This is a genomic window from Amycolatopsis sp. NPDC050768 (assembly GCF_040654155.1).
Taxonomy (GTDB): domain Bacteria; phylum Actinomycetota; class Actinomycetes; order Mycobacteriales; family Pseudonocardiaceae; genus Amycolatopsis.
Map to the genome: position 1 here is coordinate 1 of NZ_JBFAHL010000004.1, position 56,924 is coordinate 56,924.

At 71.1% G+C, this 56,924-nt stretch carries 53 protein-coding genes and 1 pseudogene (1 of these 54 running past the window's edge); 16 read left to right on the forward strand and 38 right to left on the reverse strand.

From position 1 onward, the window contains the following. Window positions 1-326 precede the first annotated feature (326 nt). From tyrS to AB0H62_RS13095, 12 genes are all read right to left on the reverse strand, one after another. The gene (gene tyrS / locus AB0H62_RS13040) at window positions 327-1,595 is read right to left on the reverse strand and encodes a tyrosine--tRNA ligase (protein ID WP_360586030.1); all 1,269 of its coding nucleotides are present in this window, start codon (window positions 1,593-1,595) and stop codon (window positions 327-329) included. A 32-nt stretch (window positions 1,596-1,627) separates the two neighbouring features. Then, entirely contained in the window at window positions 1,628-2,257 is a 630-nt protein-coding gene (locus AB0H62_RS13045) for a DNA-3-methyladenine glycosylase (RefSeq protein ID WP_220241944.1), read from the reverse strand. Window positions 2,258-2,349: 92 nt separating this feature from the next. Further along, window positions 2,350-3,765: an argininosuccinate lyase gene (gene argH / locus AB0H62_RS13050; RefSeq protein WP_360586033.1), complete on the reverse strand. Its 1,416-nt coding sequence runs from the start codon at window positions 3,763-3,765 to the stop codon at window positions 2,350-2,352. 25 nt (window positions 3,766-3,790) lie between these two features. Beyond that, window positions 3,791-4,783 (reverse strand): argininosuccinate synthase domain-containing protein, encoded by a 993-nt coding sequence (locus AB0H62_RS13055; RefSeq protein ID WP_220241946.1) that lies wholly within the window; start codon window positions 4,781-4,783, stop codon window positions 3,791-3,793. Continuing rightward, complete coding sequence (locus AB0H62_RS13060; protein ID WP_220241947.1) at window positions 4,780-5,280, reverse strand: arginine repressor; 501 nt, start codon at window positions 5,278-5,280, stop codon at window positions 4,780-4,782. Before AB0H62_RS13060 ends, AB0H62_RS13055 begins: the two co-directional genes overlap by 4 nt. After that, on the reverse strand, window positions 5,277-6,203 hold the full coding sequence (gene argF / locus AB0H62_RS13065) for an ornithine carbamoyltransferase (RefSeq protein ID WP_220241948.1): 927 nt from the start codon (window positions 6,201-6,203) through the stop codon (window positions 5,277-5,279). Before argF ends, AB0H62_RS13060 begins: the two co-directional genes overlap by 4 nt. Then, window positions 6,203-7,408, reverse strand: a complete 1,206-nt coding sequence (locus AB0H62_RS13070; protein WP_360586036.1) for an acetylornithine transaminase — start codon at window positions 7,406-7,408, stop codon at window positions 6,203-6,205. Before AB0H62_RS13070 ends, argF begins: the two co-directional genes overlap by 1 nt. Then, on the reverse strand, window positions 7,405-8,352 hold the full coding sequence (gene argB, locus AB0H62_RS13075) for an acetylglutamate kinase (RefSeq protein WP_220241950.1): 948 nt from the start codon (window positions 8,350-8,352) through the stop codon (window positions 7,405-7,407). Before argB ends, AB0H62_RS13070 begins: the two co-directional genes overlap by 4 nt. Further along, window positions 8,349-9,509: a bifunctional glutamate N-acetyltransferase/amino-acid acetyltransferase ArgJ gene (gene argJ, locus AB0H62_RS13080; protein WP_360586037.1), complete on the reverse strand. Its 1,161-nt coding sequence runs from the start codon at window positions 9,507-9,509 to the stop codon at window positions 8,349-8,351. Before argJ ends, argB begins: the two co-directional genes overlap by 4 nt. Then, window positions 9,506-10,534, reverse strand: a complete 1,029-nt coding sequence (gene argC, locus AB0H62_RS13085) for an N-acetyl-gamma-glutamyl-phosphate reductase (RefSeq protein ID WP_220241952.1) — start codon at window positions 10,532-10,534, stop codon at window positions 9,506-9,508. The genes argJ and argC overlap by 4 nt, the downstream gene beginning before the upstream one ends. A 220-nt stretch (window positions 10,535-10,754) precedes the next feature. Further along, window positions 10,755-11,231: a helix-turn-helix domain containing protein gene (locus tag AB0H62_RS13090; RefSeq protein ID WP_360586040.1), complete on the reverse strand. Its 477-nt coding sequence runs from the start codon at window positions 11,229-11,231 to the stop codon at window positions 10,755-10,757. A 214-nt stretch (window positions 11,232-11,445) separates the two neighbouring features. Beyond that, window positions 11,446-13,035, reverse strand: coding sequence for an alpha/beta hydrolase (locus tag AB0H62_RS13095; RefSeq protein WP_360586042.1), 1,590 nt, complete (start codon window positions 13,033-13,035; stop codon window positions 11,446-11,448). 130 nt (window positions 13,036-13,165) lie between these two features. On the opposite strand from AB0H62_RS13095, the gene AB0H62_RS13100 reads away from it, so the two are divergent. Continuing rightward, entirely contained in the window at window positions 13,166-13,855 is a 690-nt protein-coding gene (locus AB0H62_RS13100) for a DNA alkylation repair protein (RefSeq protein WP_360586044.1), read from the forward strand. Window positions 13,856-14,277: 422 nt separating this feature from the next. Here the strand turns inward: AB0H62_RS13100 and pheT are convergent, their stop codons facing one another. From pheT to infC, 6 genes are all read right to left on the reverse strand, one after another. Then, window positions 14,278-16,845 (reverse strand): phenylalanine--tRNA ligase subunit beta, encoded by a 2,568-nt coding sequence (gene pheT, locus AB0H62_RS13105; protein ID WP_360586046.1) that lies wholly within the window; start codon window positions 16,843-16,845, stop codon window positions 14,278-14,280. Then, window positions 16,845-17,900, reverse strand: coding sequence for a phenylalanine--tRNA ligase subunit alpha (pheS, locus tag AB0H62_RS13110; protein ID WP_220241957.1), 1,056 nt, complete (start codon window positions 17,898-17,900; stop codon window positions 16,845-16,847). Before pheS ends, pheT begins: the two co-directional genes overlap by 1 nt. A gap of 171 nt (window positions 17,901-18,071) precedes the next feature. Beyond that, window positions 18,072-18,884, reverse strand: coding sequence for an RNA methyltransferase (locus AB0H62_RS13115; RefSeq protein WP_220247852.1), 813 nt, complete (start codon window positions 18,882-18,884; stop codon window positions 18,072-18,074). Further along, window positions 18,881-19,258 (reverse strand): 50S ribosomal protein L20, encoded by a 378-nt coding sequence (gene rplT, locus AB0H62_RS13120; protein ID WP_220241958.1) that lies wholly within the window; start codon window positions 19,256-19,258, stop codon window positions 18,881-18,883. The genes AB0H62_RS13115 and rplT overlap by 4 nt, the downstream gene beginning before the upstream one ends. Before the next feature lie 67 nt (window positions 19,259-19,325). Next, the gene (rpmI, locus tag AB0H62_RS13125) at window positions 19,326-19,520 is read right to left on the reverse strand and encodes a 50S ribosomal protein L35 (protein ID WP_220241959.1); all 195 of its coding nucleotides are present in this window, start codon (window positions 19,518-19,520) and stop codon (window positions 19,326-19,328) included. A gap of 82 nt (window positions 19,521-19,602) precedes the next feature. Continuing rightward, window positions 19,603-20,235, reverse strand: coding sequence for a translation initiation factor IF-3 (infC, locus tag AB0H62_RS13130; RefSeq protein WP_220241960.1), 633 nt, complete (start codon window positions 20,233-20,235; stop codon window positions 19,603-19,605). A gap of 205 nt (window positions 20,236-20,440) precedes the next feature. On the opposite strand from infC, the gene AB0H62_RS13135 reads away from it, so the two are divergent. From AB0H62_RS13135 to AB0H62_RS13145, 3 genes are all read left to right on the forward strand, one after another. Further along, window positions 20,441-20,821 (forward strand): DUF1844 domain-containing protein, encoded by a 381-nt coding sequence (locus AB0H62_RS13135; RefSeq protein ID WP_220241961.1) that lies wholly within the window; start codon window positions 20,441-20,443, stop codon window positions 20,819-20,821. Window positions 20,822-20,925: 104 nt separating this feature from the next. Continuing rightward, window positions 20,926-21,591 (forward strand): GntR family transcriptional regulator, encoded by a 666-nt coding sequence (locus AB0H62_RS13140; protein ID WP_360586050.1) that lies wholly within the window; start codon window positions 20,926-20,928, stop codon window positions 21,589-21,591. Continuing rightward, complete coding sequence (locus AB0H62_RS13145; RefSeq protein WP_220241963.1) at window positions 21,588-22,586, forward strand: 1-aminocyclopropane-1-carboxylate deaminase; 999 nt, start codon at window positions 21,588-21,590, stop codon at window positions 22,584-22,586. The genes AB0H62_RS13140 and AB0H62_RS13145 overlap by 4 nt, the downstream gene beginning before the upstream one ends. Window positions 22,587-22,652: 66 nt before the next feature. Here AB0H62_RS13145 and AB0H62_RS13150 read toward each other — a convergent pair whose 3' ends face one another. Genes AB0H62_RS13150 through AB0H62_RS13160 form a run of 3 tightly spaced genes read right to left on the reverse strand, consistent with a single transcriptional unit; the run spans window position 22,653 to window position 24,765 of the window. Continuing rightward, window positions 22,653-23,036, reverse strand: a complete 384-nt coding sequence (locus tag AB0H62_RS13150; RefSeq protein WP_360586052.1) for a RidA family protein — start codon at window positions 23,034-23,036, stop codon at window positions 22,653-22,655. A gap of 2 nt (window positions 23,037-23,038) precedes the next feature. Then, on the reverse strand, window positions 23,039-23,794 hold the full coding sequence (locus tag AB0H62_RS13155) for an IclR family transcriptional regulator (protein WP_360586054.1): 756 nt from the start codon (window positions 23,792-23,794) through the stop codon (window positions 23,039-23,041). Next, window positions 23,791-24,765 (reverse strand): sugar kinase, encoded by a 975-nt coding sequence (locus AB0H62_RS13160; RefSeq protein WP_360586056.1) that lies wholly within the window; start codon window positions 24,763-24,765, stop codon window positions 23,791-23,793. The genes AB0H62_RS13155 and AB0H62_RS13160 overlap by 4 nt, the downstream gene beginning before the upstream one ends. A gap of 126 nt (window positions 24,766-24,891) precedes the next feature. Here AB0H62_RS13160 and AB0H62_RS13165 point away from each other — a divergent pair, with 126 nt between their 5' ends. The 8 genes from AB0H62_RS13165 (at window position 24,892) to AB0H62_RS13200 (ending at window position 34,955) form a co-directional block, all read left to right on the forward strand. Then, window positions 24,892-26,196, forward strand: a complete 1,305-nt coding sequence (locus tag AB0H62_RS13165) for an amino acid deaminase (protein ID WP_360586058.1) — start codon at window positions 24,892-24,894, stop codon at window positions 26,194-26,196. Further along, a complete protein-coding gene (locus tag AB0H62_RS13170) occupies window positions 26,196-27,791 on the forward strand; it encodes a D-aminoacylase (RefSeq protein ID WP_360586060.1) in 1,596 nt (531 codons plus the stop codon). Before AB0H62_RS13165 ends, AB0H62_RS13170 begins: the two co-directional genes overlap by 1 nt. Further along, complete coding sequence (locus AB0H62_RS13175) at window positions 27,788-29,179, forward strand: gluconate:H+ symporter (protein WP_220241969.1); 1,392 nt, start codon at window positions 27,788-27,790, stop codon at window positions 29,177-29,179. The genes AB0H62_RS13170 and AB0H62_RS13175 overlap by 4 nt, the downstream gene beginning before the upstream one ends. Before the next feature lie 38 nt (window positions 29,180-29,217). Further along, window positions 29,218-30,360, forward strand: coding sequence for a lactonase family protein (locus AB0H62_RS13180; RefSeq protein WP_220241970.1), 1,143 nt, complete (start codon window positions 29,218-29,220; stop codon window positions 30,358-30,360). Window positions 30,361-30,431: 71 nt separating this feature from the next. Then, window positions 30,432-31,724 (forward strand): extracellular solute-binding protein, encoded by a 1,293-nt coding sequence (locus AB0H62_RS13185; protein WP_220241971.1) that lies wholly within the window; start codon window positions 30,432-30,434, stop codon window positions 31,722-31,724. Further along, window positions 31,724-32,680 carry a sugar ABC transporter permease gene (locus AB0H62_RS13190; protein WP_220241972.1) on the forward strand — a complete coding sequence of 319 codons (957 nt, stop codon included), beginning with the start codon at window positions 31,724-31,726 and terminating at the stop codon, window positions 32,678-32,680. The genes AB0H62_RS13185 and AB0H62_RS13190 overlap by 1 nt, the downstream gene beginning before the upstream one ends. Next, window positions 32,671-33,564 carry a carbohydrate ABC transporter permease gene (locus AB0H62_RS13195; RefSeq protein WP_360586064.1) on the forward strand — a complete coding sequence of 298 codons (894 nt, stop codon included), beginning with the start codon at window positions 32,671-32,673 and terminating at the stop codon, window positions 33,562-33,564. The genes AB0H62_RS13190 and AB0H62_RS13195 overlap by 10 nt, the downstream gene beginning before the upstream one ends. Before the next feature lie 2 nt (window positions 33,565-33,566). Beyond that, window positions 33,567-34,955: a beta-N-acetylhexosaminidase gene (locus AB0H62_RS13200; protein ID WP_360586066.1), complete on the forward strand. Its 1,389-nt coding sequence runs from the start codon at window positions 33,567-33,569 to the stop codon at window positions 34,953-34,955. Window positions 34,956-34,958: 3 nt separating this feature from the next. Here the strand turns inward: AB0H62_RS13200 and AB0H62_RS13205 are convergent, their stop codons facing one another. The 3 genes from AB0H62_RS13205 to AB0H62_RS13215 form a co-directional block, all read right to left on the reverse strand. Further along, entirely contained in the window at window positions 34,959-35,387 is a 429-nt protein-coding gene (locus AB0H62_RS13205) for a hypothetical protein (RefSeq protein WP_360586068.1), read from the reverse strand. Between the two features lie 206 nt (window positions 35,388-35,593). After that, window positions 35,594-36,262 (reverse strand): response regulator, encoded by a 669-nt coding sequence (locus AB0H62_RS13210; RefSeq protein ID WP_220241976.1) that lies wholly within the window; start codon window positions 36,260-36,262, stop codon window positions 35,594-35,596. Next, window positions 36,259-37,863, reverse strand: a complete 1,605-nt coding sequence (locus AB0H62_RS13215; protein WP_220241977.1) for a sensor histidine kinase — start codon at window positions 37,861-37,863, stop codon at window positions 36,259-36,261. The genes AB0H62_RS13210 and AB0H62_RS13215 overlap by 4 nt, the downstream gene beginning before the upstream one ends. A 180-nt stretch (window positions 37,864-38,043) precedes the next feature. On the opposite strand from AB0H62_RS13215, the gene AB0H62_RS13220 reads away from it, so the two are divergent. Further along, window positions 38,044-39,429, forward strand: a complete 1,386-nt coding sequence (locus tag AB0H62_RS13220; RefSeq protein WP_220241978.1) for a cation:dicarboxylase symporter family transporter — start codon at window positions 38,044-38,046, stop codon at window positions 39,427-39,429. Window positions 39,430-39,545: 116 nt separating this feature from the next. Here AB0H62_RS13220 and AB0H62_RS13225 read toward each other — a convergent pair whose 3' ends face one another. Further along, window positions 39,546-39,938 carry a helix-turn-helix domain-containing protein gene (locus tag AB0H62_RS13225; protein ID WP_360586070.1) on the reverse strand — a complete coding sequence of 131 codons (393 nt, stop codon included), beginning with the start codon at window positions 39,936-39,938 and terminating at the stop codon, window positions 39,546-39,548. A 113-nt stretch (window positions 39,939-40,051) separates the two neighbouring features. Here AB0H62_RS13225 and AB0H62_RS13230 point away from each other — a divergent pair, with 113 nt between their 5' ends. Further along, window positions 40,052-41,467 carry an MFS transporter gene (locus AB0H62_RS13230; protein WP_360586071.1) on the forward strand — a complete coding sequence of 472 codons (1,416 nt, stop codon included), beginning with the start codon at window positions 40,052-40,054 and terminating at the stop codon, window positions 41,465-41,467. Here the strand turns inward: AB0H62_RS13230 and AB0H62_RS13235 are convergent. Genes AB0H62_RS13235 through AB0H62_RS13245 form a run of 3 tightly spaced genes read right to left on the reverse strand, consistent with a single transcriptional unit; the run spans window position 41,455 to window position 43,163 of the window. Beyond that, window positions 41,455-41,898 carry an SRPBCC family protein gene (locus AB0H62_RS13235; RefSeq protein WP_220241981.1) on the reverse strand — a complete coding sequence of 148 codons (444 nt, stop codon included), beginning with the start codon at window positions 41,896-41,898 and terminating at the stop codon, window positions 41,455-41,457. The two genes, AB0H62_RS13230 and AB0H62_RS13235, sit on opposite strands and share 13 nt — an antisense overlap. Before the next feature lie 3 nt (window positions 41,899-41,901). After that, on the reverse strand, window positions 41,902-42,618 hold the full coding sequence (locus AB0H62_RS13240; protein WP_360586073.1) for a zf-HC2 domain-containing protein: 717 nt from the start codon (window positions 42,616-42,618) through the stop codon (window positions 41,902-41,904). After that, window positions 42,615-43,163 (reverse strand): sigma-70 family RNA polymerase sigma factor, encoded by a 549-nt coding sequence (locus AB0H62_RS13245; RefSeq protein ID WP_220241983.1) that lies wholly within the window; start codon window positions 43,161-43,163, stop codon window positions 42,615-42,617. The genes AB0H62_RS13240 and AB0H62_RS13245 overlap by 4 nt, the downstream gene beginning before the upstream one ends. Window positions 43,164-43,514: 351 nt before the next feature. On the opposite strand from AB0H62_RS13245, the gene AB0H62_RS13250 reads away from it, so the two are divergent. Next, a complete protein-coding gene (locus AB0H62_RS13250) occupies window positions 43,515-44,201 on the forward strand; it encodes a fibronectin type III domain-containing protein (RefSeq protein WP_360586076.1) in 687 nt (228 codons plus the stop codon). Between the two features lie 50 nt (window positions 44,202-44,251). On the opposite strand, the gene uvrA is transcribed toward AB0H62_RS13250, so the two are convergent. Both uvrA and AB0H62_RS13260 read right to left on the reverse strand, forming a co-directional pair. Next, the gene (gene uvrA / locus AB0H62_RS13255) at window positions 44,252-47,113 is read right to left on the reverse strand and encodes an excinuclease ABC subunit UvrA (protein ID WP_220241984.1); all 2,862 of its coding nucleotides are present in this window, start codon (window positions 47,111-47,113) and stop codon (window positions 44,252-44,254) included. A 76-nt stretch (window positions 47,114-47,189) separates the two neighbouring features. Further along, the gene (locus tag AB0H62_RS13260; protein WP_360586078.1) at window positions 47,190-48,419 is read right to left on the reverse strand and encodes an acyltransferase; all 1,230 of its coding nucleotides are present in this window, start codon (window positions 48,417-48,419) and stop codon (window positions 47,190-47,192) included. An 87-nt stretch (window positions 48,420-48,506) separates the two neighbouring features. Between AB0H62_RS13260 and AB0H62_RS13265 the strand changes: the two genes are divergently transcribed. Beyond that, a complete protein-coding gene (locus AB0H62_RS13265) occupies window positions 48,507-49,184 on the forward strand; it encodes an MBL fold metallo-hydrolase (protein WP_220241986.1) in 678 nt (225 codons plus the stop codon). Window positions 49,185-49,806: 622 nt separating this feature from the next. On the opposite strand, the gene AB0H62_RS13270 is transcribed toward AB0H62_RS13265, so the two are convergent. From AB0H62_RS13270 to AB0H62_RS13305, 8 genes and pseudogenes are all read right to left on the reverse strand, one after another. After that, the gene (locus AB0H62_RS13270) at window positions 49,807-50,562 is read right to left on the reverse strand and encodes a hypothetical protein (protein WP_360586080.1); all 756 of its coding nucleotides are present in this window, start codon (window positions 50,560-50,562) and stop codon (window positions 49,807-49,809) included. 125 nt (window positions 50,563-50,687) lie between these two features. After that, a complete protein-coding gene (locus AB0H62_RS13275; protein ID WP_360586082.1) occupies window positions 50,688-50,981 on the reverse strand; it encodes a hypothetical protein in 294 nt (97 codons plus the stop codon). Between the two features lie 324 nt (window positions 50,982-51,305). After that, window positions 51,306-52,010 carry an ABC transporter permease gene (locus AB0H62_RS13280; RefSeq protein ID WP_360586641.1) on the reverse strand — a complete coding sequence of 235 codons (705 nt, stop codon included), beginning with the start codon at window positions 52,008-52,010 and terminating at the stop codon, window positions 51,306-51,308. A gap of 50 nt (window positions 52,011-52,060) precedes the next feature. Continuing rightward, window positions 52,061-53,112, reverse strand: a pseudogene (locus AB0H62_RS13285) (ATP-binding cassette domain-containing protein). Between the two features lie 22 nt (window positions 53,113-53,134). Further along, window positions 53,135-53,542 (reverse strand): SCP2 sterol-binding domain-containing protein, encoded by a 408-nt coding sequence (locus AB0H62_RS13290; protein ID WP_360586084.1) that lies wholly within the window; start codon window positions 53,540-53,542, stop codon window positions 53,135-53,137. Between the two features lie 42 nt (window positions 53,543-53,584). Then, window positions 53,585-54,847, reverse strand: coding sequence for a cytochrome P450 (locus AB0H62_RS13295; protein WP_360586086.1), 1,263 nt, complete (start codon window positions 54,845-54,847; stop codon window positions 53,585-53,587). Then, window positions 54,844-56,292: an aldehyde dehydrogenase gene (locus tag AB0H62_RS13300; RefSeq protein WP_360586088.1), complete on the reverse strand. Its 1,449-nt coding sequence runs from the start codon at window positions 56,290-56,292 to the stop codon at window positions 54,844-54,846. Before AB0H62_RS13300 ends, AB0H62_RS13295 begins: the two co-directional genes overlap by 4 nt. After that, window positions 56,292-56,924: the 3' portion of an FAD-dependent oxidoreductase gene (locus AB0H62_RS13305; RefSeq protein ID WP_360586090.1), read on the reverse strand. The gene runs 582 nt beyond the window's last position; 633 of the gene's 1,215 nt are visible here — the last part of the coding sequence; the start codon falls outside the window, past its right edge; the stop codon is at window positions 56,292-56,294. The genes AB0H62_RS13300 and AB0H62_RS13305 overlap by 1 nt, the downstream gene beginning before the upstream one ends.

The window sequence follows — 56,924 nt, forward strand, 5'->3', positions numbered from 1 at the left end:
CAATCTAGTTTTCTCAAAGGAACCTCATACGAGGTTACATATAAGCTCTACTGGCTTAGTTCACTAGCACACTGTTGAGTTCTCAAGCAACACACTTCAAGTCAACCCGCACTCAGTGCGCACCAACCATCGGCGTTGTTTCAAGCCTTTGTTGTTTGGGCCACCCACTCAATCGCCTGAGGCGAGAGCTTGGTTCGTGTCCCGGTGGCCGCCCGGTTTCCCTGGCGACTTGGAGAACTTTACATGGCCCGAAAGGGCCCGAAACAGGGGGGTACCTTAACCGCGTTCCCGCAGGTCAGGGCCCTGTTTCGGGCCGTCGGCCGGGATCAGCCGCCGAGGCTGACGCCGGCGATGTTCCGCTTGCCCTTCCGCACCACGAGCCAACGCCCGTGGAGCGCGTCGGACGCGGCCGGCTTCCACTCCTCGTCGGCGATCTTCACGTTGTTCACGTACGCCCCGCCCTCTTTCACGGTGCGGCGCGCGGCGCCCTTGCTGTCCACCAGTCCCCCGGCGAGCAGCAGGTCGACGATCGTCGACTCGTCCGACGCCTTGCCGGTCGGGACCTCGGCCATCGCCGCGTCGAGCGTCTTCGCGTCGAGCTCACCCAGCTCACCGCGCCCGAACAGCGCCTGGCTGGCCGCGATGACCTGCCGCGTCTGGTCCTCGCCGTGCACGAGGTCCGTGAACTCCTGAGCGAGCCGCTTCTGCGCCGCGCGCAGGTGGGGCCGCTGTTCGGTGTCCTCGGCCAGCGCGTCGATCTCCTCCCGGGTGAGGAAGGTGAACATGCGCAGGTAGCGCATCACGTCGGCGTCCCCGACGTTCACGAAGTACTGGTACCAGGCGTACGGCGAGGTCATCTCCGGGTCGAGCCACAGGTTCCCGCCGCCGGTGGACTTGCCGAACTTGCGGCCCTCGGCGTCGGTGACCAGGGGCGCCGTCAGCGCGTGCGCGCTGCCGCTCTCGACCCGCCGGATCAGGTCGACCCCGCCGACGAGGTTGCCCCACTGGTCGGAGCCGCCGACCTGCAGCGTGCAGCCGTACTTCCGGTAGAGCTGCAGGTAGTCCTGCGACTGCAGCAGCAGGTAGCTGAACTCGGTGTAGGACATGCCGTCGGACTCGAGCCGGCGCTTCACCGTCTCCCGGTTGAGCATCACGTTCACCGAGAAGTGCTTGCCCACGTCGCGCAGGAACTCCAGCACGTTCTGCTGGCCGGTCCAGTTCAGGTTGTTCTCGACCACGGCGCCGGTCGGCGACTCGTCGAATTCGACGAACCGCTCCAGCTGCCCACGGATGCGCCCCGCCCACTCGGCGACCACGTCGAGGGTGTTGAGCGTGCGCTCCCCCGTGTCGCGCGGGTCGCCGATCATGCCCGTCGCACCGCCGGCCAGCACGATCGGCCGGTGCCCGGCGCGCTGGAAGCGCTTGAGCATCAGCAGCGGGACGAGGTTGCCGGCGTGCAGGCTGGGCGCGGTCGGATCGAAGCCGCAATAGAGGGTGAGAGGTCCCTGGTCGAGGTCTCGCCGCAATACGTCGATGTCGGTGGACTGCGCGATCAGGCCGCGCCAGGACAGCTCGTCAAGGATGTGCTCACTCACACCTGTAGATCCTCCCGCACCAGGTCAAGCGACTAACCCGCGGGGCGCACCTGCCGCCGTTTGCCGCCGCGCCGGTAGGTGGACACGGCGGGCGAGCCGTCGACCCAGAACCGCCACGGCGTGTCGATCCCCGTGGCGACGCCGACCCGCGGACCGCTGCGGATCCGCTCGGGCGGCACGCGCTCCCCCACGCGCAGCCGGACCGGCGAGGACGGGTCCGTGAGGTCCACGCCGTTCTGCGTGAGGTCGACGCGCAGCACGGACGTGAGGATGGCGGGTCCCTTGGCGATGTCGCCGTTCCCGCGGGCGTTGGGGCGCCGGGCGCGCACAATGTCCGCGCCCTGCACTACTTCGGCGGCGCGCAGGAGCACCCCGCCGGGCTCGTCGTCTTCCCCGCTGATGACGTTGGCGCAGAAATGCATGCCGTAGACGAAGTACACGTACAGATACCCCGCCGGACCCCACATCAGGGCGTTGCGCGGGGTCTTGCCGCGGAAGCTGTGCGACGCCGGATCGTCGAAGCCGCGGTAGGCCTCGACCTCCACTAGCCGCACGCCGACGGTGCCGTCGGGCGCGTCGGCCTCGAGGACCGCGCCGAGCAGCAGGTGCCCCAGGTCGACCGGGTCCAGTGCCAGTTCCTCGCGCCGGAACAACCGGTCCACACGTGCTCCCCTCGTTCCGCCCCAGCCTAACCGGCGGCTCCCGGGTGATCGGTCCGGCCGGGAAGCTCATGCTCCCCGGCCGGTCCGGCGCGCTACTTCAGCCACTGCCGCACGGTCGTCACCCGGTCCACGAGGCGCTCGCGCTGCTCGGCGACGCGCTCGGGCGCCGTGCCGCCGCGGGCGTTGCGCGAACGCACCGACCCCTCGACGGTGAGCACCTCGCGCACCGCCGGTGTGAGGGCCGGGTTGATGGTGCGGAACTCCTCGTCGGTCAGCTCGTCGAGGCCGACGCCGCGGCCCTCGGCCACGCGCACGCTCTCCCCCGCCGCCTCGTGGGCCACGCGGAACGGCACGCCCTGGCGTACCAGCCACTCCGCGATGTCCGTGGCGAGCGTGAAGCCGGCCGGGGCCAGCTCGGCCAGCCGGTCGGTGTGGAAGGTCAGGGTGGCGAGCATGCCCGCGATCGCCGGGAACAGGAGCTCCAGCTGCTCGACCGAGTCGAACACCGGTTCCTTGTCCTCCTGCAGGTCGCGGTTGTACGCGAGCGGCTGCGCCTTCAACGTCGCCAGCAGTCCGGTGAGGTTGCCGATGAGCCGACCGGCCTTGCCACGCGTGAGCTCCGCGACGTCGGGGTTCTTCTTCTGCGGCATGATCGAGCTGCCGGTGGCCCACGCGTCGTCGAGGGTCACGTAGCCGAACTCGGCGGTGTTCCAGATGATCACCTCTTCGGCGATCCGCGACAAGTTCACCGAGAGCATCGCGACGGCGAACGCGAACTCCGCCACGAAGTCGCGTGAAGCGGTGCCGTCGATGGAGTTCTCCACGCTCGTGTCGAAGCCCAGCTCCGTGGCCACGGCCTCGGGGTCGAGGCCGAGCGACGAGCCGGCCAGCGCGCCCGAGCCGTACGGCGACTCCGCGGTGCGGGCGTCCCAGTCGCGCAGGCGGGAGACGTCGCGCAGCAGCGCCTGGCCATGGGCCAGCAGGTGGTGCGCGAGCAGGACCGGCTGCGCGTGCTGCAGGTGCGTACGGCCGGGCAGGATGGCCTCGGGGTGGCGCTGCGCCTGCGAAACGAGGGCGTCGACCACGTCGAGGGTGCCCGCGACCACGCGGCGCGCGGCGTCGCGCAGCCACATGCGGAACAGCGTGGCCACCTGGTCGTTGCGCGATCGGCCCGCCCGAAGCTTGCCGCCCAGCTCCGTGCCCGCGCGCTCCAGCAGCCCGCGTTCGAGCGCGGTGTGCACGTCTTCGTCGGCCACGGTCGGTGTGAACGCGCCCGAGGCCACGTCCTGCGCGAGCCTGTCGAGGGCCTCGAGCATGCCCGCCAGCTCCGCGTCGGTGAGCAGCCCCGCCTTGCGCAGCACACGGGCGTGGGCCCGTGAGCCGGCGATGTCGTAGGGCGCCAGGCGCCAGTCGAAGTGGGTAGAGGCGCTCAGCGCCGCCATCGCCTCGGCCGGCCCGCTGGCGAACCGGCCGCCCCACAGGGCCACCGGCTGGTCTTTCGCGCTCACGTTCTGCCTTTCTGCCTCGGGCGTCTCACGACGCCCGGTGGGTCGGGTGGTCCGGGTGCTCCTGCCCGGTCAGGGGACGGTACCGCCGGCCGACGGGGCGCAGGTGCCTGCCGCGTCCGGCGGGCTCTTCGCCGCGGCGCCCGGTGACGACGGCGGTGCCGCCGTGGAACACCAGCCGGACGTCGCCGCACACGTGCTCCTGGCTGTGCCGCACGAACGCGTCGAGCGGCTCGCGCAGCGGCGAGGACCAGAGCCCGTCGTGGACGAGTTCGGTCCAGCGCCGGTCGACCGAACGCTTGAACCGGGCCAGGTCCCGGTCCAGTGTCAGGTTCTCCAGCTCCTGGTGCGCGGTGATCAGCACCCACGCGCCGGGGGCTTCGTAGATCTCGCGCCCGAGGTCACAGCCGTCGGTGGTGAGGTCGAACCGGCCGACGCCGTGGGCGCCGGCGCGGTGCCCGAGCCGCACCACTGCCTCGGCCACACTCACCGTCTCGCCGTCGACGGCCACGGGCACCCCGCGGTCGAACGTGATCACGGCTTCGTCGGGCGCGTCGATGTTGGCCGAGGCGTCCTCGGTGTAGGCGAAGACGTCACCGGGTCCGTGCCACGGATCGGGGTCGCTGACCACGACGGCGCGGCCCCAGAGCGTGCGGTCGGGACACAGCTTTCCGCGCTGTTCGCGTGGCCACACGACATCGGCGTTGTGCGCGCGGGCGATCGCGGTCACGTGCTTCTCGATCAGCGGGCGAGCCAGGGACCCCACGAGCGGATACCGGTCGTACAGCAACGCGTTGGCCTGCAGGGCGGGCAGGCAGTGCTCGTTGGCGAACTCGGCGCGCGCGTCGACCACGATCGATTCCGCCGCACCGGCCGCCAGGGCCCGCTCACGCAGCGCCGTGAGGTCGACGTCGGCCGCGCCGAGGTCGACGGAGACCGTGACCACGTCCGTCTCGCGCGCGAGGTGGGCCAGCGCGACCGAGCCGGCGGGGCCACCGGCGTAGGCGAGGACGGTGGTCACAGCTCCTCGCCCTCTGCCGAGCGCCGGGCGAGCGCGGTGAACCGTTCCGCGAGATCCCGGCCGCTCAACGGTTCGCGGGCGATGACGGCGACCGTGTCGTCGCCGGCGATGGAGCCGACGACCTCCTCCAGTGCGGCGCGGTCGATGGCGCTCGCGAGGAACTGCGCGGCGCCGGGCGGCGTGCGCAGCACGGTGAGGTTGCCGGACGCGTCGGCCGAAACGAGCAGTTCCGCGAGCAGCCGGGACAACCGCGACGTACCACCCTGCACCCCGCGCACCGGGCTGCCGTCCTCGGGGATGACGTAGACCGGCGCCCCCGAGTCGGCGCCGCGCAGCTTCACGGCACCGAGCTCGTCGAGGTCGCGCGACAACGTCGCCTGCGTGACCTCGATGCCCTCGGCCGCGAGCAGCTTGGCGAGCTCGGTCTGGCTGCGGATGGCCATCGTGGACACCAGCTCCGTGATGCGAGCCTGGCGCCCGACCCGGCTGCCGGTCATCGCCCGCTCTGCTCGAACAACCAGACCAGCAGCGCCTTCTGGGCGTGCAGACGGTTCTCGGCCTCGTCCCACACCGCGCTGGCCGGGCCGTCGAGCACCTCGTCGGTGATCTCCCAGCCGCGGTGCGCGGGCAGGCAGTGCAGCACGATGGCCTCGTCGGCCGCGCGCTTGAGGAGCTCGGCGTTGACCTGCAGCGCCCGGAACGGGCCGATGCGGTCGAGGCCGTCGTTCTCCTGGCCCATGGACGTCCAGGTGTCGGTGACCAGCACGTCGGCGCCCGCGACGGCGTCGTGCGGGTCGGTGAACACGGCCGCGCTGCCGCCGGTCTCGGTACCGCGGTGCTTCGCGTCGAGCATCACCTGCTGGTCGGGCTGGAAACCCTCGGGCGAGACGACGCGCACGTGCATGCCCGCGGTCACGCCGCCGAGCAGCAGCGAGTGGGCCATGTTGTTGGCGCCGTCACCGAGGTACACCAGTGTCAGCCCGGCGAGCTTGCCTTTGCGCTCGCGGATGGTCATGAGGTCGGTGAGGACCTGGCACGGGTGGAACTCGTCGGTGAGCGCGTTGACGACCGGCACCGACGCGACCGACGCCATGGAGTCGATGCGCTTCTGCGCGAAGGTGCGCCACACGATTCCGTCGACGTAGCGCGACAGCACGCGCGAGGTGTCCTCGATGGTCTCCTCGCGGCCCAGCTGCATCGACCGGCCGTCGACGATCACCGGGTGCCCGCCGAGCTGGCTGATGCCGACCTCGAACGAGAAGCGCGTACGGGTGGAGTTCTTCTCGAAGATCGCCGTGACCGTCTTGCCGGCCAGGATCTTGTTGCCGAGCGGGTCGGCCTTGAGCGCATCGGCGAGGTCCAGGAGCGCGGCCTGCTCGGCGGGGCTGACGTCGTCGTCGCGGAGGAAGTGGCGAGGCATCAGTTCGGATCCTTCGTGGTGGTGGAGTCGAGCGCGTCCGGGAGTGCGGTCAGGAAGGCCTGGGCCTGCTCGGCCTCGAGCACCAGCGGCGGGGCGAGCCGGATGGTGTCCGGTGCGACGGGGTTGACGAGGTAGCCGGCTTCCTGCACGGCCTTGGCGACCGCCGCGGACACCGGCTCGCGCAGCGTGATGCCGAGCAGCAGCCCGGCGCCGCGCACACCGCTGACGAGCGGGTGCCCGAGTGCCTCGACGCCGGTCGCGATGTCCTTGCCCAGCGAGGAAACGTGGTCGAGCAGGTTGTCGCGCGCGATGGTGCGCAGCACGGCCAGCCCGGCAGCGCAGCAGACCGGGTTGCCGCCGAACGTGGTGCCGTGCTGGCCCGGCTTCAGCAGCTCGCCCGCCGCGCCGATGCCGATCACGGCGCCGATCGGCAGCCCGCCGCCGAGGCCCTTCGCGAGCGTGATGAGGTCGGGGACGATGCCCGTCTGCTGGAAGGCGAACCAGGTGCCGAGCCGGCCGATGCCGGTCTGCACCTCGTCGAGCACGAGCAGCGTGCCGGTCGCCTTGGTGATCTCGCGAGCCGCCTGCAGGTAGCCGTCGGGCGCGGGGATCACGCCGGCTTCGCCGAGCATCGGCTCGAGGAACACGGCGGCGGTGTCGGTGTCGACGGCCGCGCGCAGCGCTTCGACGTCGCCGAACGGCACGTGCGTGACCCCGGGGACCAGCGGTGCGAACGGTTCGCGCTTGCCCGGCTGGCCGGTGAGCGACAGCGACCCCATCGTGCGGCCGTGGAACGCGCCCTCCGCCGCGACGACCTTGGTGCGGCCGGTCAGGCGGCTGATCTTCAATGCCGCTTCGTTGGCCTCGGCGCCGGAGTTCACGAACAGGACCTTGGCCTGGCCGGTCAGCCCCGCGACGTCGAGCAGCGCCTCGGCGAGTTCCAGCGCGACCGGGTTCACGTACAGGTTCGACGTGTGGCCCAGCGTCGCGATCTGCTCGGAGACGGCGCGCACCACCTCGGGGTGGGCGTGGCCGAGCGCGTTGACCGCGATGCCGCCGACGAGGTCGAGGTACTCGGTGCCCTCGGCGTCCCACACCCTCGCGCCCTCGCCGCGGACAAGCGTCAGCCCGGGGGTGCCGTAGTTGTCCATCAGGGCCGACTGCCAGTGCTGCCGGCTCGCCTCGTTCGAGGTCGGGGTGGTCACGGGAGCTCCGTTCCTGTGTTTTCCGGGTAAAGGGTGGGCTCGGGGTAAACCATCGTGCCGACGCCGCGGGAGGTGAAGACCTCCAGCAGCACGGAGTGGGCGAGGCGCCCGTCGATCACGTGGGCGCGGTGCACGCCGCCGCGCACCGCGCGCACGCAGGCTTCCATTTTCGGGATCATGCCGCTGGCCAGCTCGGGCAGCATCTTCTCCAGGCGGTCGACCTGGATGCGGTCGATCAGCGACGAGCGGTCGGGCCAGTTGGCGTACAGGCCTTCCACGTCGGTGAGCACCACGAGCTTCTCCGCGCCCAAGGCCGCGGCCAGCGCGCCCGCGGCGGTGTCGGCGTTGACGTTGTGCACCACGCCGTCGATGTCGGGCGCGACCGTGGACACCACGGGGATGCGCCCGGCGTTGACGATGTCGAGCACCGCGTCGGGGTTCACCGCGGCGACCTCGCCGACGAGGCCGATGTCGACCTGTTCACCGTCCACAGTGGCCTGTTTGCGCTCGGCGGTGAACAGGCGCGCGTCCTCGCCGGAGATGCCGACGGCATACGGGCCGTGGGCGTTGATCAGGCCGACCAGCTCGCGGCTGACCTGCCCGACCAGCACCATGCGGACGATGTCCATCGTCTCGGGCGTGGTCACGCGCAGGCCGCCCTTGAACTCGCCCTCGACGCCGAGCCGGGTGAGCATCGCGGTGATCTGTGGTCCCCCGCCGTGCACGACCACGGGGCGCAGGCCGGCGAGACGCAGGAACACCATGTCCTGCGCGAAGGCCGCCTTGAGGGTGTCGTCGATCATGGCGTTGCCGCCGTACTTCACCACCACGGTGGCGCCGTGGAACCGCTGCAGCCACGGCAGCGCCTCGATGAGCACCCCGGCCTTCTCGGCCGCCGTCTCGAGCCTGTCGTCCGCGGAAATCAGGTCCTCCGTGCCGGTCATGAGGAGTAGGCGCTGTTCTCTTCGACGTAGCCGTGGGACAGATCGGTGGTGTAGATCGTGGCCTCGGCCGAGCCGACGCCCAGGTCGACGACGATCTCGATGGCGCGCCCCGACAAGTCGGCGGCCGAGCGGTCCGCGGCGGTGGTGCCGGACGCGAACAGCGTGACGCCGTTGATCGTGATCGACACCGTCTCGGGGTCGATGCGCGCGGGCGCGCGGCCGAGCGCCATGGCGACGCGGCCCCAGTTGGGGTCGGAGCCGAACAGCGCCGTCTTCACGAGGTTGTCCTCGGCGATCGTGCGGGCGACCACCACGGCGTCGTCCTCGGACGCGGCGCCGCGCACCGTGACGTCGACGTCCTTGGTCGCGCCTTCGGAGTCGGCGCGCAGTTGCAGCACGAGGTCGTGGGCGACGGCGGTGAGCTGCTCGGCGAGCTCGGCCTCCGTCGGCTCGACCCCGCTCGCGCCGGACGCGAGCACCAGCACCGTGTCGTTGGTGGACGTGCCGCCGTCGACGTCGAGCCGGTCGTAGGTGACGCGCGTGGCAGCGCGCAATGCGCGGTCGAGAACTTCCTTGTCCGCCACGGCATCCGTGGTGAGGACCGACAGCATCGTGGCCAGGTTCGGCGCGAGCATGCCGGCACCCTTGGCGAAGCCGCCGACGCTCCAGCCGGCGTCGTGCTTCGCAAACGCTTGCTTCGGCTTGGTGTCGGTGGTCATCACGCCGGACGCCGCGTTCAGGCTCGCCTCGGCGCTCGCGTCGAGCGCCTTCACGGCACTGTCCACACCGGACAGCACCGCGGCCATCGGGAGCCGCTCGCCGATGAGGCCGGTGGAGCACACCGCGACCTCGATCGCACCGACGTCGAGGACCTCGGCGACCTTCTCCGCGGTCGCGTGCGTGTCCTGGAACCCGCCCGGGCCGGTCGCCGCGTTGGCGCCGCCCGAGTTGAGCACGACCGCCTTGAGCTTCTGCTGCTTCAGGACTTCCTGCGACCACAGCACGGGCGCGGCCTTGATCACGTTGCGGGTGAACACGCCCGCGGCGACGTCGAGCGGGCCGTCGTTCACGACGAGCGTGAGGTCGAGCGCGCCGGAGGCCTTGATGCCTGCGGCGACGCCGGCGGCACGGAAGCCCTTCGGGCCGGTGACGGTCACGGTGCCACTCCCACGGTGGAAAGTCCGGTGGTCTCGGGGAATCCGAGCGCCAGGTTCATCGACTGGACGGCACCGCCCGCGGTGCCCTTGGTGAGGTTGTCGATCGAGCAGATCACGACCAGCCTGCCCGCGTCGGCGTCCACGCCCACCTGGAGCTGGACGTTGTTCGACCCGAGCGTCGATGCCGTCGCGGGCCACATTCCCGCGGGCAGCAGCTGCACGAACGGTTCGGCGTCGTAGGCCTTCTCGTACACCTCGCGCACGGTGTTCTCGTCGACGTCGCCGATCAGCGGCGCCGTCGCGGTGGTGAGGATGCCGCGTGGCATCGGGGCGAGCACGGGCGTGAAGGACACGGTCACCGGCTTTCCCGCCACGCCGGAGAGGTTCTGGGCGAATTCGGGGGTGTGCCGGTGCTTGCCCGCCACGCCGTACGCGCTGGCGGATCCCATGACCTCGGACCCGAGCAGGTTCGGCTTGAGGCTCTTGCCCGCGCCGGACGTGCCGGTGACTGCCACGACCGTGACGTCGGGCTCGACCAGGCCCGCGGCGAGAGCCGGGGCCAGGGCGAGCGAGCCGCCGGTCGGGAAGCAGCCGGGGACCGCGACGCGCTTGGTACCCACGAGCTTCTCGCGCGCGCCGGGCAGCTCGGGCAGGCCGTAGGGCCACTGCCCGGCGTGCTCGCCGCCGTACCAGCGCTGCCAGTCGGCCGGGTCGGCCAGCCGGTGGTCGGCGGCGAGGTCGACCACGAGCACGTCGGGTCCGAGCTGCGCCGCGACCTCGGCCGAGTGGCCGTGGGGCAACGCGAGGAACACGACGTCGTGGCCGGCCAGCGTCTCCGCTGTCGTCTCGGCCAGCACGCGCCCGGCCAGGGGCGCGAGGTGCGGCTGGTGCGTGCCCAGCAGCGTCCCCGCGCTGCTCGCCGCCGTCAGCGCACCGATCTCGACTTCCGGATGGGTCAGCAACAGGCGCAACAGTTCACCGCCCGCGTAGCCGCTCGCGCCGGCCACCGCGATCTTCACCGTCATACGCATGATTATGCACGACCATGCAATCTCAAACAAACAGGATTCCGCTGGGCCAAGTGTGTTTCCTGCCATGCCGAGCCGGAGCCAGGCCGTCCGACCCGGTCGTCCGACCGTTGTCGCAGCTCCCGGCATCGCGGCGACCGGACTGTTCGCGCTTCACCCGTTCGAGTGGACTCGCCGGGGCCGTGCCCGCGGCCACGAGGGCCGCGGGCACGGCTGCTCATTCCTCCCCCTCGGCGGACTCGCGCAGGCTCGGCGGCGCGGGCAGGTGGTGCCCCGGCCGTTCCGGATCGCAGCCCACGCGCGGCAGGCGGGAGCGGACACCACCCGCCGTGCGCTCGAACCGGCGGGCCAGCTCGGCGACCGTGTCGCCCGCGAGCCACGCGGACTCCAGCTCCGCGTCGAGCTCGGCGCTCCACGGTTTCCCTTGCTGCGCGGGCCGTTCGCCCGATCTTCGGCGCGGCCCGCCTGCGAACGCGTGGAGGCTGCCGGCCAGGAGGTCGGCCACCGCGGGGACCACGGTGGTGTCGAGGTCGAGCCTGCCGTGCACGACGGACTCTCCGTCGGGCCCTTCGCCGCCCACGGTGACCGTGACGCGGCGCTGCTCGGCCGTCTCGCCCGGGCGGGCGACGACGGCGATCTGATACTGGACGTTTCCGGCCCGGACCTCGGTCCGATGCTCTTCGATGATCGTCATGGCGGCGAAGGTAGCGCCCACCCCCGACAGAATCCGCTCACGGCCCGTGCCCGGGCGGCTGCGCTCCGAAATTGTCGGACCTCTGTCGTAGCGTCCTCGAGCGATCACGAACAGCGAGCGAGGGGGATCGGTGGAAGGGCACGGATCAGTACCGGAGCACAGACAGAGGGTGCCCCGGTCCGGCGGACCGGACCGGGGCACCGGGAGGAAGGGATCAGAAGTGCGACAGCGCGCCCGTTTTGGCCTGAGCCTGGGCCGGCTCTGGTGCCTCGCTCTTCTGCTGCGCGTCCGCGGCCGCCGGGACCGGCGGTGGCACCGGGTCGCACTGCGCGTCGGAGTGGTTGCCCGAGGTGCGCTTCGGCAGCGCGCCGGTCGCGAGGTAGTCGGCGACCTTGTCGTCCACGCAGGCGACGCCGGACAGCGAGCCGGCGTGCGTGGTGCCGCCGGGGGCGCTGATCAGGCTCGACTTCGGGAACAGCTTGCGCACGGCGAGGCTGCCCGCGTACGGCGTCGCCGCGTCGAGCTCCTCGCTGATGAGCAACACCCCGCCGACCTTGCCGCCGTCGACCTTCACCGGTTTGCCGACCTTGGCGGGCCAGTCGCGGCAGGGCGCGTTGAACCACGCGTTGCCCCAGGTCTCGAACGGAGCGCGGAAGTAGGTCGTCCAGTTGTCGAGGCGCCAGCGGTTCCAGCCGGCCGGCCACTGCACGTCGGTGCACTGGACGGCGCTGTACACGGCGTACCCGTTGTCGTCACCGGGCGGGTTGGAGCCGTCGTAGAGCTTCTTGAGCGTCTGCCAGTCGCCGCGGTGCACCCAGCCGTCGAACGCCTTGGCCAGGTCCTCCCAGCCGAACACGTAGTAGCCGGCCTGCAGGAAGACGTCGGTCCACTCGTCGCCGCCGATCACGCCGCCGGCGGAGGAGCGGTCGAGCTTCTTCTGCTGGTCGTACCAGAGCTTCTCCACCGCGGCCTCGGTCTTGCCGAGGTGGTAGACGCTGTCGTACTTCGCGAGCCAGCCGAAGTAGATCTTGATGTTGCGGTCGAAGGCCACGTCCTGGTCCAAGTTGGCCTCGTACCAGACCTTGCCCGGGTCGACGTTGCCGTCGAGCACCATGCGGCGCACGTTCTTCGGGTACAGCGTGCTGTAGACCTGGCCGAGGTAAGTGCCGTAGGAGAAGCCGTAGTAGTTGATCTGCTTCTCCCCCAGCGCGAGGCGGAGGCTGTCCATGTCCTGCGCGACGTCGGTGGTCTTGATGTGGTCGAGGATCGCGCCGTTCTTCGCACACGCCTTCGCATAGCCCTTGGCCTTGGCGAGCCAGGTGCGCTCGAGCTGCGGCGTCGAAGGCACGTACGGCGGGCGGTCGTAGGAGAAGTAGCCGCCATCGCACGTCACGGCCGGCTTGCTGGAGCCGACGCCGCGCGGGTCGAAGCCGATCCAGTCGTAGCTCTCACCGGCGCCGTGCGGCACGTACTGACCGAGTACCGAGAGCCCGAGCCCGGAACCGCCGGGGCCGCCGGGGTTGACCAGCATCACGCCCTGGTCCTGCGCGGACTTGTGCTTGATCCGCGACACGGCGACCTGCACCTTGGTGCCGGAGGGCTTCGCGTAGTCCATCGGGACCACGAGGAACCCGCACTCGGCACCGGCGTTCTTCAGGCTCGTGGTCTGGCACGGCCCCCAGCTGATCGACGGCGGGGTGTAGCCCGGCTTCGCCGCCCCCGGCACAGCTGTGGCCGCCGGCGCGGCGGCCATCGTCCCGACCGCGACACCCGCGGCGGCCAGGACAGCAAGGATCTTCTTCACGGTGGCCCTCTTCGCTCGCGGGTTACCCGAATTGGTCGAAACTACCGACAACCCGGAACAATCTCCTCGCACGACACGAGTTGCGCCAGCCGTCGCCCGCCGGTGGCCGGCGCGGTGGAGGTGACCGCGGATGGGTGTGGACAAGGCGTTGATCTCGGCTGTCCGAACCGGACTCGCCGCCCGGGCGGACCCGGGGAAAGCGCCCGCCATGCAGGCCTACATGAAGTCGGCGATGCCGTATCGCGGGGTGGCCAAACCGGGGCGCGCCGCGCTCATGAAAGAGGTCCTCGCCGCCCACGTTCTGCCCGATCGGGTGAGTTTTTCAACGACCGTGCTGGCCCTGTGGCGCGACGCGGAATTCCGCGAAGAGCGCTACGCGGCGATCGACCTGTCGGGTCACCGCGCGTACCGGCGGTGGCAGGACCCGGACCTGCTCGGCCTCTACGAGGAGCTCATCGTGGACGGTGCGTGGTGGGACTTCGTCGACGAGGTCGCGATCCGCCGCGTCGGGCCGATCCTGCGGGAGTACCGCGCGGAAGTCACGCCGGTGCTGCTGCGCTGGGCCACGGACCCCGACCGCTGGCGGCGCCGCACCTCGGTCATCTGCCAGGTGTCGGCGAAAACGGACGTCGACCGCACCCTTCTGACGACGGCGATCGAAGCCAACAGCGCCGACCCGGATTTCTTTCTGAGAAAGGGCATCGGCTGGGCGTTGCGCGACCACGCGAAAACGGATCCGGACTGGGTGCGCTCCTTTGTGCGCGACCACCCGGGACTGTCACCACTGTCCACACGGGAGGCTGTGAAGAACCTGACCTGACAGAGATCCACGACCGGACGAAGGGAGAGACCAGGCACTGAGCAGGAGCCGACAGGACGACCGGAAGCCGAGCCGCCGAGGCGGGTACTCGGCGCAGGTACCGGGGCACGCAGCCGGGTCGCCACTCGCGGCGGAGGCCCGGGGCAGCGACCTGAGGCGGGCACCTGGGTGAGCGCCCGAGACCGGCACCCCGGGGCGGCCGCGCACAGCAACCGGGATGGCCGTTCGCGGCAAGCAGCCGCGGCAGTCACCCGAGACCGGCACCGGGGCAGGCACCAGCGGCCAGCGCCCGGAGCCGGCACCGAGTGGAGAGCCGACAGTGGAGAGCCGGCGGCGGAGAAACGGCAGTGGGCCGGAAACTCCGCGGCGAGGCGGTGTCTCCGGCCCACTGGACCGAGATCGGTCAGGTGGTGCTGCGGGGGTCAAGCCCGCAGCGTCGCTCCGAAGCGGTCGCCGGCGGCGGAGACGGCGGCGTCGCGGGCCTTGGTGGCTTCGTCGACCGTCAGGGTGCGGTCCGGGGCCCGGAAGCGGAGCTTGTAGGCCAGGGACTGCTTGCCTTCGCCGATCTGAGTGCCGGTGTAGACGTCGAAGAGCGCGATGTCTTCGAGGAGCTCACCGGCGCCCGAGCGTAGGACCTCGGCGAGGTCGGCGGACGGGACGTCGGAGCCGGCGACCAGGGCGACGTCGAGCAGCACCGGCGGGTAGGCCGAGACCCTCGGTGCCGGGCGGGAGTCCGGCAGCGGGATGGCGTCGAGGTCGAGCTCCATGGCGACGGTGCGCGGCGGCAGGCCCAGGGCCTCGACGACCTTGGGGTGCAGCTCGCCCGCGTGGCCCACCGGCCAGTCGCCCACGCGCAGCTGGGCGCAGCGGCCCGGGTGCCACGGCGGGAGGTCGGCCGCCTGCACCGTGAGCTCCACGCCGGCGGCCTCGGCCACCAGGCGGGCGGCCTCGACGGCGTCGGCCCAGCCGGCCGGCTCGCCCTTCCCCCACCAGCCGGCGCGGCGGCGCAGGCCGGTGAGCACGACGGCGACGTGCACGGGCTGGGCGGGCACGGCGGCTTCCAGCACGGCAAGCTCTTCGTCGCTCGGCCGGTGCTCGACGCCGAGGTCCGGCACCTTCAGCTGGTGCGGCTTCGGCAGCACGACCTGGCCGATGTGGAAGAGCGAGACGTCCTTCATGCCGCGGGACACGTTGCGCTGCAGCGTGTCGAGCAGGCCGGGCAGGAGCGTCGTCGACATGCGGTCGTGGTCGGCTTCGAGCGGGTTGCGCACGCGGACGGTCTTGCGGCGCACGTCGTCCTCGGGCAGGCCGAAGGAGTCCCACACCGAGTCGCCGACGAACGGGAAGGGCAGGACCTCGACGTAACCCGCCTCGGCCAGAGCACGGGCGACACCGCGGCGGCGCTTCTGCTCTTCGGTGAGGCCACGGCCCGCGGGCGCCGCAGGCAGAACCGACGGGATGCTCTCGTAGCCCTCGAGCCGCAGCACCTCCTCGACGAGGTCGGCGGGCTGCACGAGGTCGGCGCGCCAGCTCGGCGGGTTCGCGGTGACCGAGGAGATGCCGGCGTCGCTGGTGCTCACCTGGACCTTGCAGCCGATCTGGGTGAGCCGCCGGACGGTGACGCCGCGCTCGTAGCGCACGCCCGCCACCTGGTCGGGCAGGTTGATCGGCATGGTGACCGGCGGCAGCGGCGCGACGCCGCCCTCGTCGGTGCGGCCGGGCTGGATGGCGCCCTCGCCGTACTGGCGCAGCAGCCTGGCGGCCAGCTCGACTGCGGCCGCGCACAGGCCCGGGTCGGTGAAGCGCTCGAAGCGCTTGGCCGCCTCGGAGAACAGCTTGTGGCGACGCGCCGTGCGGCTGATCGACGCGGGGTTCCAGTGCGCCGCTTCGAGGAGCACGTCGGTGCTCTCCGGGGTGATCTCCGTGCCGGCGCCACCCATGGTGCCCGCGAGCGAGATCACGCCGGAGTCGTCGGCGATCACGATGTCGTCGGCGTCGAGCGTGCGCACGACGTCGTCCAAAGTGGTCAGCTTCTCCCCCGTCTTCGCGCGCCGCACCACCAGGTCGCCCTGGATGGCGGTGGTCGCGAACGCGTGGAGCGGGTGACCGAGTTCGAGCATCACGTAGTTGGTGACGTCGACGGCCAGCGAGATCGACCGGATCCCGGCGAGCATCAGCCGGCGGCGCATCCACCAGGGAGACGGCGCCGTCGCGTCGAGGCCCTTCACGCGGCGCAGCACGAACCGCGGGCAGCCTTCGGGGTCCTCGACCCGCACCGGCCACGCGTCGCCCTCGGCCTCGGGGATGTCGATGTTCGCGGGGTCGCCGAAGGGCACGTCGAGCGCGTTGGACAGCTCGCGCGCGAGGCCGCGGATCGACAGCGCGTAGCCGCGGTCCGGGGTCGGCGTGACCTCGATGACGGTGTCGGACAGACCCAGCAGCTCCTTGGCGTCGTCGCCAGGGCTCGCGGTGCCCGGCGGCAGCACGAGGATGCCGCTGTGGTCCTCGCCGAGGCCCAGCTCCTTGGCGGAGCAGATCATGCCGTCGCTGACCTTGCCGTAGGTCTTGCGCGCGGCGATCTCGAAGTCGCCCGGCAGCACAACGCCCGGCAGTGCGACCACGACGAGGTCGCCCTCGGCGAAGTTGGCGGCACCGCACACGATGCCGCGGGTCTTGATGCCGTGGGGGCCCTCGTTCTCGATGGGGCCTTCGTCGTCCTCGTCGTCGTCCTCATCGGACGCGGCGGTGTCCTCTTCGGACTCCGGCTCCTCGCCGACCTCGACGCGGCAGAACCGCACCGGCTTCTTGAAGCCCGTCAGCTCCTCGATTTCGGCGACGCGCCCGACCACGAGCGGGCCGGTCACGGGGCCGAGCTCGCTCAGCTCGTCGACCTCGATCCCGATCCGCACGAAGGCGTCGGCCAGGTCCTGGGGCGTGACCTCGTCACCCACGTCGAGGTGCTCGGTCAGCCAGCTCACCGGGACTCGCACTACGCCTCCGTTCCGAAGGGAAGGGTGAACCGGACGTCGCCTTCGACCATGTCGCGCATGTCCGGGATGCCGTTGCGGAACTGCAGGGTCCGCTCGATGCCCATGCCGAACGCGAAGCCCGAGTACACCTCGGGGTCGACGCCGCACGCGCGCAGCACGTTGGGGTTGACCATGCCGCAGCCGCCCCATTCGACCCAGCCGGGGCCGCCCTTCTTCTCCTCGAACCACACGTCCACCTCGGCGGACGGCTCGGTGAAGGGGAAGAAGTGCGGGCGAAGCCGCGTCTTGGAGCTCTCGCCGAACATCGCGCGCGCGAACGCGTCGAGCGTGCCCTTGAGGTGGGCCATGGTGATGCCCTTGTCCACGGCCAGGCCCTCGACCTGCGTGAACACCGGCGTGTGCGTGGAGTCCAGCTCGTCGGTGCGGTAGGTGCGGCCCGGGCACACGACGTAGACCGGCAGGTCGCGGTGCAGGAGACTGCGGGCCTGCACCGGCGACGTGTGCGTGCGCAGCACCAGGCCGGAGTCCTCTTCGCCCACGTAGAACGTGTCCTGCAGCTGGCGCGCGGGGTGGTCCTTGCCGAAGTTCAGCGCATCGAAGTTGAACCACTCGGCCTCGAGCTCGGGCCCTTCGGCGACCTCGTAGCCCATCGCGATGAACGCGTCGGCCACGCGCTCGGACACGGTGCTGATCGGGTGCCGGGCGCCGCGCGGGATCTGGTCCCACGGCAGCGTGACGTCGACGGCCTCTTCGCGCAGCACGTGCTCGTCCCGCTCGGCCTGCAGCACCGCGCGGCGCTCGTCGAACGCGGCTTGGACGGCCTGGCGGGCCTCGTTGACCCGCTTGCCGGCGTCGGCCTTCTCCTGCTTGGACAGCGCGCCGATGGCCCGGCGCGCGAGCAGCAGCGGCGCCTGGTCCCCGAGGTGCGCCGGCTTGACGGCGGCGAGCGCCTCCAGGTCGGTGGCACCCGCGAAGGCCTCTTCGGCCGCCTTGATCGCCGCACGCAGGGTTTCCGGTGCGAGCACGTCGACCGGCTTGTCTGTGGCTCCGGACATGACTCCTCGGCGTCCGCTGGGACGGGTTGAGCGGCAGCGCACGGGCAGGAAGCCGCACGTGCACATCGGGCAGCCCAGTCTAGGGGATCGGCCACCGGCCCCGGCCGCTCACCCTCCGCTAAGGAGCCCGCCTCCGCACCGGCCGCGATCGGCCGCGCGCGACGGCGCCGGTCAGCGGTGCGCGGCCATCGCGGCCGTGTACACGCAGACAGCGGCCGCCGTGGCCAGGTTGAGGCTTTCGGCTTTGCCGTACAACGGGATGCGGACGGCGGCGTCGGCCGCCGACAGGACGGCCGGGGACAGGCCGTGCGCCTCATTGCCGAAGATCCACGCGACCGGGTCACCGAACGTGATCTCGTCGAGCGAAGTGTCCGCGTAGCCGTGGGCGGCCAGGGTGCGCAGGCCGGCGGCGCTCAGCGACGTAAGCACCGACGGGATGTCACGCTCGCGGGCCAGCGGGACGTGGAAGGTGCTGCCGGCGGCGGCGCGGACGCTCTTGCCGTTGTGGGGGTCGACGGTGTCGCCCGCAAGGATCACGGCGTCGGCGCCCGCGGCGTCGGCGACGCGGATCACGGTGCCGGCGTTGCCGGGTTCGGCGACGTCCACCAGGACGACCACCAGTCGAGCACCGGTCAGCACCGTCGAGAGTGGACGGTCGACCAGGGCGCACACGGCCACGAGGCCTTGCGGGGTCACGGTTTCCGACAGGCCGTCGGCGGCGCGGTCGGTGATGAGCGAAACGGCCACACCCGCCGAGGAGGCGGCGGTCATCAACTCGGGGTGCGCCGAAGCCGCGCGTTCCGTGGCGAACAGCTCGAAAACGGTGCCGTGGGCCAAAGCGGCCTCGACGGCGTTGACGCCCTCAGCCAGGAAGCGGCCGGTCTTTTCGCGTTCCGCGCGGCGCGTCAGTTTGCGCGCAGCAACGACCCGGGGGGTCCGTTCGGTGAACGGGACCGCCCCGGGTCGCGGAAAACTGCCGGTCAGGCCGACTTCGCTTCGCCGGTGTTGACGTTCGCCTTGGCGAGCTCGGCGAGCGCCGTGAAGGCGGCAGCGTCGTTGACCGCGAGGTCCGCGAGGATCTTGCGGTCGACCTCGACACCGGCGACCTTGAGGCCCTGGATGAACCGGTTGTAGGTCACGCCGTTGGCCCGAGCGGCCGCGTTGATACGGGTGATCCACAGCTGGCGGAAGTCACCCTTGCGCGCGCGGCGGTCGCGGTAGGCGTAGTTGAGCGAGTGAAGCGTCTGCTCCTTGGCCTTGCGGTACAGCCGCGAACGCTGGCCGCGGTAGCCGCTGGCCAGTTCGAGAGTTGCGCGACGCTTCTTCTGGGCGTTGACCGCCCGCTTGACGCGTGCCACTGGTCCATCCTGTCGGTTTCAGGGGGCGCGGAGACCCCGGAGTGATGTGGTGCGAGTACGGGGAGAGTCAGATCCCGAGCAGGCGCTTGACCCGGCCGGCCTCGGTCTTGGAGAGCTCCGTGGTGCCCTCGAGACGGCGGGTGAGGCGGTTGGACTTCTTCTCCATCAGGTGCCGGCGGCCGGCCTTCTGGCGGCGCAGCTTGCCCGTGCCCGTCACGCGGATCCGCTTGGACGTACCGCTGTGCGTCTTCATCTTCGGCATGGTTGTTCTGTCCTCTTCCGTGCGGCGGCACACCGGTCCCCCGGTGTGCCGCTGACTGTGCTGGTCGGCGCTGCGGGAGGCGTTACGCCTCGGGCACCTCGGCCTCGGCCTTGACGGCCTTGGGCTTCACGTTCTTGTGCGGGGCCAGCACCATGATCATGTTGCGACCGTCCTGCTTGGGCGACGATTCGACGAAGCCCAGCTCGGTCACGTCGTCGGCCAGCTTCTGCAGCAGCCGGAAACCGAGCTCCGGCCGGGACTGCTCGCGACCGCGGAACATGATCGTGACCTTGACCTTGTTGCCTGCCGCCAGGAACCGCGACACGTGACCCTTCTTGGTCTCGTAGTCGTGCTGGTCGATCTTCGGACGCAGCTTCTGTTCCTTGATGACGGTCAACTGCTGGTTGCGGCGGGACTCGCGGGCCTTCTGCGCGCTCTCGTACTTGAACTTGCCGAAGTCCATGAGCTTGCATACGGGCGGGCGGGCCTGAGGCGCGACCTCGACGAGGTCGAGATCGTTCTCCTGTGCCAGCCGCAGCGCATCTTCGATCCGGACGATGCCGACCTGCTCGCCGTTGGGTCCGACGAGCCGGACTTCCGGCACCCGGATACGTTCGTTGATGCGTGTCTCGGAGCTGATGGGGCCTCCTTGGTCCGAGTGACTACTTCTCTTCTCGACCTGGTGCCCACATGACTCAGGCCCCGTCTCCGGCATCCTGCCGGTTCACGGGGCCCGCTCTGTCTCCGATCGCGCCCGATCACCAGGATCGAACGCTTCGCCGAAATGACAGATGTACCGACATCCACCACTTCGGCGAGACCGGACCCGGACACCTGAAGCGGTGACGCGGGTGGGAGCGGGGCTCCACTTGCCGCCCCCGATTCCTCAGGGGCTGGTCGCTCGTGGAAGGGTACCAGACGTGTCAGAACAACCTTCGCCGCAGCCCCCGTATTCCCCCCATCAGCCCCCCTACTCCCCGGACGTCCGCGACCTTGAGGACATCCCGAGCGTCGAGGTGATCAGCCGCGCGGCCGTGATGCTGATGTCGGCCGCCGCCGAACGCCTGGGCCTGGCCGACGCCGACCCGGACACCTCACCCCACCGCGACCTCGACGAGGCGCGCCGGCTCATCACGGCGCTGGCCGGGCTCATCACGTCGTCCGTAGAGTACCTGGGCCTGCACGCCGGCCCGCTGCGCGACGGGTTGCAGTCGCTGCAGAAGGCGTTCCGCGAAGCTTCCGCCGTCCCCGACGCGCCGGGCCAGGGCCCGGGCGAGAAGTACACCGGCCCGGTCTACTGACCGTCGCTTCCGAGGCCCGTCCGCCACCCCGCGGACGGGCCTTCGTCGTCCCGGAGTCCCGAAGGCCTTGTCGAACAGCTCGAAAGACATCTAACATGTTAGATGTGAGTCCGCTTCCCAAAGTCACCCGGCCGCTGCTGCGCGACGAGGCCTACGACCGCATCCGCCAGGCCATCATCGACGGCAGCCTCGCGCCCGGCACCCCGCTGCGCGACGCCGACCTGGCCGAAGAGCTCGGCCAGTCGCGCGCTCCCGTGCGCCAAGCCTTGCTGCGCCTGGCCGGCGACGGGCTCGTCGAGTCCAAGCCGCAGAGCTACACACGCGTGGCCGCGATCGCGGGCGACGAGGTGCGCGACGCCGTTCAGCTCGTCCGCGCGCTGCACGAGTTCGCCATCCGCCAGGCCCTCCCCCGGCTCGGCACCGAGCAGGTCGCCGCTATGCGCGCGGCCAACGAGCGCTTCGCCGCAGCGGTCGGTTCGGGTGACGTCGCCGCGGCGATCGCCGCCGACGACGAACTGCACGACGTGCCCGTACGCGCGTGCGGCAACCGCGCCGTCGCCGCGACGCTCGAGCGCTACACCCCGCTGCTGCGCCGGCTCGAGTACGCGCGCTTCAGCTCCCTTCCCGCGCACCGCTCGATCCGGCGGCACACCGAACTCGTCGACGCGATCGAAGCCGGAGACGCCGAAACCGCCGCCGCCGTCACCTCGACCATCTGGTCCGACCTCGAAGCCAGCCTGGAAACCGCCGAAACCCTGGAGACCCCGTGAGCCTCGCCGACTTCCCGCGTTTCCCGCTGATGATCGGCCCGTCGCCGATCCACCGGCTCGACCGCCTCACCGAGCACCTCGGTGGCGCGGCCGTGTGGGCCAAACGCGAAGACCTCAACTCCGGTCTCGCCTACGGCGGAAACAAAACCCGCAAGCTCGAGTACCTCGTGGCCGACGCGCTCGCCCAGGGCGCCGACACGCTCGTCTCCATCGGCGGCGTGCAGTCCAACCACACCCGTCAGGTCGCCGCGGCCGCGGCCCGCGCGGGCCTGAAAGCCGTGCTGGTGCAGGAAAGCTGGGTCGACTGGCACGACCCGCTGCACGACAAGGTCGGCAACATCCAGCTGTCGCGGATCCTGGGCGCCGACGTGCGGCTTGTCGAGGCCGGCTTCGGCATCGGCTTCAAGGAGAGCTGGGAGCAGGTCCTCGCGGAGGTCCAGGACGGCGGCGGGAAGCCGTACGCGATTCCGGCCGGCGCGTCCGACCACCCGCTGGGCGGGCTCGGCTTCGCGGGCTGGGTCGCGGAGCTGGAAGAACAGGAGCGCGAGCTCGGCGTTTTCTTCGACACCGTGGTGGTCTGCTCGGTCACCGGGAGCACTCAGGCCGGGATGGTGGCGGGCGCCGCGCTGAGCGGACAACCCCGCCGGATCCTCGGGATCGACGCGTCGGCCAAGCCCGCAGAGACGCGCGAGCAGATCACCCGCATCGCCAAGAACACCGCGGAGCTCATCGGCGCACCCGGCATCGGCGACGTGCTCCTCGACGAGCGCTACCACGCCGGCGTCTACGGCATCCCCGACGAGTCCACACTGGACGCGATCCGCACGGCGGCGCGGCTCGAGGGCATGATCACCGACCCCGTGTACGAGGGGAAGTCCATGGCCGGGCTCATCGATCTCGTCCGCTCCGGTGAGATCCCCCGCGAGTCGAACGTGCTCTACGCGCACCTCGGCGGCCAGCCGGCGATCAACGCCTACACGAGCGTGCTGGGCTGACCCGGGCGCCTGGGCCAGCCACCCCGGCGAGCCCAGGCGAACCCGGCAAAACTCAGTGCACCGAACTCAGTCGAGCACGCAGAGCACGTCGATCTCCACGAGGAGACCGGCGGGCAGGCCGACGTAGACCGTGGTGCGAGCCGAGTGCGGGCCGTCGCCGATCAGCTCGTTGTAGACCTCGTTGAACGGTGCGAAGTGGCTCGTGTCGGTGAGGTACACGCGCACCATCACCGCATCGGCCCAGCCCGAACCGGCCTCGGTGAGCAGGGCCTCGATGTTCTTGAACACCTGCCGCGTCTGCGTCGCGATGTCGTCGCCGACGACCGCGCCGGTCGCGGGGTCGAACGCGACCGTGCCCGCGACCTGCAGGATGTTGCCCTTGCGGACGGCCTGCGAGAACTTCGCCGGCGGCTTCGGCGCGTTCTCGGTCGTGATCGCCGTCTTGCCCATCATTACCCCTTTCCGTTCCCCGTCCATCCACTGTGGACGGAAGCCTCGTCGGTGGCGGCCCTCAGCTCGGGCACGAGCGCGAGCAGGCCGTCGTAGTCCAGCAGCACCTTCGGCACCGACATCGACGCCGCGGCCAGCACCTCGCCGCCCGCGCCGCGCACGGGGGCCGCGATGCAGTGGATGAAGTCCTCGTGCTCGGCGTTGTCCACGGCGTAACCGCGTTCGGCGACCTTCTCCAGTTCCGCCAAGTACGCCTCGGGTGAGGTGATCGTGTTCGGCGTGAGCACCACGTAGTCCAGCGAACGCGCGATCTCCTCGCGCCGCGCCCGCGGCATCGCGGCCACGAGCACCTTGCCGACGGCGGTGCAGTGCAGGGGCGCGCGTTTGCCGATTCGGGAGTACATCCGCACGGAGTGATGGCCTTCGAACTTGTCGATGTAGACGACTTCGCCGTCCTCATAGGACGCGAGGTGCACGGTGTGCCCGGTGCGGATGTTGAGCGCCGCGAGCGAGTCGTGGGAGCTGCGGCGCACGTCGTGGCCTTCCAGCGCCTGGTTCGCGAGGTCGAACAGCGCGCTGCCGAGGCGGTAGTGGCGGGTCCCCTCGCGGCGCACGAAGTGGTGCGACTCGAGTGTGCGCAACAGCCGCAGCACGGTCGTCTTGTGCACGCCGATCTCCTCGGCGAGCTCGTCCAGCGTCTTCGCGCCGCGGGCGAGCCCGGCCAGCACGGTCAGCGCCCGGTCCAAACTCTGGCTCACCTCACCACCACACCCTCTCCCGTCAGGCGGGCCGCGCTCCACTCTTCGGCGTCCGCGCGCAGCAGCGTATCCACCACGGGGGCGGGCAGGGGCACGCCGACGTCGTCGTGGGTCAGCAGGGTCGCGGCGGCCTGCAGGTGCCCGCGGCGCAGCCGGGTCGACGGGTCGGCGCCGCGCAGGGTGGCGGCGAGGAACCCGGCCGCGAACGCGTCGCCCGCACCGACCGGCTCGATCACGTCCACGCGCAGCGCGGGTTCGAACAGCGGCGCCGCCTCGCCTTCGACGAGCGTCGCGCCGCGTTCGCCGTGCTTCACCACGAGGGTGCGTGGCCCGGGCAGCAGCTTCCGCAGCCGCGCGGGGTCACCGGTCCCCCACACGCGTTCGGCCTCGTCGTCGCCGGTGAGCACGAGGTCGGCGCGCCCGGCCAGCTCCGCGAGCACGGAGAGGTCCTGTCCCAGCGCCGGCCGGTGGTTGACGTCGAACGACACGAGCCGCTCGCCGCGCGGGGCCTCCAGCACCGCGCGCACGAGCGCGAGGCAACTGGCCGACAACGCGGGCGTGATCCCGGACAGGTGCAGCACGCGCACGCCGCCGAGGTGCAGCCGGCTCACGAGGTCCGGTCCGAGCGCCGAGGCGGCCGAACCGGTGCGGTAATAACGCACCGGGCTTCCCTGGGCGCCGCTTTCCTTGACGTACAGGCCCGTCGGACGCGCCAGATCGATCTCGACACCGCTCACGTCGACGCCGGCCGAAGCGATCTCCCGCACCAGCGCGCGGCCGAACGGGTCGTCGCCGACCGCGCTCACCCACGCGCTCGGAACACCGAGCGCGGGCAGGTGGCACGCGACATTCGACTCGGCGCCGCCGAAGGTGCGCAGCCAGCTGCGCACCTGTTCGGGTGGGCCGGGTTCGGCCGGCACGAACAGGGCCATCGACTCGCCGATGCAGAGCACCTCGGGCGGGCTCGTCACTGACTTTCTCCCTGTTCCGTCACCCCGTTGACCTGTGGCGAACCGGATGCTACACCTATGTCGCGCATTTTGCGCAACGCCCGTTGCACTATACGCAACCATATTCGGTCCACGAGGTCTGAATCGATGAACAGCTCCGAGCACGCCGCCCTGGCCGCCGCCGTCCGCGCAGGCCGGGACGAGAAGATCGACTGGCGCTTCCGCTCGATCGCGCCCGCGCTGGCCGGGCTCACCCTCGACGAGGCCGCGGCCCGGCGCGCGAACCTGTTCGCCGACGGCTTCTTCGGCCCGTTCGTGGTGCTCGACGCCGCGGCGCTGGAGCACAACCTCGCAACCATGGCCGCGTGGTGTGACGGGCACGGGATCGCGCTCGCGCCGCACGGCAAGACCACGATGGCGCCCGAGCTGTTCGCGCGCCAGCTCGAGCACGGCGCGTGGGGCGTCACCGCCGCCAACGCCGGGCACCTGCGGATCTACCGCGCGTTCGGCGTCTCGCGGATCCTGCTGGCCAACCAGCTCGTGGACCCGGCGGGCCTGCGCTGGCTCGCGGCCGAGCTGGCGGCGGATCCGACGTTCGAGTTCGTGTGCTGGGCCGACTCCGTGCGGGGCGTCGAGCTGATGACCGAGGCGCTGGCCGGTTGCGCGCGGCCGGTCGACGTGCTCGTGGAACTGGGCGGCGCAGGCGGGCGCACAGGGGTGCGCGACCCCGAAACCGCGCTGGCCGTGGCCGAGGCCATCGCCAAGAGCCCGGCGCTGCGGTTGCGCGGCACCGGCGGTTACGAGGGCGCGTTGTCGCACGACACCGACGACGCCGCCCTGGCCAAGATCAGTTCCTATGTGGACACCCTGCGCGACTCGGCGATCGCGTTCGCGGAAAAGGGCCTGCTCGCCGAAGGCCAGGTGTACGTGACGGCCGGCGGGAGCGCGTACTTCGACCGTGTGGCCCAGGAGCTCACGAAACCGTGGCCGGACGGGATGGATGTGCTGCCGATCCTGCGCAGCGGCGCCTACGTGACTCATGACGACGGCTTCTACCGCGAGATCTCACCGCTCGGCGTGCACCCACGCCTGACCGGCGTCGCGCCGTTCCACGCCGCGCTGCACGCCTGGGCGCAGGTCACCTCGAAGCCCACTCCCGAGCTGGCGCTGCTCACCGCCGGCAAGCGCGATCTGCCCTACGACGAGGGTATGCCGGAGCCGCAGCTGCTGCGCAAGAACGGCGTCAACGCCGAGCTGACCGGCCACGCCGTGACGAAGCTGAACGACCAGCACGCGTTCCTCGCGCTGTCCGCCGGCTCGCCCGTCGAGGTCGGCGACTGGGTGCGGCTCGGGCTTTCGCACCCGTGCACGACGTTCGACAAGTGGCCGCTGCTGCCGGTGGTGGACACCGACGGCGAGACGGTCGTCGACTTCGTGCGGACGTGGTTCTGATGGATCTGGTCTTCCGCGGCGCCCAAGTCGCGGACGGCACCGGCGACCCGCTGGCCCGCCGCGACGTCGGCGTCACCGGCGACCGCATCACCGAGGTCGCCGAGCCGGGCTCGCTCACCGGAAAGCGCCTTCTGGACGCCGACGGCCTCGTGCTCGCGCCCGGGTTCATCGACATGCACTCGCACTCCGACCTGCAGCTGCTCACGAACCCGGACCACCTCGCGAAGGTCTCCCAGGGCGTGACCACCGAGGTGCTCGGCCAGGACGGCCTCTCGTACGCGCCGGTCGACGACACCGTGCTCGAAGCCCTGCGCCAGCAGCTCGCCGGCTGGAACGACGACCCGGCCGGCTTCGACTGGAACTGGCGCTCGGTCGGCGAGTACCTCGACCGGCTCGACAGCGGCGTCGCCGTGAACGCCGCCTACCTCGTGCCGCAGGGCACGGTCCGGATGCTCGCCGTCGGCTGGGAGAACCGGCCGGCGACCGACGCCGAGCTCGACCGCATGAAAGAGCTGATCGCGACCGGGCTCGAAGAAGGCGCTTTCGGGCTGTCCTCGGGGCTCACCTACACGCCGGGCATGTACGCGGACACGGCCGAGCTCGTCGAGCTGTGCCGCGTGGTCGGCGCGCATGGCGGCTACTACAGCCCTCACCACCGCAGCTACGGCGCGGGCGCGCTGGAGGCCTTCGCCGAGATGGTCGACGTTTCGCGCCGCGCGGACTGCCCGCTGCACCTCGCGCACGCCACGATGAACTTCTCCGTCAACAAGGGCAAAGCGCCGGACCTGCTGAAGCTGCTGGACGACGCCCTCGACGCCGGCGGAGACATCACCCTCGACACCTACCCGTATCTGCCGGGCGCCACCTACCTGTCGGCGCTGCTGCCGAGCTGGGCCACCGAGGGCGGGCTCGACGCGACTCTCGCGCGACTGTCCGATGCGGACAGCCGTGAGCGGATCCGCGTCGAGATCGAGGAGACCGGCTCGGACGGCGCGCACGGCGTGCCCATCGACTGGTCCGGCATCGAGATCAACGGCGTGCGCCGGCAGAGCAACGCCGGCCTCGTGGGCCACAGCGTCGCGGAGTCCGCGCGGGCACAAGGTAAAACGCCCGCCGAGCTGTACTTCGCCACGCTGGTCGACGAGCGCCTCGGCACCTCGTGCCTGATGCACATCGGCCACGAGGAGAACGTGCAGGCGATCATGCGCCACCGCACGCACACCGGCGGTTCCGACGGCCTGCTCGTCGGCAACCGGCCGCACCCGCGGGCCTGGGGCACGTTCCCCCGGTACCTCGCCCGCTACGTCCGTGAACTGGGCGTGCTCGGGCTGGCCGACTGCGTCGCGCACCTCACCGGACGCGCGGCGCGGCGGCTGCGGCTCGCCGACCGGGGCCTCGTGCGCCCCGGGTACGCGGCCGACCTGGTGTTGTTCGATCCCGCCACGATCACCGACACCGCCACCTTCGAAAACCCGAGGCAGCCCGCCGAGGGGATCTCCCACGTTTTCGTTAACGGCGTCGCCGCGATCGAGGACACCCACCCCACCGGCGCCCTCGCCGGCCATTCCCTTCGTCACCCCGGGAGGGGCCGATGATCCACTGGCTGCAGACCACGACCGGCGGTCTGCTCACGCTCGCCGCGGTTTCGATCGCCGTCCTGCTCGTGCTCATCATCAAGGTCAAGGTCGAACCGTTCATCGCGCTGATCGTGGTGGGCGTGCTCACCGCGCTGGCCGCGGGGCTGCCGGTCGGCACACTGGTCGGCACCGCGCAGAAAACGTCGGACTCCTTGCTGGAAAAGGGGTTCGGCAGCATCCTCGGGCACATCACGGCGATCATCGGCCTCGGCACGCTGCTGGGGTCGATCCTCGAACGCTCCGGTGGCGCCCGCGTGCTGACCTCGGCGCTGCTGCGCTCCTTCGGCGAGAAACGCGCACCGCTCGCGATGGGCCTGTCCGGCCTGATCTTCGGCATCCCGGTGTTCTTCGACATCGGCATCTTCGTGCTGGCGCCGCTCGTTTACGCCGCGGCCAAGCAGGGCGGCCGTTCGATCGTGCTGTACGCGATGCCGCTGCTGGCGGGTCTGTCGATCACGCACGCGTTCATCCCGCCGCACCCCGGCCCGGTCGCGGCGGCCGGGTTGCTGCACGTGGACCTCGGCTGGCTCATCCTGATGGGCGCGGTCTGCGGCATCCCGGCGTGGTTCGTCGGCGGCATCCTCTACTCGACGTGGATCGGCAAACGCGTGAACGTGCCGCTCGCCGAGGAATTCGCGAAGCTCGCCGGTGACGATGAGGACGAAGCCACAGACCCGCCTTCGCTCGGCCTGGTCAGCGGCATCATCGCGATCCCGCTCGTGCTGATCCTCGTGGGCACGTTCGGCAGCATCGTGCTGCCGAAGAACTCCGGCGCCGCCGGGGTCGCGGCCTTCCTGGGCACCCCGGCCATCGCGCTGACGATCGCGACGCTGCTCGCATCGTGGCTGCTGGGCCGCCGCCGCGGCATGACGGGCGCGGACCTGGCGCAGCTGTCGACGAACGCGCTGCGCCCGGTCGCGATGATCCTGCTGGTGGTGGGCGCGGGCTCGTTCTTCGGAGCGGTGCTCTCGGCGACCGGCATCGGCAAGGCCGTCGCCGGCTCACTCGGCGACGCGGGCCTGCCGGTGATCTTCGCGGCGTACATCATCAGCTGCGGCATGCGCATCGCGCAGGGCTCGGCGACGGTCGCGATCGTGACCACGAGCGGCATCGTCGCGCCGACAGTGGTGGAGCTGCACTACTCGCAGCCGCAGCTGGCCCTGATCGTGATCGCGATCTCCGCGGGCTCGATCATCGCCTCCCACGTGAACGACGGCGGGTTCTGGATCGTGTCGCGTTACTTCGGTCTTTCCGTGCCCCAGACGCTGAAAACGTGGACCGCACTCGAAACGGTCCTTTCCGTCAGCGGCTTCGTCGTGGCAGCATTGATCATGGCAGTGGTCTGAACCACCTTCTGGTCCCCTCACCGTTGGGAGAAACCTCGATGGCCGGACTTTCCCGTCGCACGTTCCTCGGCGCCGCCGGCGCCGCCGGACTCGGCACCGTGCTCAGCACCCAGCTCGCGAGCGCCGCACCCGTCGCGTGCCCGCGAGACGCGGGAACCACCGCGTACGTCGGCAGCTACACCAGCACCCCACCGGCCGGACACGGCCTCGACGTCACAGGCCGCACGGGCACCGCGCCGGCGCTCACCCCGGTACGCACCGTCGCGGGCGTGCCCGACGCGTCGTGGTTCGACCGCAGCCGCGACGGCCGCACCCTCTACGTGACCAACGAGGGCGACCCGAACGGCGCGATCTCCGCGCTCGACGTCACCACGGCGACGAGCCCGAGGCTGCTCAACTCCGTGTCGTCGAAGGGCAGCGCGCCCACGCACCTGTCGGTGCACAGCAGCCAGAAGTACGTGCTGGCGGCCAACTACGGCTCGGGCAGCGTGGTCGTGCTGCCGATCCTGGCGGGCGGCAAGCTCGGCCCGGCCACCGACGTGCAGCAGCACACCGGGGCCGAGCGCGACGCGCACGCGCACCAGGTGGTGAACGACCCGACCGGCCAGTGGGTGCTGTCGGTCGACCTCGGCGCCGACTCGGTCTACGTGTACTCGCTCGACACCGGCAGCGGGAAACTCGCGCTGCACCAGCAGGTCGAGCTCCCCTCCGGCGCGGGACCCCGGCACCTGGCGTTCCACCCGAACGGCCGCTACGCCTACCTCGCGCAGGAGCTGCGGCCGGAGATCACCGTGCTGTCCTGGGACGCGGCGGCGGGCAAGCTCACGCCGCTCGCGGTCGTCCCGGCGGTGCCGGCCGGCAGCACCGGCGACCTGTTCCCCGGTGAGATCGCCGTGTCGAAGGACGCGAAGTTCGTCTACGCGACCGTGCGCGGTCCGAACACGATCGCCACGTTCTCGGTCTCCGGCGGCGGCACCACGCTGAAGCTGATGTCCGGTGTGGACACCGGGGGCAACTGGCCGCGCCACCTCGCGCTCTCGCCCGACGAGCGCTGGTTCTACGTGTCCAACCAGCGTTCGGGCACCGTCACCTGGCTGCCGCGCGACCCGGCCACGGGCCTACCCGGCGCGGTCGCCGGCTCGCTGGCCGTGCCGTCGGCCAACTCCGTTTTCTTCGCCTGACCCGGCGTTGCCCGCAGGCGGCGGACCGACCGGTCCGTCGCCTGCGGGCCCTACCCTCTGGGAGCTCAACGATGAGAGTGCGTCGTCCGTCCACCGTCATCAGTGTCGCCGCGGCGCTGGCCCTCCTGGCCGGCTGCGCACCCACGCAGTCCGCCCCGGCCGCGGCCGGCGGGGACGACCAGACCGGCACCCTGCGGGTGTGGCTGTTCGACGAGGCCAGCCGCGCACCCAAGGAAGCGGCGGTGAAGGAGGCCATCACCGAGTTCAAGGCCGCGCACGCCGGCGTGGACGTCGACGTGCAGTGGGTGCCGGTCGAGGGCCGCGCCGACAAGTTCTCCGGCGCCTTCAACGACCCGTCGAACGCCCCGGATGTCGCCGAGTTCGGCAACACCGATGTGGCGAGCTACGCCCAGACCGGCGCGCTCAGCGACCTCACGGGCGACATCTCGTCGTGGAGCGAGGGCAAGGACCTGCTGCCCTCGGTGCTCGACACCGCGAAGTCGGGCGGCAAGACCTACGGCCTGCCCTGGTACACCGGCATCCGCGCCCTCTACTACCGGACCGACGTGTTCACCGAGCTGGGCCTCAAGCCGCCGGCCACCCTCGCGGAGCTGACCGACGACGCCCGCAAGATCCACGCCGCCAAGCCCGACCTCTACGGCATCTCGACCGGCGGCAAGTACACCTACGCGCTCCTGCCGTTCGTCTGGGCCAACGGTGGTGACGTGGCCAAGTCCGACGGTGGCAAGTGGACGTCCACTGTGGAATCCGCTCAGGCGAAGGCCGGCATCACCGCGTACGCGAACCTGCTCAAGGACGACATCTGCCCGCCCGCCGCGTGCGCGAACCTCACCGGCACGCAAAGCGTGACCGCGTTCGCCGGCGGCAAGGCCGGGATGACCATCGGCGGTGACTTCAACCGCAAGGCCGTGGAGCAGGGCGCGGTGAAGGGCAAGTACGCCGTGGTCCCGCTGCCGGGCACCACCCCGGGCTCGGTCGCGCCCGCGTTCGCCGGCGGCAACCTGCTGGGTGTGTTCGGCGCGAGCAAGCGCCACGGGCTCGCCGTGCAGTTCGCGGAGCTGCTGGCCGGGGCGAAGTACCAGGAGAAGATGTACAACGCCATGGGCAACCTGCCCACGCTGGAGAGCGTGCAGAAGAAGCTCGCGGCGAGCGACCCGACGCTCAAGCCGTTCGTGGACACCCTCGCCGCCGGCACGAAGTTCGTGCCGAGCACACCCGGCTGGTCGAAGATCGACAGCCAGAACGTGCTGCCCACCGCCGTCCAGCAGATCGCGACCGGCGGCAAGGACGTGGACGGGGCGCTCGCCGACGCCACGGCGGCGATGAACAAGAACTTCGGCTGATGGTCACCCAGCAGCTGCCCGTCTCCGTCCCGGCGCCGGTCGCGCCCCGACGCGCGCGCCGGCGCCGGGACGGCCGGGCGGCCCTGATGTACCTGCTGCCCGCGGGCATCCTGCTCGCGGCGCTGCTGGTGTACCCGATCTACCAGCTTGTGCTGATCTCGTTCTACGACTACGGGCAGCCCCAAGCCGCGGGCGCGGCGCCGCTGGTGTTCCTCGGTTTCGACAACTACGCGGCGCTCCTCCAGGACGTGCAGTTCTGGACGGTGCTCGCGAAGACCGTCGGGTTCGCCGCTGCGTGCGTGATCGGCAGCCTCGTGGTCGGCACGGCGCTGGCGGTGCTGGCGTCGAGGGTGCGCGCGGTGCCGCGCACGCTGCTGTTCCTCGCGGCGCTCGGCGCGTGGTCGACGCCCGCGATCGCCGGCTCGTACGTGTGGCTGTTTCTCTTCGACACCGACTTCGGTCTCGTGAACGAGGTGCTCTCGGGCATCGGCTTCACGGGTATGGCGCACCACTCCTGGACGTTCGGCACCTTCGGCGCGTTCGGGCTCGTGGCGGCCGAGGTGGTCTGGTGCTCGTTCCCGTTCGTGCTGGTCACGATGTACGCCGGGATCAAGGCGATCCCGGAGGAGGTCCTCGAGGCCGCGTCGCTCGACGGCGCGTCGATGTGGCGCAGCACGTGGACGGTCGTGCTGCCGATGGTGCGGCCGCTGCTGATGATCGCGACGATCCAGTCGATCATCTGGGACTTCAAGGTGTTCACGCAGATCTACGTGATGACCAACGGCGGCGGCGTGGCGGGGCGCAACCTCGTGCTCAACGTCTACGCCTACCAGCAGGCCTTCGCCGGGCAGGAGTACGGCCTCGGCTCGGCGATCGGAGTCGTGATGACGGTGCTGCTCCTGTCGATCACCGGGCTGTACGTCCGGTCCCAGCGCCGGAGCACCGCATGGCTGTGATCAGTGCGCGGTCCCCCGCGAAAACCACGGGCCACCGCCGGGTGCGACGGCCGGGCCGGCTCGTCGCGGAGATCATCACGGTCGTGGTGGCCGGGATCGTGGCGTTCCCGCTCTACTGGATGGTGCTCTCGGCGTTCAAGCCGGCGGGTGAGATCCAGACGGCCAACCCGAAACCGTGGACGCTTGCACCTTCACTCGACAGCTTCCAGCGGGTGCTCACCGTGTCGGGCTTCGGCCGGTTCTTCGTGAACAGCCTGGTGGTCGCGCTCGCCGCGGTGGTGCTGTCGCTGCTGCTGTCCTTCCTGTCCGCGGTGGCGCTCACACGGTTCCGCTTCCGCGGGCGCACGGTGCTGCTGGTGATGATCCTCGTGGCGCAGATGGTGCCGGTGGAGGCACTGACGATCCCGCTGTTCTTCCTGATGCGCCAGATCGGCGCGGTCGCGCCGGCGTTCGGGCTCAACGAGCTGGGCTCGCTCGTGCTGGTGCACCTGGCGTTCAGCCTGCCGTTCGCGATCTGGATGCTGCGCGGGTTCGTCGCGGCGGTGCCGGTGGAGCTGGAGGAAGCGGCGAAGCTGGACGGCGCGTCGCGGATGCGCTTCACGTGGCAGATCCTGTTCCCGCTGGTGGCGCCCGGCTTGGTCGCCGTGAGCGTGCTGGCGTTCATCCATGCGTGGAACGACTTCCTGTTCGCGAAGACGTTCATCATCTCCAAGACCGAGAACCAGACGCTGCCGCAGGCGATCCTGGTGTTCTTCAAACCGGAGGACACCGACTGGGGCGCGGTGATGGCGTCGTCCACCCTCATGACGATCCCGGTGCTGGTGTTCTTCGTGCTGGTGCAACGCCGGCTCGTCTCCGGGATGTCCGGCGCGGTGAAAGGCTGATCATGCCCGGGTTCGACACTCTGCTCCCCCGTCCCGTCTCCGTCACGGAGGTCCCGGGCGCGTGCCCGTGGCCGGCGCCGGTCACCGTGCGGCCGGCGCCGGAGCTGCCTGCCGAGGGCTACCGCCTGACGATCACGCCGCGCGGCGTCACGCTGGCGGTCGCCGACGCGGCGGGCGAGGTGTACGGCCGGCAGACGCTGCGCCAGCTCGCCGGGCCGGACGCGTTCCGGGCGGCGTCGATCCGCACTGGGCTGACGCTGCCGTGCGGCGTGGTGGACGACCACCCGCGGTTCGGCTGGCGCGGCTGCCTGCTCGACGTGGCGCGGCACTTCCGCACGAAGGCCGAGGTGCTGCGGTTCGTCGACCTGCTGGCGGCGCACAAGCTCAACGTGCTGAACCTGCACCTGACCGACGACCAGGGCTGGCGGATCGAGGTGCCGCGGTTCCCGCGGCTGACCTCGGTCGGCGGCTGGCGGCGTTCGTCGATGGTCGGGCGCCACGACGGCCCCGAGCGCGACGGCCGTCCCCACGGCGGGTTCTACACCACCGACGACCTGCGGGAGATCGTCGCGTACGCGGCTTCGCGGGCCGTGACGGTGGTGCCGGAGATCGACGTGCCGGGCCACGCCCGCGCGGCCATCGCCGCGTACCCGAAGCTCGGCCCCGATCCCGACGCGGACTGGGAGGTGTGGACGTCCTGGGGCATCAGCACCTCGCTGCTGGATCCTTCGGAGTCCACTTTGGACTTCTTCCGCGCGGTGTTCGACCACGTGCTGGACATCTTCCCCTCGCCGGTCATCGGCCTCGGCGGCGACGAGGTGCCGGGCGCGACCGAGGCCCACGGCCGGTTCGTCCGCGAGATCGCCGCGCACCTGGCTTCGCGCGGCCGGCAGGCGCTCGGCTGGGACGAGGCGCTCGACATCGACGACCTCCCGCCCATGGTGATCGGCGCCTGGCAGGACGAGGCGCGCGGCGAGCTGGCCGCGTCGCGGGGTCACGACGTGGTGCTCTGCCCGGAAGACCGCGTGTACCTCGACCACCGCCAGTCCGACCACCCGGACGAGCCCATCCCCGTCGGCTACCTGCGCACGCTGGAGGACGTCTACACCTACGATCCGGCGTTGACCGGTCCCCACCTGCGCGGCGCCCAGGCCCAGGTCTGGACCGAACACCTCGACACCGCCCGGCGCGTGGACTACGCGGCTTTCCCCCGCCTGAGCGCGTTCGCGGAGCTGGCGTGGAGCACCGGCCCCCGCGACTTCGCCGAGTTCCTGCCGCGGCTGCAAGAGCACCACCTGCCGCGGCTCGACGCGCTGGGGGTGGAATACCGGCCGCTCGACGGGCCGCACCCGTGGCAGACCCGGCCAGGCGTGCCGGGGCGGCCGCGCTGAGTCCTAGCGCCGCCCGCGGTCCGGCCTGACCACGTGCGGCCCGGGCCTCCCGTCCGGCAGCGCGCTCACCGGACGGACACCCGTGGCCCACCACCAGAACGCCGCTCCGACCACCGCCACCAGCAACCCGCCCACCATCAGGACGACGGCGAGCCACACAACCGACGCCGACAGCGCGGCCATGCCCCCGACCACGGCCAGCACCCCGGCGAAATACACCAGCGCCCACGCCAGCAGCGACTGTCGCACCTTCCGGGCGGCCGCGACACGCAGCCGGAGTTCGGCGCCGCACCGACCGCAGACGGCTGTCGCCGAGGTGTACCCGGTCGCAGGGCGCCGGACGGTGAGCGGCGAGGTACGTTCGCCGCCTTCGGTGCTCCGCTCGTGCGCGAGGTGCCGCAGTCGCAGCCGTGGGCGCGGGTCTCGCTCCACCGGTTTCCCCTTCGTCGGGCTGGTTCGCGGCGACCGTACCGCGCGCCCTGCCGAGCTGTGTAGAGCGTTATACAGAACAGTGAGCGAACAACCATCCGGGTGAAACCGGGCGATTCGCCCCACGCATCCGGGTACGACCAAGCAGCGGCTGACCCGCGGCGTTGAGCGCGGCTCGTGTGACGGCGGCCGGCCTGAACCGTACGGCGCTAAGCCGGGCCGTGGCGGTACCAGACCTCGGGCCGGCCGACCTGGCCGTAGCGGGGCTCGCGGTGGGCCAAGCCGTTGTCCGCCAAGTACTCCAGGTAGCGGCGGGCCGTGACGCGCGAAGCGCCGATCGCGCTCGCCGCGCCGGCGGCGGAGAGTCCTTCGGAGGTGGCGGCGAGGGCGGCGGTGATGGCTTCGAGCGTCTCGGCGCTCATGCCCTTCGGCAGGGCGTGCTGCTCGCTCGTGCGCAGCGTGGCGAGCGCGCGGTCGATCTCGGCCTGGCCGGTGACCTCGCCCGAAGCCTGGTGGAACTCGGCGTAGCGCTCGAGCTTTTCCCGCAGCGAAGCGAAAGTAAACGGTTTCAGCAGGTACTGCACCACGCCCACCGACACCGCCGCCTTCACCAGCGCGAGGTCGCGCGCCGAGGTCACCGCGATGACGTCGATGGGCAGGCCGGCCGCGCGCAGGGAGCGGCACACGGCGAGGCCGTGGGTGTCGGGCAGGTAGAAGTCGAGCAGCACGAGGTCGACGGGTTCGCGTTCGCAGAAGCGCAGCGCGTCGCCGCCGGAGTGGACCACGCCGGCGACGCTGAAGCCGGGCAAGCGCTCCACGTAGAGCCGGTGGGCCTCGGCGGCCACGGGCTCGTCCTCCACCACCAGCACGCGGATCACCGCAGCGCCTCCTGCCTCGGCAACCGGACCGTGAACACCGCACCGCCGTCCCGGCCGACGTCCACGCCGCCGCCGTAGCGGCGCACGGCCTGGACCACCAGCGCGAGCCCGAGCCCGTGGCCCTCGCCCGCCTTCGTGGACCAGCCGCGGCGGAACATGTCCTCCACAGCTTCCTCCGGTACGCCCGGGCCGTTGTCGGCGACCCGCAGCAGCAGCCCGTCCTCGTCGGTCCGCGCGGTCACAACCACGGCGGGCCGGCCGCTCGCCCCGCGCGCGGCGGCGTCGATGCCGTTGTCGACGAGGTTGCCCAGGATCGTCACGAGGTCCCGGCCGACGATCTCCGGGCCGAGGTCCTCGATCACCGTGTCAGGGGTGATCGTGAACTCGACGCCACGTTCGCTGGCTTCCGCGGCCTTGCCGAGCAACAGGGCCGCCAGCACGGGCTCGGACACCGCGCTCATCACGCGGTCGGTGAGCTCCTGGGCCAGGACGAGCTCGGCCGTCGCGAACTCCACCGCGTCCTCGGGCCGGCCGAGCTCCACCAGGGAAACGACGGTGTGCAGCCGGTTCGCCGCCTCGTGCGCCTGCGACCGCAGCGCCTCCGCGAGGCTGCGGGCAGTGGTGAGCTCGCCCGTCAGCGTCTGCAGTTCCGTGTGGTCGCGCAGGATCACCACGGTGCCCTGCGCGCGTCCGCCGGAGCGCACAACAGTGGTACTGACCACCAGCACGCGCGTGTCGGTGAGGTGCAGCTCCTCGGTGCGCGTCTCGGCGGACACGAACGCGGCCACCAGTTCCGGCGGCAGCCCCAGCTCGACCAGCGGCTGCCCGACCGGATCCGCGGTCAGGCCCAGGAGCGTGCGCGCACCGTCGTTGCACAGGCCGACGCGGCCGTCGCGCCCGACCAGCAGCACGCCCTCGCGCACGGAATGCAGCACCGCTTCGTGGTACTCGAACAGGTTGCTGAGCTCACCGGGCGCGATCCCGCGCGTCTGCCGCTTGAGCCGGGCGCTCACGAGCCAGCCGCCGCACGCGCCGACGAGCAGCACCGCGGCCGCGACGCCGGCGAGCGGCCACACGCGATCGCGCAGCTCGGCGGAGATCGCGGCGATCGTGATGCCCACCGCCACGAGGGCGACGACGCGGTGGTTCGCGTCGAACACCGGCACCACGGCCCGGACCGAAGGCCCGAGCGAACCCGTGTAGGTCTCGGTCACCACACCACCCTGCTGGGCGGCGGCGATGTGGCCGAGGAACGGCTGCCCGATCAACGCCGGGTTCGGGTGGGTGTAGCGGATCCCCTGCGGGGTCATGATCGTGACGAAGTCGACCTCGGCGTCGGTCTGCACCCGCACCGCGTAGGGCTGCAGCACGGCCGTCGGGTCCGGTGTGGACACCGCTCGGGTCACACTCGGCGAGTCGGCGATCGCGTGGGCGACCGCCAGCGACTGGTCGCGCGCCCGGTCGGTCGTCGTGTGGCCGGCGTCGAGGTACGCGATGGTGATCCCGCCGCCCACGAGCACCAGCAGCACCGCCAGCTGGAGCACCAGCAGCTGGCGGGCGAGGCTCCAGCGGCTCGTCCGGGTCCGGGTGGGGGCAGGCACGTGCCCATACCAGCACACGCGGGCGCGGGGCAACACCCGGGTGGTGCCACGACCCTCGTGTACCACCGTCCGAACCGGACTGGACCTATCGTGCGAACTCAATGAACACAACGGTGACGCTGGTCATATCCTCCCCGCATAGTGACCGGCGTTCCACCCATTCCCCTACTGGAGGCAACGGTGCCGACACCGACCCCCGAAGCGGCCGCGCCCAAACGCGACCGCACGCGTTACCTTTACCTGGCCGTGATCGTCGCCGTGGTGCTCGGCGCCGCGGTCGGCTTGATTTGGCCGTCGGTCGGCAAACAGCTCGCACCGCTGGGCACCGGTTTCGTCAACCTGATCAAGATGATGATCGCGCCGATCATCTTCTGCACCATCGTGCTGGGCATCGGCTCGGTCGCGAAGGCGGCGAAGGTCGGCAAGGTCGGCATCACCGCGCTGGTCTACTTCGTCGTGATGTCGACGTTCGCGCTCGCGATCGGCCTCATCGTCGGCAACATCCTGCACCCGGGCAGTGGTCTGCACCTCAACCCGGCCGACGTCACCAAGGTCCACGACCAGGCCAAGGGCGCCGAGGGTGGCGTCGACTTCGTGCTCGGGATCATCCCGACCTCGTTCGTCTCGGCGTTCACCGAGGGCCAGACCCTGCAGGCGTTGCTCATCGCGCTGCTGACCGGGTTCGCGCTGCAGAAGCTCGGCCGGCGCGGCGAGCCGATCCTGCGCGGCATCGAGCACGTGCAGCGCCTGGTGTTCCGCATCCTGTCGATGATCATGTGGGCCGCGCCCGTCGGGGCGTTCGGCGCGATCGCGGCCGTGGTCGGCGCCACCGGCTGGGGCGCGCTGCGCAGCCTGCTGGTGATCATGCTCGGCTTCTACGTCACCTGCCTGATCTTCGTCTTCGGCATCCTCGGCACGGTGCTGTGGCTGGGCGCACGGGTCAACATCCTCCAGCTGCTCAGGTACCTGGGCCGCGAGTTCCTGCTGATCCTGTCCACCTCGTCGTCGGAATCGGCGCTGCCGCGGCTGATCGCGAAGATGGAGCACCTCGGGGTGAGCAAGCCGGTCGTCGGCATCACGGTGCCCACGGGCTACTCGTTCAACCTCGACGGCACGGCGATCTACCTGACCATGGCGACCCTGTTCATCGCCACGGCGCAGGACCAGCCACTGGCGCTGGGCGAGCAGATCGGGTTGCTGCTGTTCATGATCCTCGCCTCGAAGGGCGCGGCGGGCGTCAGCGGCGCCGGCATCGCGACCCTGGCGAGCGGCCTGCAGTCGCACCGGCCGGAGCTGGTCGACGGCGTCGGGTTCATCCTCGGCATCGACCGGTTCATGTCCGAGGCCCGCGCCCTGACGAACTTCGCCGGCAACGCCGTGGCGACCGTCCTCATCGGATCGTGGATGAAGGAGTTCGACCGCGACAAGTCCCGTCAGGTCTTCGCTGGGTCCGCGCCGTTCGACGAAGCCACGCTGCTCGACGAAGCGCCCGCACCGGCCGAACTGCCCGCCACTGAGCCGCCCACCGACCGGGGCGAACCCGTCGGAGCCTCAGCGGGCAACTGAAGCCGTTCGCACCCCAGGGCTCCTTCCGGCCCACACTCCCCCCGCCGGGGTGCGAACACCCCCGTGTGCCGTGGTCGTGAGCGTCCCCCGTGCTCACGACCACGGCACACGCGTTTCTACTGCGCGTCGTAGACCTCGCGCGACACGGCGATCGCCTCGCGGTGGCGCTGCGCCCAGTCGACGAGCCCCGACAACGTGCCGTAGAGCTCACGCGCCATCGGCGTCGCCTCGTACTCCACGCGCGGCGGCACGGTCGGGTAGACGGTGCGCTCCAGCAGCCCGTCGCGTTCGAGGTTGCGCAGGGTCAGCGTGAGCATCCGGCGGCTGATGCCCGCCACGGAGCGTTCCAGCTCCGTGAACCGCACCGGGCCCTGCGACGCCTCCAGCAGGATGCCGATCGCCCACTTGCCACTGATCCGGTTGAGCACCTCGAGCAGCGTGCACGCCTCGAGTTTCTCCGGGTCGATCCTGCTGACCTGGTCGGTCACACCGGTGTTCCCCTGGGACATGAAAGTGCCTCCTTCCGCGCTCCTCGATGGTCACACAAGATGGTCGCTGTAACAAGAGATGCCCTGGGCACGACCTGGGGATTCTCTTCGGTGATCGTTCTGGAGGGACCGAAATGCCGGAAGTCCGTCGCCGGGCCGTCGCGCTGGTGGTGCTGTGCGCGGCCTCGCTCATGGTGGTGCTCGACGGGACCATCGTCGCCGTCGCGCTGCCCTCGATCCAGGCCGAGCTGGGCTTCACGTCCGCGGGGCTGGCCTGGGTCGTCAACGCCTACCTCGTCGCGTTCGGCGGGCTGCTCCTGCTCTCGGGCCGGCTCGGTGACCTGCTGGGCCGGCGGCGGGTGTTCCTCGCCGGGCTCGTCGTCTTCACCGCGTCGTCGCTCCTGGCCGGGCTCTCGACCGACGCGGCGGTGCTGGTGACCGCCCGGTTCGTGCAGGGCATCGGCGGCGCGCTCGCGTCGGCCGTGGTGCTGGGCATGATCGTGATGATGTACCCCGAACCCCGTGCGCAGGCCCGGGCGATCGGCGTCTTCAGCTTCACGCAGGCCTCGGGCGCGTCGATCGGGCTCATCGCCGGCGGCGCGCTCACGCAGGCGCTCGACTGGCACTGGACCTTCTACGTGAACCTGCCGATCGGCATCGCCGCGCTGGTGCTGGCGCCGCTGGTCGTGGACGCCGATCGCGGCCGGGGGCTGCGCACGGGCATCGACGCGCTGGGCGCGGTGCTCGTGACGGGCGGCGTAATGCTGCTGGTGTACGGGATCGTCGAGACCGGCGCCGCGCTTCCGTTGGCGGGCGCGGCTTTGCTGCTCGTCGCATTCGTCGTCCGGCAGGCTCGCGCGCGGACTCCGTTGCTCCCGCTGCGGCTGTTCCGCGTTCGCGCGATCAGCGGCGCCAACGTCACGATGGTGTTCATGGTCGCCGGCATGATGGGCTTCCAGTTCGTGACGGCGCTGTACCTGCAGAAGGTGCTCGGGCTCGACGCGCTCGCCACCGGGCTCGCGTTCCTGCCGGCGCCGGTGATGATCGCGGTGTTCTCGCTGGGGATCTCGGCGAAGCTCAGCGCGCGCTTCACGCCGGGCGCGGTGCTGCTGGGCGGGCTCGTGGTGGTCGTGATCGCCTTCGCGTTGCTCACCACGGTGCCCACGGACGGCAGCTACTTCCTGCACGTGTTCCCGGCGCTGGTGCTCATGGGTTCCGGTGCGGGCGCGGCCATCCCAGCCGTGATGGGGCTGGCGATGTCCGGGACCGACCCGGCCGACGCTGGGGTGGCGTCGGGCCTGATCACCACCACGCAGCAGGTCGGTGCGGCCATCGGCACCGCGGTACTCGCCACGGCCGCGGCGGCGCGCACGGCAGGGCTGGCATCGGAGGGGGCCCGCGCTGCACTCGCTTCGGGTTACCGGCTCGCGTACGGGCTGAGCGCGGGCTTCGTGGCACTCGCGGCGGCGGCGGCGGTGGCGATCGTGCTGGTGCGCCGCCCGCGCCCGGCAGCGGAGCCCGAGCTGTGCGTGGCGGGTCAGGCCAGGTAGGCGGACAGACCGCGGTGGCCCCGGCGCATCATCCACGCGTGGTTGGCGCGGAAGAACGGCCGGGCCACCGTGTCCAGCTTGCGCAGCAAGGGTTTGCTGGCCCGCACGTGCTGCGTGATCTCCAGCCGCGTGCCCTCGCCGACGACGTGCAGCGCGCCGGCGAGGAAACCTTCGAGATCGCCGCTCAGGCCGACGCGGACGTGGCCCGTGACGGGATCCTCTTCCTCGCGGCGCATGGCGATCACGAGGTGGTAGGGCAAGCGCGAGCGGCAGACGACCTCGGCGGTGTCGTCGTCGAGGCGGCGGACCGAGCGCACGTCGCGCCACCAGCTCGGGTACGCCTCGAGGTCCACGACGGCGTCGAAGACCCGGCGGGCCGGGGCGGCCGGGAGCCACCAAGTGCTGGAGAACCGGTACTCCGCTCCCACCACGGCCTACACCTGCGCCGAGACCAGGTCCCGGCCGTCGAGGGTGACGATGCCGACCGAGGCGACGTCCGCCGGCGCGACCAGCGCCGAACCGTCGAGGCCGAAGCCCTGCGTGCTCCACTTCTCCGACACGAGCCAGCTGCCGGCGTCCCACTTCGCGCCGGTCTTGTCCGTGACCACGAGCTTGCACTTCTCGCCCGCGCGGATCCCCTTCACGGCCACGTGCACCTTGACCCAGCCGGCCGCCGGGATCACCGACGCGGTGAGGCTCGCGCCCGTCGCCGCGTTGGTGGCGGCCACGTCTCGGGTGCCGGGCACGGCCACCTGCTGGGCGGGCTCGGGCGCCGTCTGACGGCCGATGAAGACCCCGCCGCCGAGCGCCACCGCGGCGACGACCGCCGCGGCCGCGATCGCGAGCCCCCGGCGTGAACCGGCGCGGCTCGGTGCCGCGGTGGATGGGGTGGGGGCGGACTGCTCCTCCTCGGCCCGGATCCGGCGCAGCGTGCGCTGCAGCAACAGGTCACCGCCCTCGGGCGGGCCGTCGAGGAACGCCTCGGGCGGCACCTCGTCGAGTGCCTCCCGCAGGGCGCCGAAGTCCTTGAGCTCGAAGCGGCACTGTGCGCACGTGGCCAGGTGGCGTTCGAACTCGACCGCCTCGGCCGGGTCCAGCGCGCCGAGGACGTAGGCGCCGAGCTGCGCGTGCTCCTGCTCGACCGCGCTCATCTCACCGCCTCCGTTCCACCGCTCACCATCGCGGCGCGCAGGGCGCGCAGCGCGTAGTAGGACCGGGATTTCACGGTGCCGGGAGCGACCCCCAGCATCTCGGCTGCCTCCGCCACCGATCTCCCTCGATAGTAGATCTCCACGAGCACGTCGCGATGCTCTTGCGACAACCCTTCGAGGGCTCCCAGCACCGTCATCGAGTCGACCACTCCCTGGGCGTGGTCGCGTTCCACCGGCGCCGCGAGCGTCTCCGGGCCCTCGGCGACCTCCGGTGGCCGCGAAGCGCGAGCCCGCGCCCGGTCCGTGACGAGGTTGCGCACCACGGTGAGCAGCCAGCCGCGCACGGACCCCTGGCGGTCGCCGCTCAGGTCGTCGGCGTGTTTCCAGGCGCGCACGAGCGTCTCCTGGACCACGTCCTCGGCGGCCGCACGGTCACCCGTGAGCCTGGTCGCGTAAGCCACCAGGCTCCGGCCGTGTTCCGCGTAGAGCTGCTCCACGAGCCGCTCGGCGGCGGCCCTTTTCGGCCGCCCGCGTCCGATCGCCACCCTCGACCTCCCGACGGTGTTCTGGGTAGGCGAGGACAGTACTGCAAACCGCGGCGTGAACGCCGGTCGTCGCCGCACGCCCAGCACCGCCGCCGTGTCCACCGTGGGATCGCCCCCCTTCCGAGGTGAGAGTGGGTCGTGCCGCCGCCGGTGAGAGCCCCCGACACCCCTCACACGGATGCCGGCGCCACGCGGTTCACCGCGAATTCAGAAAGTTCGCCGGAGGAATTCGTCGCCGGAGGCCGGGCGGATGGGTGGTGCCGGTGGCCGGGACGCGCCTTGTCGATCACCGGCACGGGTTCCTAAGCTGACGCGGCACCGCCGCCGCCTGGACGTCCCGGAGGCTTCGCCGTGCCCGTGAAAACCCGCCTCGCGCTCGCGGCGCTGGCCGTGCTGGTCGCCGCCGGCTGCTCCGCGGCCCCGGCCGCCGCTCCGGCGCCACCGCCCCACGGCCTCACGGCGACGCTCACGACGCCGACGGACATCGACCTGCGCTGGCCCGCGGGCGATCCCGCCGCGGCCGGGCACCTGCTCGAATACGCGAACTCCGCCGACGGCCCGTGGACGGCGCTGCAGTACGTCCCGCGCTCGCAGACCGCCTACCGACACCCGGACCTGATCCCGGAGACACCGTTCTACTACCGCGTGCGGGACTTCTACGGTCCCGTGTCGGCGGTCGTGCAGCCTGGCTCCGATGACCGGCCCGGCTCCGCGGGGCACGCCACTCCCCCGGCCGCGGCCGTGCCGGTGCGGACGCCGGGGGACGCCGCTGCTCCGGCCGACGTCACCGTGGTCCCGGCCGAGGACGCGTCCGTGCACTTCACCTGGGCGGACCGCTCAAGCGACGAGGCGGGGTTCCTCGTGGAGATCCGCAAACCGGGCGTGGCGGACTTCGTCCCGGTCGAGATCACCGACCCCGACACGACGACCTGCGCGCTGTCGCTGCTGCCCGACGAACAGGGCTCCGCCTTCCGCGTGCGCGCGCTGTACTACGGACCGCTCTCGCCGGTGGTCGACCGCACGACCGGCAAGGACTGACTCCCGCCGGCGCGGTGACCCGGTTTTCGGGCCACCGCGCCAGGACGGGGTCAGGCCGGGTTGAGGACGTGGCCGAGGAACTCGCCGGTGTAGCTCTCCGGCACCGCCGCGATGTGCTCGGGCGTGCCCTCCGCGACGATCATGCCGCCGCCGGAACCGCCCTCCGGGCCCATGTCGATGATCCAGTCGGACGTCTTGATCACGTCGAGGTTGTGCTCGATCACGATCACCGTGTTGCCCTTGTCCACCAGCCCGTTGATCACGCCGATCAGCTTGCTGATGTCCTCGAAGTGCAGGCCAGTGGTCGGCTCGTCGAGGATGTACACCGTCTTGCCGGTCGAGCGCTTCTGCAGCTCGCTCGCGAGCTTCACACGCTGCGCCTCGCCGCCCGACAGCGTCGGCGCGGGCTGGCCGAGGCGCACGTAGCCGAGGCCGACGTCGACGAGCGTCTGCAGGTGCCGGTGGATCGCCTTGATCGGCTCGAAGAACTCGGCCGCCTCCTCGATCGGCATGTCCAGCACGTCGGACACCGTCTTGCCCTTGTAGTGCACCTCGAGCGTCTCGCGGTTGTAGCGGGCGCCCTTGCAGACCTCGCACGGCACGTACACGTCGGGCAGGAAGTTCATCTCGATCTTGATCGTGCCGTCGCCGGCGCACGCCTCGCAGCGGCCGCCCTTGACGTTGAACGAGAACCGGCCCTGCTGGTAGCCGCGCACCTTGGCCTCGGTGGTGGCCGCGAACAGCTTGCGCACGTGGTCCCACACGCCGGTGTAAGTGGCCGGGTTGGACCGCGGGGTGCGGCCGATCGGCGACTGGTCCACGCGCACCAGCTTGTCGACCGTGTTCAGCCCGTTGACCCGCGTGTGGCGGCCCGGCACCTGGCGCGCGCCGTTGAGCTTGTTGGCGAGCACCTGGGCGAGGATGTCGTTGACGAGCGTGGACTTGCCCGAGCCGGACACGCCGGTGACGGACACGAGGCAGCCCAGGGGGAACGACACGTCGATGCCGCGCAGGTTGTGCTCGCGCGCGCCCACGACCGTGAGCTGCCGCTTCTTGTCGACCGGGCGCCGGATCGCCGGCACCTCGATCGCGCGGCGGCCCGACAGGTAGGCGCCGGTGAGCGACTCCTTGCTCTTCAGCATCTTCTTGTACGGTCCACTGTGGACGATGTGCCCGCCGTGCTCGCCCGCGCCCGGGCCGATGTCGACGACCCAGTCGCTCGCGCGGATCGTGTCCTCGTCGTGCTCCACCACGATCAGCGTGTTGCCGAGGTCGCGCAGGCGCGTGAGGGTCTCGATCAGGCGGTGGTTGTCGCGCTGGTGCAGGCCGATCGACGGCTCGTCGAGCACGTAGAGCACACCCACCAGGCCCGAGCCGATCTGCGTGGCCAGCCGGATGCGCTGCGCCTCGCCGCCCGAGAGCGTGCCCGACGCGCGGTCGAGCGAGAGGTAGGTGAGGCCGACGTCGAGCAGGAAGCGCAGGCGCGCCTGGATCTCCTTGAGCACCGCGCCGGCGATCATCGACTCGCGCTGCCCGAGCACCAGCTCGTCGAGGAACTTCGACGCCTCGTCGATCGACAGGGCGCAGACCTCGGCGATCGAACGCTCACCCTGCGTCGCGTGCTCCAGGGTGACCGCGAGGATCTCCGGCTTGAGCCGCGTGCCCTGGCACGTGGGGCACGGCACCTCGCGCATGTAGCCCTCGTACCGCTCGCGCATGTACTCGGACTCGGTCTGCTCCTGGCGCCGCTCGAGGAACGGGATCACGCCCTCGAAGTTGGCGTAGTACGAGCGCTGCCGGCCGTAGCGGTTGCGGTAGCGCACGTGGACCTGCTCGTCGACGCCGTGCAGCACCGCCTTCTGGACCTTCGCCGGCAGCTGGCGCCACGGCGTGTCCATGCGGAACCCGATGGCCTCCGACAGCGACTCCAGCAGCCGGATGAAGTAGTCGGCGCTCTGCCCGCCGGCCCACGGCGCGATGGCGCCCTCGCCCAGCGACAGCTCGTCGTCCGGGACCACCAGCTCCGGGTCGACCTCCTTGCGGATGCCGATGCCGGTGCACACGGGGCACGCGCCGTAGGGCGAGTTGAACGAGAACGACCGCGGCTCGAGGTCCTCGATCGCCAGCGGGTGCCCGTTGGGGCACGCCAGGTTCTCGGAGAACCCGCGCACGCGGTGCGGGTCGTTCTCCGGCAGGTCGACGAACTCCAGCTCGACCAGACCGTCGGCCAGCCGCAGCGCCGTCTCGACCGAGTCGGTGAGCCGCTGGCGCGAGCTCGTCTTCACGCTCAGGCGGTCGATGACCACACCGATCTGGTGCTTCTCCTGCTTCTTCAGCTTCGGCGGGTCGGTGAGCGGGTGCACCTTCCCGTCGACGACCACGCGCGCATAGCCCTGCTGCTGCAGGTTCTGGAACAGGTCGAGGTACTCGCCCTTGCGCCCGCGCACGACCGGCGCGAGCACCTGGAAACGCGTGCCGTCGTCCATGTCGAGCACCTGGTCCACGATCTGCTGCGGCGTCTGCTTGCTGATCAGCTCACCGCACTGGGGGCAGTGCGCCTTGCCCGCGCGGGCGTAGAGCAGCCGCAGGTAGTCGTAGACCTCGGTGATCGTGCCCACCGTGGAGCGCGGGTTGCGCGAGGTGGACTTCTGGTCGATCGACACCGCGGGCGAGAGGCCCTCGATGAAGTCGACGTCGGGCTTGTCCATCTGCCCGAGGAACTGCCGCGCGTAAGCCGAGAGCGACTCGACGTAACGGCGCTGCCCCTCGGCGAAGATGGTGTCGAAAGCGAGGCTCGACTTGCCCGACCCGGACAGGCCCGTGAACACGATCAAACTGTCGCGGGGCAGATCGAGGTCGACACCGCGGAGGTTGTGCTCGCGGGCCCCGCGAACAACGAGGCGATCAGCCACGCCCACGTCCCTTCAATTCAAATCTCGGCTCGGAGGCCGGCCCGGTGGAAGTCCTGCACGGGCGGCCGCGTCCATGCTAGGACGCACCACCGACAGAAACGGGCTCCGGCTCTTCGACCTGGGCTTTTGCGGGTTCCTGGGCGGGTTTGCCCGCCCGCCGGGCGGTCAGGCGCCGGTGCAGCGGCCGTTCCACCCACGCGGTGAGCGCCCAGCCGGCCAGCACGGCGCCGGCCAGCACCGCGGGGAGCCGCAGCCAGCCGGGGACACCGATGTCCAGCAGGGCGCGCGCCAGGACGTAACCCAGTTCCTGGTGCACCAGGTAGAGACCATACGAGATCCCGGCGAGCCAGGTGAGCGCCGGGGCGACCCGCGCGAGACCCGGGAACCGCCAGTCGGAGCCGCGTGCCGCGAGGCAGATCACCAGCAGCAGCACGGCGAAGCCGATCGTGGAGGGCCAGCGTGCGGGGTCCTGGGCCATCGCCCGGTGGAACGGGAAGACGTGCAGGTCCTGTACCACGATACAGGCCGCGACGAGCAGTCCGAGGTGCCAGGACTTCAGCCGCTTCCGGCTCCAGAGCCACAGCGCGATCCCCATGGCGAACAGGTGTGTGCGCTGCAGGCCGAGCCCGAAGAAGACGTTGACGACCTGGATCGGCGTGCTGCCGGGGTCGAAGATCCCGAACCGGACCACCGCCGGCGCGACCATCAACACCCAGACGAGCCTGATCATCACTCGATCGGTGCGCCACCGCCGTGGGAACAACCACGCGGCGGCGCAGAACGCGAACAGCTGGACCGGCAGCGTCCACCACGAACCGTCGAGGTAGTGGAACCCGTAGTAGTCCCACGCCTGGATCATCCCCAGGTTCGTGAGCAGGTCCTGCCAGGTCGGGATGTACCACGGGAACGGGTCCGCCGGCGGGCCCTGCGGCACGCCGAACAGGAAGCCGGTGAAGCCGTCGGGCACGGGCAACCCGCTGAAGCGAATGGCGGCGTAGCGCGTGACAACGTAGGTGACGAGCACCGCGACGAGGTACGCCGGCACGAGCCGCGCGACGCGGCTCCACAGCCACCGGCCCGTGTCCGGCTTGCGGACGCTCACACACACGAAGTACCCGGAGATCACCATCAGCCCCGCGGCCCCGAACTGCGCGGGCACGCGGAACGGGTAGCCGGTGAGCTCGCCGTGCAGCAGCGCGCCCTGGTGCGTGACGTGGCCGAGCACGACCGAAACGATCGCGATGACTCTGAGCAGGTCCCAGCTGATCCGTCGGGTGGAGTGGTGCGGTGTCGCGGTGTTCGGCACTGGTTCCCTGGGGTCGCCCGGCTGGTCGCGCCGAGCCTACGTGTGCGGGGGTGGGACAGACCGCGTTGCCCCGGCTACCGTGTGGACGTGAACATCGCCGACACCTACACCGGGCACGTCGAACCGGGCGGCGACGCCGCCCGCCGCACGCTGGACGCGCTGACCATCACCAAGCTCTCCGTGGGGCCGATGGACAACAACGCGTACCTGCTCGTCTGCCGCGCCGAGAACGAGGCGCTGCTGATCGACGCCGCCAACGACCCCGAGCGCATCTCCGACCTCATCGGCCACGGCCCCGACCGGCCCGCGCTGCGCACCGTCGTGACCACCCACCAGCACCAGGACCACTGGCAGGCCCTGGGCGCCGTGGCGGGCGCCAACGGCTCGAATACCGCCGCGCACCCACTGGACGCCTCGCCGCTGCCCGTGCCGCCCGACTTCCTGGTCGAACACGGCGACACACTCCAGGTGGGCCAGGTCACGCTCGAAGTGATCCACCTGCGCGGCCACACCCCGGGGTCGATCGCCTTGCTGTACCGCGACCCGGCCGGGCACCCGCACCTGTTCACGGGTGACTCGCTGTTCCCGGGCGGCGTGGGGAAGACGTCGTCGCCGGAGGACTTCGCGTCGCTGCTGGACGATGTTTCGGCGCGGATCTTCGACGAGCTGCCGGACGACACGTGGTTCTACCCGGGGCACGGGGATGACTCGACGTTGGGGGCTGAGCGGCCGAAGCTCGCGGAGTGGCGTTCGCGCGGCTGGTGAGCTGAGGATCGACCTACCCGGACTGGGCTGCCTGGTTTTCGGGCAGCCCAGTTTTGTTTCGCAGTAACGGACTCGGCTCGCCGAGATGCCATTTTCGAACCGGTTGACGTGGTGGGTGCTCGCGAGCGCGGTGAGGTCGTGCGCTCCGATCACGTGCCAGACGTGGCGCACGACGCCGAGGAAGAACGGGCGATCCCAGAACTTCACCCCCGGCTCGAACTCCAGCTCCTCGGTGGTGAACCGCTCGTAGTCCAGCGCGTTCGACCACGCGTCGAACAAGTAGCGGCCACCGACCTGAGGGACTCCGGCGACGGGGTCGAATCGCAGCGGCAGGTACTTGTGCCGCATCCCGGGGCGGACGTCCATGGCGGGCCGGTCGGCCTCCACCAGGTCCGCGATCTGCCGCAGCCGAAGCTGACCGGGGAGCGCGAAATCGGAGGTGAAGGCGGCTTCCGCTGTGATCGGCCCCGGCTCGTACCCGCGGATGTCCGTCGACGCTCCCCTCGCCCGGCTTCTGCGACGAACGTAAGAAGCCGGCGGGGCCAAGATCAACTTCGCGGCCGCGCGGGTCGGCACGGTGGTCGAACGGGTCGTCGCGGCGAACCGAACGGCCAGTTTTCTCTTACAGGACGGCGATGTCGCTGATGCGCCAGTGCCCGTTGTCTTCCGTGGCGGTGAGGCGGACCTGCGCGCCGCCGCTGGAGGTGTCGGGGGTGCCGGCGCGGGAGGTCGTCTGGTCGGCGAAGACGAGGACGTGGGCGGTGGTACCGGTGATGTTCTTGATGCCGATGGTGCGGACGCGGCTGGTGAGCGTGAGGTGGTTGGGGACGGCCTGCTGCTGGACCGCCGAAAGCAACTGCCGGTACTGGGTGACGGCGTTGCCGGTGAGGTACTGATCGGCGGCGCGGTCGGTTTTGGCGACGTCCTGGTAGTCGAGGGAGAAGACGGCCTCGAAGGCGGCGCTGAGCTGGCCGGTGACGGCGGAGGTGGCGGCGCTGTCGGAGAAGGCGGTGTCGGCGGCCGGACCGGAGGTCGTGGAATGGTGGGCCTCGAAGGCGAACCAGCCGGCGGCGGCCAGGAGGACGACGGTCAGGGCCGACAGGCCCAGGACGACGCGGTTGCGGCGAGGTTTGCCGGGCGCGGCAGTTGCCGGTTCTTCGGTGGGTTCGGCCGACAGCTCCTCGGCGCCAGCCTCAGGTGTGGCGGCAGTGAGGCTGCGCGGCGCGGCATCGTGGCTGCTCGTGGCGGCAGTGCGGCTGCCCGACGCGGCATCGGAGTCCGGCGCGAAGGCACCACGAGCCTTCGACTCGATTCCCGAGTCCGGCGCGGCGGCCTCGGGCTCGGCGGCGAGGTCCGGCCCCGCGGCCGGCTCGATCACGTCGACGGCAGACGCCGCCGAAGGCTGCGCGGCGCGGGGTTTCCCGGCGACCGCGGTGCGGCGCGGGCGGGGGACGGCGGGCGGTGGCGGGTGAGGGCCATGGCGGGAATCCGTACGGAAGGGTCTCAGAGGCTGACGGTGACCGGCTGGACGGCGGACAGCTTCCAGCCGTCCGGAGTCCGCGTGACGGTCGCCTGGAAGCGGTTGCGCTTGACGGCCGCGGGGGTGGTGCCCTGGCGCGCGGTGACTTCCACGACGGCCATGAGCTGCGCGGTGCCGGCCTGCGGGTCGAGCTGGGACAGCGCGGCGTCGAGGACGCGGGCGGTGGTGGTGCTCTTGGCGGTCTGCAGGGCGGTGACGCCCTGGGCGTGGCCCGCGCGGATCTGGTCGAGCAGGGGCCGGTGGTGACCGTCTCCCACTTGCGCAGGTCGGCGTCCGCGGTGCTGTAGTTCGCGGTGGTGAGCGTGGCGACGGCGGTTTCGCCCGCGGACTCGGCCGCCTCGCGGTCGGCGGCGGTCGAGACCGGGTCGCTGTGGGCCGCCGCGGCCCACCACCAGCCGGTGCCGGCGGCGGCCAAGGCGGCGATCACCACGGCCGTCGCGGCCAGTCGTTTTGCGGTGAAACGCATGGGAGTCCTCATTTCGCGCGAGACAAGCCGAGGGAGCCGGCCGAGGTCGTGGTGTCGGGCGAACCGGGCAGGGACGGGCCGGCAGCGGAAGCCGCGATAAACCGCACGGGAATCCTCACTTCGCACCGGAAAGGCCGAGCAGGCCGGCCAACGACGTGGGCCCGGAAAGCGCCGGAACGCCGAGCAGACCCGGCAGAGGCACACCGCCGGAGGGAGAGCCGCCGGAAGACGCGACAGCGGGAGGCGGCACCGCCAGCGGCTTCCCGCCGTAGGGAGCGTTCTGCGAACCCCGCACCGAACTCGGGCTGCCCGGCGGCAGAGCGCAGTACGCCGTGGTGTTCGCCGGCGCCTGGGAAACCTGGTCAGCCGGCCGGCGGACGGTGTTCTCGTGGCCGCGCGTGCAGACGTACGGGTCGAAGAAGTTGAGCACCAAGCCCAGGTGCGCGGTGCCGTCGCCGGGGACGACGGTGTTGGCGAGGGTCATCAGCTGCGGGTACGACACCAGGATGTCCTCGATGCCGTCGCGGCGGGGGGCGATGACGTCGGCGGTGGTCAGCAGATTCGCGAGCAGCACGCTGAGCTGTGGGCCGGTCTCGGTCAGCGTGGCCAGCACCCCCGCGGCGCCGGTGAACGTCTGCGCGCCCAGCTGCTTGGTCAGCGACCCGAGCTGCAACGCGATCACCGCACCGAACGGGATCGCCACCAGCGCGCTCGGCAGGATCGACACGCTCGCCACGAACCAGAACTGGCCCACGAACTCGCGCGTCTGGAACGGCCGGCGCGGCACGAGCCGCAGCACGTCCAGGCCGAGCGCGAACATCCGGCCGGTGTGGCCGAACGCGCGCGAGCCGGGAAACGTCCACGCGGTGCTCACAAGACCTCCTCGACGCGGTGGCGGCCCTGGTCCACGCGGTCCAGGCGGTCCACGCCGTAGCGGCGGCGTTCCTCGGGGGTCAGCGACGCGAGGATCCCGTCCTGTGCCGCCTCGGGCAGTGTCGGCAGGAGCCGCAGCACGCGTTCCTTGCGCCGCGCCTCACCCGGCCGCGCCGGCAGACCGGGCGCGAGCTGCATCTGCGGCGGGATGCCGGCGACCTCTTCGACGCCACCTGCGTGGTGCCCGGCGGCGAACTTCGCGCGTTCCGCGGCCATGGTCGCCGAGTCCTTCTCCTCGCTCATGCCGATCGGGCCGTCCATGCGGCCGTTGAGGAACTGGCGCACCACGGGCTCCTCACTGGTCAGCAGCACTTCCCGCGGCCCGAACATCACGAGCTCGCGGCGGAAGAGCATGCCGAGGTTGTCGGGCACGGTCCGGGCGAGGTTGATGTTGCGCGTGACGATGAGGAACGTCGCGTCGCTCTGGGCGTTGACGTCGAGGAACAGCTGCGAGATGTAGGTGGTGCGCACCGGGTCCAGGCCGGAGTCGGGCTCGTCGACGAGCACGATCTCCGGGTCGAGCACCAGCGCGCGGGCCAGCCCGGCGCGTTTGCGCATGCCGCCGGAGATCTCGCCGGACAGCTTGCGGTCGGCGCCGGCCAGGCCCGTGATCTCCAGCTTCTCGTGCACGATCCGCCGGATCTCGGTCTCCGACTTGCGGGTGTGCTCGCGCAGCGGGAACGCGATGTTGTCGAACAAGGTCATGGAGCCGAACAGCGCGCCGTCCTGGAACAGCACCCCGAACAGCTTGCGCACCTCGTAGAGGCGGTGCTCCGAGCACGTGACCACGTCGACGCCGTCGACCACGCAGCGGCCGCGGTCGGGCTTGAGCAGCCCGATCAGCGACTTGAGGAACACCGACTTCCCGGTTCCCGAGGGACCCAGCAGGACGGACACCTCACGCGGGGCAGGGTGAGGGTCACGTCCCGCCAGATCGTCTGGCGCCCGAACGACTTCGTCAGGCCCTCGACGACGACTTCCGCACCCACCGTTGCGCTCGCCCTTCCCGGCTCAGTCGACGATCAGGTCCTCGCGCCCGTCGGCGCGCAGCTTTTCGACGTACACGGGGAAGAGCCTCTTCGACAGCGGGGCGATCTTGATCAGCTTCGACACCGGACCGTCCACTTTGACCTTGCCGCGGGCCATGGCGAACGTGAGGTTCACCTTGCCCTGCCAGTAGCCGTTGGCGACCTCGCTGTCCATCGTCATGGTCGCGTCGGCCGGGGCGTCGAACGCGTCACCGACCACACGGCGGTTCTGCGTGTCGATCAGCAGCGCGGACTCCGGGTTGGTGCACACCATCTTCAGCACCAGTCCGGTGCCGGCGAGCTTGGCGGCGAGGTCGGCGTCGGCGAACGCGGTCTCGAAGATGCCGCCGATGTACTGGTAGATCTCTTCGGGCTTGCTGAACGCGGGCATGGCTGGTCTCCGGTCTGTTCGGGCTGCTGGAGGAACTGCTGCTCAGAAGTGACAGGGCATGGCGCGCACGGCGTGCACGAAGTTGCCGGCCAGGTAGTCGGGCTCGCCGGCGGTGATGGTCGGCAGGGTGCGCAGCAGCTCGCCGAACAGGGCGCGCAGCTGAGCCTTGGCGACCTGGTTGCCCAGGCAGAAGTGGGCGCCGCCCCCGCCGAAGCTCACGTGCGGGTTGGGGCTGCGGCTCAAGTCGAAGCGGCCCGGCTCGTCGAACACCTCGGGGTCGAAGTTGCCGGACGCGTAGAACATCACCACCTTCTCGCCGATGCTGATCCGCTGCCCGCCCAGCTCGAAATCCGCGACGGCCGTGCGGCGGAAGGTCATCACCGGCGAGGCCCAGCGGACGAACTCCTCGAGCGCGCTGCCGATGCGGCCGTCGAAGTCGGCCATCAGCCACTCGCGCTGCTCCGGGAAGTCGGTGAGCGCGCGCAGGGTGTGGCTGGTGGTCTGGCGGGTGGTGTCGTTGCCGGCCACCGACAGCAGCACGAAGAACGCCGCGATCTCCTCGTCGGTGAGGCGCTCACCGTCCACTTCGGCCTGTACGAGGTTGGTCATCAGGTCCTCGGCCGGGTGGGCGCGGCGGTGCTCGGCCATCTCGAACGCCACGCCGTGCAGCGTCATCTGGGCCTCGAAGATCATGTCGATCGGGTCGCGCCCGGCCAGGTAGACCGGGTCGGCCCAGGACACCGACGCGTCGGCGGCGTGGGCCACGCTCTCGCGGTGGGCCTGGGGGATGCCGACCATGTCCGACAACGTCCGGATCGGCAGCTGCCCGGAACACTGGCGTACGAAGTCGGCGCCACTGCCCGCCTCGGCCAGCTCACGGACGATGTCGGCCGCGTTGGCCTTGATCTGCTCCTCGATGCGGCGCACCTGCTTCGGGGTGAACGCCGCGCTGACGAGCTTGCGGATCTTCGTGTGCCGCGGCGGGTCCATCGCCAGGAACGACTGCGACGCCTCGAGCATCTCCTCGGGGATGTTCTCGAACATCACGCCCTGGCCGGACACGAACACGTCGTTGCGGCGGCTCACCTCGACGATGTCGGCGTGGCGGACCACGGCCCAATAGCCGGGGTCCTCGGGGTCCTCCATCAGCGCGTCCTCGACCGGCCGGTGCCACGACACCGGACGCTCCTGGCGCAGCGCCGCGAAACTGCGCTCGCGGTCGGCGGCGCGGGTCGACCAGAAGGCCCGCGACGAAAGGTCGATCTCGTCGTACTCGGGCGGCTGCGGGGTCACGATGGCGGTCATGCGGGAATCTCCTGTCCCAAGTAGACGGACTTGAGCTGCTGGTAGGCGGCCAGGCCCTCGGGCCCGAGCTCGCGGCCGACGCCGCTGGCCTTCACGCCGCCGAACGGAGCGCCCAGGTCGAGGTCGTAGAAGTTCACGCCGACGCTGCCGGTCTCGACGCGGCGCGCCACGTCGAGACCCTTCTCCACGTCGGAGGTCCAGATGGTGCCGCCGAGGCCGTAGTCGGAGTCGTTGGCGATCGAGACCGCTTCGTCGACGTCGCCGTACGGGATCACCGTGAGCACCGGGCCGAAGATCTCCTCCCGCGCGATCCGGCTGCCGTTGTCGACGCCGCCGAACACGGTCGGCTGCACGTACCAGCCGCGGTCACGGTCGGGGCGCCCACCGCCGGCGGCGAGCGTCGCACCGGACTCGCGGCCCACGGCCACGTACTCCTCGACCCTGCGCCGCTGCTTGTCGCTGACGAGCGGGCCGATGTGCGTGCCCGGGTCGAGCGGGTCGCCGACGGTCAGCGCGGACGCCAGCCCGGACAGCGCGGCGACGACCTCGTCGTGGCGCGAACGCGGGGCGAGGATGCGCGTGGAGAGGTAGCAGGTCTGGCCGTTGTTGAGCAGGCTCGCGGTGGCCAGGCCCTGCACGGTGGCCGCCAGATCGGCGTCGTCGAGCACGATCGCCGCCGACTTCCCGCCCAGCTCCAGCGTGACGGGACGCAGCAGGCGGCCGCAGGCCTCGCCGATCTTGCGGCCCACCGGCGTGGACCCGGTGAACGCGACCTTCCGCACGCCCGGGTGCGTCACGAGGTACTCGCCGATGTCGGCGCCGCCGGAGATCACGTTCAGCACGCCCGCGGGCAGGCCGGCGCGCTCGGCGGTGGCCGCCAGCTCCAAAGCGTCCAAAGTGGTCTCGGGCGAGGGCTTGAGCACCACGGTGCAGCCCGCGGCCAGGGCCGGCGCGAGCTTGAACATCGTGAGCACCTGCGGGAAGTTCCACGGCACCACGAGCGCGACGACGCCGACCGGCTCCTTGCGCACCACGGTCACGCCCTGCCCGTCCAGCCTCGGCCGGCGCTCCTCGGCGGGCGCGGCCCCGAGCGCGGCGTAGTACTGCAGGATCCCGACCGGGCCGGCCCCCTCCGCGGCGGTGGCGACGGTGATCGGCATGCCGTTCTGGATCGTGGTGAGCTCGGCGCGCTGGGCCACGTTCTTGCCCAGCTCCTCGGCGAACGCCATCAGCAGCCCGGACCGGGCCTCCGGCGTGAGCCCGCCCCACTCCGCGGACCGCAGCGCGCGGCCGGCGGCGGCGACGGCGGAGTCCACTTCGGACTCTCCGGCGAGCGGCACCGTGCCGATGCGTTCCTCCGTGTCCGGCGAGATCACGGCGAGCGTGGCACCGCCGGCCGGGCGCACCCACGCGCCGTCGATGTACAGGGCTTCGTGTTCGTGCATCAGCGCACTCCTTCGGACACGGGTTCCCGCCGCCGGGCGGCGAAGTCGAGCGCGCCGGACCAGTCGGTGCGGCGGGCGATGAGGGCCCGGAACTTCATGATCTCCCGCTGTTTGTTCACCGCGAGCACGCCGGTGAGGCGGTCGCCGGAGCGGTACAGCGCGACGAACCGGCCCTCGTCCGGATCGCCGAGCACCACCTGGGTCTCGTCGGCGTCGGGCACGCCGGCGAACTGGATGCGGCTGTCGTACCAGTCGGACCAGAAGTAGGGCACGGTCTCGTACGGCTTGGCCGCCCCCGGCAACGCGGCGGCAACGCCCGCCGCGGCCCCCTGCTCCGCGGCGCTGCTCCAGTGCTCCAGGCGCATGGCCCGGCCGAACAACGGGTTGGCCCACCGGGCGACGTCACCCGCGGCGTACACGCCGGGCAGCCCGGTCGCGAGCGTCTCGTCGCACACCACACCGTCCTCCAGCGTGAGGCCGCTGCCCGCGAGCCAGTCCGTGGCCGGGACCGCGCCGGCGCCGACCACGACGAGGTCGGCGTCCAGCGTCGTGCCGTCGGCCAGCCCCACGCGCTCGACACGGTCGTGGCCTTCGACGCCGGTCACGGCGACGCCGCAGCGCAGGTCCGTGCC

Excerpts from the sequence above, each read along its gene's own strand:
- argF (WP_220241948.1), bottom strand. The coding sequence starts at position 6,203 with ATGCCTCGCCACTTCCTCCGCGACGACGACGTCAGCCCCGCCGAGCAG.
- AB0H62_RS13180 (WP_220241970.1), top strand. The coding sequence starts at position 29,218 with ATGGCCGGACTTTCCCGTCGCACGTTCCTCGGCGCCGCCGGCGCCGCC.
- AB0H62_RS13090 (WP_360586040.1), bottom strand. The coding sequence starts at position 11,231 with ATGACGATCATCGAAGAGCATCGGACCGAGGTCCGGGCCGGAAACGTC.
- AB0H62_RS13195 (WP_360586064.1), top strand. The coding sequence starts at position 32,671 with ATGGCTGTGATCAGTGCGCGGTCCCCCGCGAAAACCACGGGCCACCGC.
- AB0H62_RS13240 (WP_360586073.1), bottom strand. The coding sequence starts at position 42,618 with ATGAGCGCGGTCGAGCAGGAGCACGCGCAGCTCGGCGCCTACGTCCTC.
- AB0H62_RS13165 (WP_360586058.1), top strand. The coding sequence starts at position 24,892 with ATGAACAGCTCCGAGCACGCCGCCCTGGCCGCCGCCGTCCGCGCAGGC.
- AB0H62_RS13185 (WP_220241971.1), top strand. The coding sequence starts at position 30,432 with ATGAGAGTGCGTCGTCCGTCCACCGTCATCAGTGTCGCCGCGGCGCTG.
- argB (WP_220241950.1), bottom strand. The coding sequence starts at position 8,352 with ATGACCGGCACGGAGGACCTGATTTCCGCGGACGACAGGCTCGAGACG.
- pheS (WP_220241957.1), bottom strand. The coding sequence starts at position 17,900 with ATGTCCGGAGCCACAGACAAGCCGGTCGACGTGCTCGCACCGGAAACC.
- AB0H62_RS13170 (WP_360586060.1), top strand. The coding sequence starts at position 26,196 with ATGGATCTGGTCTTCCGCGGCGCCCAAGTCGCGGACGGCACCGGCGAC.
- AB0H62_RS13290 (WP_360586084.1), bottom strand. The coding sequence starts at position 53,542 with ATGCCCGCGTTCAGCAAGCCCGAAGAGATCTACCAGTACATCGGCGGC.
- AB0H62_RS13100 (WP_360586044.1), top strand. The coding sequence starts at position 13,166 with ATGGGTGTGGACAAGGCGTTGATCTCGGCTGTCCGAACCGGACTCGCC.
- AB0H62_RS13225 (WP_360586070.1), bottom strand. The coding sequence starts at position 39,938 with ATGTCCCAGGGGAACACCGGTGTGACCGACCAGGTCAGCAGGATCGAC.
- argC (WP_220241952.1), bottom strand. The coding sequence starts at position 10,534 with ATGACGGTGAAGATCGCGGTGGCCGGCGCGAGCGGCTACGCGGGCGGT.
- AB0H62_RS13295 (WP_360586086.1), bottom strand. The coding sequence starts at position 54,847 with ATGACCGCCATCGTGACCCCGCAGCCGCCCGAGTACGACGAGATCGAC.
- AB0H62_RS13300 (WP_360586088.1), bottom strand. The coding sequence starts at position 56,292 with ATGCACGAACACGAAGCCCTGTACATCGACGGCGCGTGGGTGCGCCCG.
- AB0H62_RS13230 (WP_360586071.1), top strand. The coding sequence starts at position 40,052 with ATGCCGGAAGTCCGTCGCCGGGCCGTCGCGCTGGTGGTGCTGTGCGCG.
- AB0H62_RS13150 (WP_360586052.1), bottom strand. The coding sequence starts at position 23,036 with ATGGGCAAGACGGCGATCACGACCGAGAACGCGCCGAAGCCGCCGGCG.
- AB0H62_RS13190 (WP_220241972.1), top strand. The coding sequence starts at position 31,724 with ATGGTCACCCAGCAGCTGCCCGTCTCCGTCCCGGCGCCGGTCGCGCCC.
- infC (WP_220241960.1), bottom strand. The coding sequence starts at position 20,235 with ATGCCGGAGACGGGGCCTGAGTCATGTGGGCACCAGGTCGAGAAGAGA.
- AB0H62_RS13060 (WP_220241947.1), bottom strand. The coding sequence starts at position 5,280 with ATGACCGGCAGCCGGGTCGGGCGCCAGGCTCGCATCACGGAGCTGGTG.
- AB0H62_RS13175 (WP_220241969.1), top strand. The coding sequence starts at position 27,788 with ATGATCCACTGGCTGCAGACCACGACCGGCGGTCTGCTCACGCTCGCC.
- rpmI (WP_220241959.1), bottom strand. The coding sequence starts at position 19,520 with ATGCCGAAGATGAAGACGCACAGCGGTACGTCCAAGCGGATCCGCGTG.
- AB0H62_RS13280 (WP_360586641.1), bottom strand. The coding sequence starts at position 52,010 with ATGTTCGCGCTCGGCCTGGACGTGCTGCGGCTCGTGCCGCGCCGGCCG.
- AB0H62_RS13200 (WP_360586066.1), top strand. The coding sequence starts at position 33,567 with ATGCCCGGGTTCGACACTCTGCTCCCCCGTCCCGTCTCCGTCACGGAG.